Source organism: Bacillus sp. FJAT-29790, from assembly GCF_019039215.1.
In the GTDB taxonomy this organism is placed as follows: Bacteria; Bacillota; Bacilli; order Bacillales; family Cytobacillaceae; genus Cytobacillus.
Map to the genome: position 1 here is coordinate 1,207,348 of NZ_JAHNZZ010000001.1, position 52,148 is coordinate 1,259,495.

Annotated in this window: 45 protein-coding genes and 1 pseudogene; 34 read left to right on the forward strand and 12 right to left on the reverse strand. The window is 38.1% G+C overall.

From position 1 onward, the window contains the following. Positions 1 to 266: 266 nt before the first annotated feature. The 3 genes from BGM26_RS05635 (at position 267) to BGM26_RS05645 (ending at position 1,908) form a co-directional block, all read left to right on the forward strand. Positions 267 to 791 carry a type 1 glutamine amidotransferase domain-containing protein gene (locus BGM26_RS05635; RefSeq protein WP_217038732.1) on the forward strand — a complete coding sequence of 175 codons (525 nt, stop codon included), beginning with the start codon at positions 267 to 269 and terminating at the stop codon, positions 789 to 791. An 85-nt stretch (positions 792 to 876) separates the two neighbouring features. After that, positions 877 to 1,494: a LysE/ArgO family amino acid transporter gene (locus tag BGM26_RS05640; RefSeq protein WP_217038733.1), complete on the forward strand. Its 618-nt coding sequence runs from the start codon at positions 877 to 879 to the stop codon at positions 1,492 to 1,494. Positions 1,495 to 1,572: 78 nt separating this feature from the next. Further along, positions 1,573 to 1,908: a L,D-transpeptidase gene (locus BGM26_RS05645; RefSeq protein ID WP_217038734.1), complete on the forward strand. Its 336-nt coding sequence runs from the start codon at positions 1,573 to 1,575 to the stop codon at positions 1,906 to 1,908. Positions 1,909 to 2,140: 232 nt separating this feature from the next. Here BGM26_RS05645 and BGM26_RS05650 read toward each other — a convergent pair whose 3' ends face one another. From BGM26_RS05650 to BGM26_RS05660, 3 genes are all read right to left on the reverse strand, one after another. Further along, entirely contained in the window at positions 2,141 to 2,506 is a 366-nt protein-coding gene (locus BGM26_RS05650) for an ArsR/SmtB family transcription factor (RefSeq protein WP_217038735.1), read from the reverse strand. Then, positions 2,506 to 2,937 (reverse strand): SRPBCC family protein, encoded by a 432-nt coding sequence (locus BGM26_RS05655; RefSeq protein ID WP_254119050.1) that lies wholly within the window; start codon positions 2,935 to 2,937, stop codon positions 2,506 to 2,508. Before BGM26_RS05655 ends, BGM26_RS05650 begins: the two co-directional genes overlap by 1 nt. Before the next feature lie 144 nt (positions 2,938 to 3,081). Further along, entirely contained in the window at positions 3,082 to 3,987 is a 906-nt protein-coding gene (locus tag BGM26_RS05660; RefSeq protein WP_217038736.1) for a LysR family transcriptional regulator, read from the reverse strand. Positions 3,988 to 4,096: 109 nt separating this feature from the next. On the opposite strand from BGM26_RS05660, the gene BGM26_RS05665 reads away from it, so the two are divergent. Both BGM26_RS05665 and BGM26_RS21405 read left to right on the forward strand, forming a co-directional pair. Next, complete coding sequence (locus BGM26_RS05665; protein WP_217038737.1) at positions 4,097 to 4,984, forward strand: DMT family transporter; 888 nt, start codon at positions 4,097 to 4,099, stop codon at positions 4,982 to 4,984. Between the two features lie 162 nt (positions 4,985 to 5,146). After that, positions 5,147 to 5,245 (forward strand): annotated as a pseudogene (locus BGM26_RS21405) (nitroreductase family protein); the annotation flags it as partial. Positions 5,246 to 5,281: 36 nt separating this feature from the next. On the opposite strand, the gene BGM26_RS05670 reads toward BGM26_RS21405, so the two are convergent. Together BGM26_RS05670 and BGM26_RS05675 are read right to left on the reverse strand one after the other, a co-directional pair. Next, a complete protein-coding gene (locus BGM26_RS05670) occupies positions 5,282 to 6,571 on the reverse strand; it encodes a glycosyl hydrolase family 18 protein (RefSeq protein WP_217038738.1) in 1,290 nt (429 codons plus the stop codon). Between the two features lie 489 nt (positions 6,572 to 7,060). Next, positions 7,061 to 7,600 carry a helix-turn-helix domain-containing protein gene (locus BGM26_RS05675; protein WP_217040663.1) on the reverse strand — a complete coding sequence of 180 codons (540 nt, stop codon included), beginning with the start codon at positions 7,598 to 7,600 and terminating at the stop codon, positions 7,061 to 7,063. A gap of 272 nt (positions 7,601 to 7,872) precedes the next feature. On the opposite strand from BGM26_RS05675, the gene BGM26_RS05680 reads away from it, so the two are divergent. The 4 genes from BGM26_RS05680 (at position 7,873) to BGM26_RS05695 (ending at position 11,974) form a co-directional block, all read left to right on the forward strand. Continuing rightward, the gene (locus BGM26_RS05680) at positions 7,873 to 8,655 is read left to right on the forward strand and encodes a dioxygenase family protein (protein WP_217038739.1); all 783 of its coding nucleotides are present in this window, start codon (positions 7,873 to 7,875) and stop codon (positions 8,653 to 8,655) included. A gap of 59 nt (positions 8,656 to 8,714) precedes the next feature. After that, positions 8,715 to 9,146, forward strand: a complete 432-nt coding sequence (locus tag BGM26_RS05685; protein ID WP_217038740.1) for a DoxX family protein — start codon at positions 8,715 to 8,717, stop codon at positions 9,144 to 9,146. A gap of 294 nt (positions 9,147 to 9,440) precedes the next feature. After that, complete coding sequence (locus BGM26_RS05690; protein ID WP_217038741.1) at positions 9,441 to 10,382, forward strand: MBL fold metallo-hydrolase; 942 nt, start codon at positions 9,441 to 9,443, stop codon at positions 10,380 to 10,382. Between the two features lie 146 nt (positions 10,383 to 10,528). After that, the gene (locus BGM26_RS05695; RefSeq protein ID WP_217038742.1) at positions 10,529 to 11,974 is read left to right on the forward strand and encodes a GMC oxidoreductase; all 1,446 of its coding nucleotides are present in this window, start codon (positions 10,529 to 10,531) and stop codon (positions 11,972 to 11,974) included. Between the two features lie 308 nt (positions 11,975 to 12,282). Here the strand turns inward: BGM26_RS05695 and BGM26_RS05700 are convergent, their stop codons facing one another. Both BGM26_RS05700 and BGM26_RS05705 read right to left on the reverse strand, forming a co-directional pair. After that, complete coding sequence (locus BGM26_RS05700) at positions 12,283 to 13,611, reverse strand: aspartate aminotransferase family protein (protein ID WP_217038743.1); 1,329 nt, start codon at positions 13,609 to 13,611, stop codon at positions 12,283 to 12,285. A gap of 12 nt (positions 13,612 to 13,623) precedes the next feature. Then, positions 13,624 to 15,387 carry a sigma 54-interacting transcriptional regulator gene (locus BGM26_RS05705; RefSeq protein ID WP_217038744.1) on the reverse strand — a complete coding sequence of 588 codons (1,764 nt, stop codon included), beginning with the start codon at positions 15,385 to 15,387 and terminating at the stop codon, positions 13,624 to 13,626. Between the two features lie 312 nt (positions 15,388 to 15,699). Here BGM26_RS05705 and BGM26_RS05710 point away from each other — a divergent pair, with 312 nt between their 5' ends. The 9 genes from BGM26_RS05710 to BGM26_RS05750 all read left to right on the forward strand — a co-directional run bounded on the left by BGM26_RS05710 (position 15,700) and on the right by BGM26_RS05750 (position 27,302). Then, a complete protein-coding gene (locus tag BGM26_RS05710) occupies positions 15,700 to 16,869 on the forward strand; it encodes an amidohydrolase family protein (RefSeq protein ID WP_254119053.1) in 1,170 nt (389 codons plus the stop codon). Then, complete coding sequence (locus tag BGM26_RS05715; RefSeq protein ID WP_217038746.1) at positions 16,866 to 18,230, forward strand: APC family permease; 1,365 nt, start codon at positions 16,866 to 16,868, stop codon at positions 18,228 to 18,230. The genes BGM26_RS05710 and BGM26_RS05715 overlap by 4 nt, the downstream gene beginning before the upstream one ends. Positions 18,231 to 18,246: 16 nt before the next feature. Then, a complete protein-coding gene (locus BGM26_RS05720) occupies positions 18,247 to 19,446 on the forward strand; it encodes a M20 metallopeptidase family protein (protein ID WP_217038747.1) in 1,200 nt (399 codons plus the stop codon). Then, on the forward strand, positions 19,440 to 20,813 hold the full coding sequence (locus tag BGM26_RS05725; protein ID WP_254119056.1) for a glutamine synthetase family protein: 1,374 nt from the start codon (positions 19,440 to 19,442) through the stop codon (positions 20,811 to 20,813). The genes BGM26_RS05720 and BGM26_RS05725 overlap by 7 nt, the downstream gene beginning before the upstream one ends. 44 nt (positions 20,814 to 20,857) lie before the next feature. Next, entirely contained in the window at positions 20,858 to 21,568 is a 711-nt protein-coding gene (locus BGM26_RS05730) for a type 1 glutamine amidotransferase (RefSeq protein WP_217038748.1), read from the forward strand. A gap of 168 nt (positions 21,569 to 21,736) precedes the next feature. Continuing rightward, positions 21,737 to 22,906 carry a tryptophan synthase subunit beta gene (gene trpB, locus BGM26_RS05735; protein ID WP_217038749.1) on the forward strand — a complete coding sequence of 390 codons (1,170 nt, stop codon included), beginning with the start codon at positions 21,737 to 21,739 and terminating at the stop codon, positions 22,904 to 22,906. A gap of 417 nt (positions 22,907 to 23,323) precedes the next feature. Beyond that, a complete protein-coding gene (locus BGM26_RS05740) occupies positions 23,324 to 24,511 on the forward strand; it encodes a CaiB/BaiF CoA transferase family protein (protein ID WP_217038750.1) in 1,188 nt (395 codons plus the stop codon). A gap of 53 nt (positions 24,512 to 24,564) precedes the next feature. Next, positions 24,565 to 25,779, forward strand: coding sequence for an acyl-CoA dehydrogenase family protein (locus tag BGM26_RS05745; RefSeq protein ID WP_217038751.1), 1,215 nt, complete (start codon positions 24,565 to 24,567; stop codon positions 25,777 to 25,779). 203 nt (positions 25,780 to 25,982) lie between these two features. Beyond that, a complete protein-coding gene (locus BGM26_RS05750; protein WP_217038752.1) occupies positions 25,983 to 27,302 on the forward strand; it encodes an aminotransferase family protein in 1,320 nt (439 codons plus the stop codon). Between the two features lie 62 nt (positions 27,303 to 27,364). On the opposite strand, the gene BGM26_RS05755 is transcribed toward BGM26_RS05750, so the two are convergent. Beyond that, positions 27,365 to 27,679 (reverse strand): DUF3870 domain-containing protein, encoded by a 315-nt coding sequence (locus BGM26_RS05755; RefSeq protein ID WP_217038753.1) that lies wholly within the window; start codon positions 27,677 to 27,679, stop codon positions 27,365 to 27,367. A 327-nt stretch (positions 27,680 to 28,006) separates the two neighbouring features. Here BGM26_RS05755 and BGM26_RS05760 point away from each other — a divergent pair, with 327 nt between their 5' ends. From BGM26_RS05760 to BGM26_RS05770, 3 genes are all read left to right on the forward strand, one after another. Continuing rightward, the gene (locus BGM26_RS05760) at positions 28,007 to 30,034 is read left to right on the forward strand and encodes a hydantoinase/oxoprolinase family protein (RefSeq protein WP_217038754.1); all 2,028 of its coding nucleotides are present in this window, start codon (positions 28,007 to 28,009) and stop codon (positions 30,032 to 30,034) included. 16 nt (positions 30,035 to 30,050) lie between these two features. After that, on the forward strand, positions 30,051 to 32,030 hold the full coding sequence (locus tag BGM26_RS05765; protein WP_217038755.1) for a hydantoinase B/oxoprolinase family protein: 1,980 nt from the start codon (positions 30,051 to 30,053) through the stop codon (positions 32,028 to 32,030). Between the two features lie 65 nt (positions 32,031 to 32,095). Continuing rightward, the gene (locus BGM26_RS05770) at positions 32,096 to 33,520 is read left to right on the forward strand and encodes a purine-cytosine permease family protein (protein WP_217038756.1); all 1,425 of its coding nucleotides are present in this window, start codon (positions 32,096 to 32,098) and stop codon (positions 33,518 to 33,520) included. A gap of 282 nt (positions 33,521 to 33,802) precedes the next feature. On the opposite strand, the gene BGM26_RS05775 is transcribed toward BGM26_RS05770, so the two are convergent. Beyond that, a complete protein-coding gene (locus tag BGM26_RS05775; protein WP_217038757.1) occupies positions 33,803 to 34,591 on the reverse strand; it encodes a hypothetical protein in 789 nt (262 codons plus the stop codon). A gap of 160 nt (positions 34,592 to 34,751) precedes the next feature. Between BGM26_RS05775 and pepF the strand changes: the two genes are divergently transcribed. Continuing rightward, the gene (pepF, locus tag BGM26_RS05780; protein WP_217038758.1) at positions 34,752 to 36,539 is read left to right on the forward strand and encodes an oligoendopeptidase F; all 1,788 of its coding nucleotides are present in this window, start codon (positions 34,752 to 34,754) and stop codon (positions 36,537 to 36,539) included. Positions 36,540 to 36,880: 341 nt separating this feature from the next. Here the strand turns inward: pepF and BGM26_RS05785 are convergent, their stop codons facing one another. From BGM26_RS05785 to BGM26_RS05795, 3 genes are all read right to left on the reverse strand, one after another. Beyond that, the gene (locus tag BGM26_RS05785) at positions 36,881 to 38,107 is read right to left on the reverse strand and encodes an NAD(P)/FAD-dependent oxidoreductase (RefSeq protein ID WP_217038759.1); all 1,227 of its coding nucleotides are present in this window, start codon (positions 38,105 to 38,107) and stop codon (positions 36,881 to 36,883) included. A 77-nt stretch (positions 38,108 to 38,184) separates the two neighbouring features. Beyond that, the gene (locus tag BGM26_RS05790; protein WP_217038760.1) at positions 38,185 to 38,499 is read right to left on the reverse strand and encodes a spore coat protein; all 315 of its coding nucleotides are present in this window, start codon (positions 38,497 to 38,499) and stop codon (positions 38,185 to 38,187) included. A 10-nt stretch (positions 38,500 to 38,509) separates the two neighbouring features. After that, complete coding sequence (locus tag BGM26_RS05795; RefSeq protein ID WP_217038761.1) at positions 38,510 to 38,728, reverse strand: hypothetical protein; 219 nt, start codon at positions 38,726 to 38,728, stop codon at positions 38,510 to 38,512. A 344-nt stretch (positions 38,729 to 39,072) separates the two neighbouring features. On the opposite strand from BGM26_RS05795, the gene BGM26_RS05800 reads away from it, so the two are divergent. The 12 genes from BGM26_RS05800 to BGM26_RS05855 all read left to right on the forward strand — a co-directional run bounded on the left by BGM26_RS05800 (position 39,073) and on the right by BGM26_RS05855 (position 51,785). Beyond that, complete coding sequence (locus tag BGM26_RS05800) at positions 39,073 to 39,291, forward strand: hypothetical protein (protein ID WP_217038762.1); 219 nt, start codon at positions 39,073 to 39,075, stop codon at positions 39,289 to 39,291. A gap of 173 nt (positions 39,292 to 39,464) precedes the next feature. Further along, a complete protein-coding gene (locus BGM26_RS21800) occupies positions 39,465 to 40,070 on the forward strand; it encodes a DUF2085 domain-containing protein (RefSeq protein WP_367949323.1) in 606 nt (201 codons plus the stop codon). Positions 40,071 to 40,104: 34 nt separating this feature from the next. After that, entirely contained in the window at positions 40,105 to 41,157 is a 1,053-nt protein-coding gene (locus BGM26_RS05810; protein ID WP_217038764.1) for a PP2C family protein-serine/threonine phosphatase, read from the forward strand. A 154-nt stretch (positions 41,158 to 41,311) separates the two neighbouring features. After that, the gene (locus BGM26_RS05815; protein ID WP_217038765.1) at positions 41,312 to 42,571 is read left to right on the forward strand and encodes a trypsin-like peptidase domain-containing protein; all 1,260 of its coding nucleotides are present in this window, start codon (positions 41,312 to 41,314) and stop codon (positions 42,569 to 42,571) included. A 1-nt stretch (position 42,572) separates the two neighbouring features. Next, the gene (locus BGM26_RS05820) at positions 42,573 to 43,298 is read left to right on the forward strand and encodes a PP2C family protein-serine/threonine phosphatase (RefSeq protein ID WP_217038766.1); all 726 of its coding nucleotides are present in this window, start codon (positions 42,573 to 42,575) and stop codon (positions 43,296 to 43,298) included. Positions 43,299 to 43,322: 24 nt separating this feature from the next. After that, positions 43,323 to 45,806 carry a protein kinase domain-containing protein gene (locus BGM26_RS05825; protein WP_217038767.1) on the forward strand — a complete coding sequence of 828 codons (2,484 nt, stop codon included), beginning with the start codon at positions 43,323 to 43,325 and terminating at the stop codon, positions 45,804 to 45,806. A 4-nt stretch (positions 45,807 to 45,810) separates the two neighbouring features. Then, a complete protein-coding gene (locus BGM26_RS05830; RefSeq protein WP_217038768.1) occupies positions 45,811 to 46,407 on the forward strand; it encodes an FHA domain-containing protein in 597 nt (198 codons plus the stop codon). Between the two features lie 202 nt (positions 46,408 to 46,609). After that, complete coding sequence (locus BGM26_RS05835) at positions 46,610 to 47,362, forward strand: ABC transporter ATP-binding protein (protein ID WP_483297771.1); 753 nt, start codon at positions 46,610 to 46,612, stop codon at positions 47,360 to 47,362. Next, positions 47,359 to 48,375 (forward strand): ABC transporter permease, encoded by a 1,017-nt coding sequence (locus BGM26_RS05840; RefSeq protein WP_217038769.1) that lies wholly within the window; start codon positions 47,359 to 47,361, stop codon positions 48,373 to 48,375. Before BGM26_RS05835 ends, BGM26_RS05840 begins: the two co-directional genes overlap by 4 nt. Before the next feature lie 12 nt (positions 48,376 to 48,387). After that, complete coding sequence (locus BGM26_RS05845; RefSeq protein WP_217038770.1) at positions 48,388 to 49,050, forward strand: TetR/AcrR family transcriptional regulator; 663 nt, start codon at positions 48,388 to 48,390, stop codon at positions 49,048 to 49,050. A gap of 4 nt (positions 49,051 to 49,054) precedes the next feature. Continuing rightward, on the forward strand, positions 49,055 to 50,389 hold the full coding sequence (locus BGM26_RS05850; protein WP_217038771.1) for an HlyD family secretion protein: 1,335 nt from the start codon (positions 49,055 to 49,057) through the stop codon (positions 50,387 to 50,389). A gap of 436 nt (positions 50,390 to 50,825) precedes the next feature. After that, entirely contained in the window at positions 50,826 to 51,785 is a 960-nt protein-coding gene (locus tag BGM26_RS05855) for a tyrosine-type recombinase/integrase (RefSeq protein WP_217038772.1), read from the forward strand. Positions 51,786 to 52,148 lie beyond the last annotated feature (363 nt).

A 52,148-nucleotide genomic window follows, 5' to 3' on the forward strand; every position in this document is an offset into this window, starting at 1 on the left:
CCCCTGAAAGGGAATCTGCTATTGCATGATCGTTTTGATGTTACTGCATCGAAACGATCTTTTTTATGATATGTTTTTCCTGCTTCTATTATACACGAATATTGCAATGTTGAAACCAATATTGCGATGTACTTATAAAAATATGATCGAGTTATGGATAAATTTCCACGTAATTATTTCTTTTCAAATAGGGAGTTGATTGATGGGATTTTGTTGCAAAATGTAGTATGTTAATTAGAAGTTGTCAAAAGAAAGGAAGAATCGAAATGCGGTTAAAAGGAAAAAAAATAATAAGCCTTGTGCATCATGATTTTGAAGATCTTGAACTATGGTATCCCATTCTAAGATTGCAAGAAGAGGGGGCAGTGGTTCATTTAGCTGGGGAGGAGGCAATGGAAAAATATATCGGGAAATACGGTGTACCCGCCATATCCGATTATGCTTATAGCGAAATCAAGGGTGAAGAATACGATGCAATCCTTGTACCCGGCGGATGGGCACCGGATAAAATTCGCCGTTTTCCGGAGGTAATCTCCCTTATCCAGCATATGGAAGAGAATGAAAAGCCAATAGGACAAATCTGCCATGCAGGATGGGTTTTGATTTCAGCTAAAATTTTGCAGGGAAAAAAAGTGACAAGTACACCTGGAATTAAAGATGATATGGTAAATGCAGGTGCAACCTGGATTGACGAGCCTGTTGTCGTAGACGGCCACCTTGTATCAAGCCGCCGCCCGCCAGATCTTCCAGACTATTTGCGGGAATTAATAAAAGTGATTGAACGAAAGTAATACGAAGGGATATTAATCATCACTTCGTTGTAGGGCATCTTTGCAATTGAATGAAAGATGCTCTTATAAATGAGAGGGGAATATTATGATAGCAGCACTTCTTCACGGAATTGTATTAGCCTTTGGGTTAATTCTTCCTCTTGGTGCACAGAATGTGTTTGTCTTTAATCAAGGGGCTTCACAATCAAAGTTCAGGAGGGCAATTCCGGTTATTATTACAGCTTCACTCTGTGATACTTTACTTATTTTATTAGCAGTATTAGGCGTTTCAGTCATCGTGTTTACTGTTCCCGTATTGCAAACCGTAATCTTTTCTATTGGACTATTATTTTTACTTTATATGGGATGGGCGATTTGGAAAAGTGATCCAGCACCTTTAAATCAAAAGGAAGCAGCCATGCCGCCTAAAAAACAGATTATGTTTGCTTTATCAGTATCTTTGCTTAATCCGCATGCAATCCTTGACACAATTGGTGTAATCGGAACGAGCTCGCTTAGCTACACTGGTGCAGAAAAAGTAGCATTTACAGCCGCTTGTATTGTTATCTCATGGCTATGGTTTCTTAGTCTAGCTTTAGTTGGAAGGTTAGTAGGTAATTTTGATGCGAAAGGTAAATTTTTGAAAATCATTAATAAATTATCAGCATTAATTATATGGGTGGTAGCTATCTATATTGCAATTCAGCTATATAATATGTTTTAAAAACATTGCATATGATTTACGTTTGCTAATATTAATAACATAAGACACTTCTTACAATAATAAATTGGAGATGATCTTATGGTGAAATGGATTAAGGTTTCGACATCACGTCATCAATTAACACTTTTTGATGACAATAAAATAATAAAAGTGTACCCAGTTGCAATTGGAAAAATATTGACCCCAACTCCCTCGGGAACCTACACAATTATTAATAAACAGCCTAATCCCGGAGGACCTTTCGGAGTGCTCTGGATGGGTTTATCAAAGCCTCATTACGGAATACATGGCACAAATAAGCCTTCATCCATTGGAAAAAATGTATCACACGGATGCATTCGAATGTACAATCATGATGTTCTTGAATTATCATCCAAAGTTTCAATCGGAACTAGGGTTGTAATTAGTAAGTAAGCAAAAGTAAAAAGGAATTATATCCCAAAGTTAACACAGTGGAACTTGTCCCATTTGAATTTGGAAATCTAATTGATGTCTTTAAGCTCCATACGATTACAATAATTATTAAAGAACCCACCAAGTCACGCTACTTCCTAATGCTTGACATGGTGGGTTTTTGATACCTTGCTTCTCGCATGACTAATAAAGTCGATATAAACAACGCTCTTAAAGAGAATTCCATTCATTTCTATTTATTATCAATTTTCGGTTTAATTACTAAAAGGTCATTTTCTTTCGGGTTTTCGACTATATGTTTAAGCATTGATAACTTGTTATTCCAAAATTGTTCATAATAAGAAAGCCATTCTTTTAATTCTGTTAAGGGCTCAGGCATCAGCCGATAACGTTTTTCTCTTCCTACCTTACGGCCATAGACTAATTCAGCTTCTGTAAGAATATGAAGATGTTTTGCAATGGCTGTCCGACTTATCGAAAAATGGCTAGTTATTTCTGAAATCGGCAATTCTTTTTCAGCAAGTAATCGAAGTACCTGCCTGCGAGTAGGATCAGCAATTGCTTGAAATACATCATGCTTTTGTGCTGATGAGGACACTAGTTCTCAACAACCTTGCGTAGTTTTTCATTAATTCCTGCCCATCCTTGATCCATTCGGTCACGAATAATTGAACTTTTCTCGTTTGCTTTCGGCAGGATGTCATCCGGATTTTTCCATCCGCCATGAATAAGAGTAAACTCAGTCCTGTCATCTAACTCTTTTAAGATAAAAGAAACGATCCAACCATCTTCATCCCATGTAAAGGATAGTTTATTAGGGGGATCCAATTCCGTTACTTTGCAAGGAGAGGGACCGAATGGTGACTGTAAATGGAACTCATGTCCTATTTGTGGCTGAAAATCATTGGGCATGAACCATGATGCAATGCCTTCTGATGTAGAAACTACATCCCATACTTTTTGAATAGGTGCATTAAAAATTACGGTCTGCTTAATATCTTGAAGTCTATTTTCATTATTCACTTTCATAGGTAATTCTCCTTCATTGTAAAATATAAAACTATTTGGTTTCACTTCGGATTATATAAAACCAAATGGTTTCATGTCAAGGTCATTCTAACCGTTTTTCGATAAAGATACTCTCCAAGAAGACTAATTCCTTTTGGACATGTTTCATGTGAAAGGAAGTTTGTACCTATCAGGAGATGGGTATTGATTACAAAAGTTCTGAACATATGCTAGAAATTTTTTGTTAGCAGGAGATATATTTTTCATGGAATTGACAGCAATTCCGAGAGAGCGGAAAGTGGGCTTATCCAACTCTTTTATATGGATATTACGTTGCTGTCCTCGAAGAACGAGTTCAGGAAGGATACTGATTCCAAGCCCCATTTCGACCATTGCCATAATGGCATAGTCATCACCCGCGGTAAATTTAATATCCGGTTTGATCGCTGCATTTGTCAGAACGCGGTTGATATCGTCATCTGACCCTTTACGCGGCATGATAAAGGGCTCATCCTTAATCTCAGATAATTGAATAACACGACGGGAGCTTAAAGGATGCTCTGGAGGCAGTAAAATGAGCATTTGATCTTGCTGTAACGGGATTACATCAATTTTATCCCGAGTAGGGAGTGTAACAAACCCACAATCAATCTCACCTTTAATAATCCATTCCTCAATCTGTCGATAATCCCCTTCGACTAAATGGATTTCAATTCTCGGAAATTCCTGTTGAAAACGCTTGATGATCCCAGGCAGCCAATGTACAGATACGCTTGTAAAGGTTCCAATATGAATTGTACCGATCTCAATTCCATGAATAGCGGCAACTTCCTGTTCTAAATGCTCATTCCATTTTAATACTTCCCGTATGGTTCCCAAGACTTGTTCTCCATTTTTGGTCAACTTAATTCCAGAGCGCCCCCGAATGATTAGCAAGAAACCAAATTCCTCTTCCAAGCTGTTGATTATATGACTAACCCCCGATTGTGTATATCCAAGTACTTCTGCTGCTTTTGAAAGACTGCCATGTTTCACTACATTCATCAATACTTTGTATTTGCTGATACTCATATCTAACCTCTCTTTGTATTAGTTTTACTCATATTTGGTATAAAAAACATTCGTTTTACTTGTATTTGTAAGCTTAGTATACTGAATTTACTGAAAGGTGGGAAGTTAGATGAATGCATTCAAGGCTGATTTAATGATGCTTTTTGTTACTATCTTTTGGGGTTCATCTTATCTTTTTATGAAGATAGGACTGGATACTCTTTCTGAATTCAACTTAATTGCCCTCCGATTTGGATTGGCTTTTCTTCTGGCAGCAGCTTTATTTCATCGGCGCCTGCAGCTGGTGGATCGAGAAACATTGAAATTTAGCATACTTTTGGGGTTTATCTTGTTTCTTGTTTTTACAACGATCACGTATGGTTTAAAGACAACGACTACTTCTAATGCGGGGTTTTTGGTCAGCTTAACGGTTATCTTTGTCCCTCTCCTAAACTCCTTTGTTTTCAAAAGTAAAATAGATCCTAAACTGATGCTTAGTATATTATTGGCTCTAACAGGCATTGCATTTCTTACCATTCAGCTGCCATTCCGTTTTGTGCAAGGCGATCTATTATGTATCATGACGGCTTTCTTTTACGCTTTACATATTATCGTAGTAGAGCGCGCAGCCCAAAAAGTAGATTCCTTAAATCTGGGGATTATCCAGTTAGGAGTTGTAGGTTTGTTGGGATTCGTTTTTTCCTTGATTTTTGAAACACCTGTTTTGCCATCTACTACAGAAGGCTGGGTCTCAATCCTTATGCTTAGCATTTTGTGTAGTGCCATAGGTTTCATATTCCAAACTGTTGCCCAAAAATATACGTCTTCAACAAGAACAGGGCTCATCTTTTCCTTGGAGCCTGTATTTGCAGCTCTATTCGGGTTTTTATTTATACAAGAAATGATGTCCGGAAAAGAAATTTTTGGTGCTTCTCTTGTCCTTTTTAGCATTGTTTTCACGACCATTAAATGGGACAAACAAATCATAATCGCTAAAAAGAGAAGCATAGGTAGTTGAAAATACTTTACTGTAGGAGATTAGATTAAGAATGTATTAATTAAATAGAAAGTCTGAAAAAGGCATTTGAGGTGTAATAATATGGAAACATTTGCTAGGTCGTTAGAGTAAGGCGATCTGCAAGTAATTTTTCAGAAAATATTCTAATGACCAAAATAGATTGAACCAGTATTAATGGTTGCTCTCGGTAAGGAAAAAGTACAAAGCAGAAAACCAAGAGGTTACCGTAAACCAGTAGACGAATTTGTTACATATGTTTAAATGATCATGTTACACTTTATTAAAAAAGCTGGTTTCCTATTCTACAGGAAACCAGCTTTTTGGGTTATTGAATATTTTTATTGGGATAATAAATTCTCTTACTAAGAAACCTGATTGCGGAAAATGTAAACCTAATTGCCAGGCTCCCATCCCTCTTAAACGATAGTTAACCATTAGTTGAAGTTTTTGAGCACGTGCTTGCACATCTTCGAACCATACAATATGTCGTTTCCCCGATTCATCCCGATATTGATAAAAAGGCTGCTCGTAATCTGTAGAATAATGGATAGGGACTTGATACTTTATAGCCGTTTCTATTGCAGTTTCAACAGAAACGGCTCGAGCACTATTTACCATTCCATTAGACATTGTCCAGTCGTATCCGTAGCGCGGAACACCGAGGATAATTTTGTCTCCTCTCATATGACAAAGAGCATACTCGATCGTTTGTCTTACCTCGTTAATCGGAGCAACAGGGCCTGGTGGACTGCTTGGTTCGTGCCAGTCATAAGCCATAATAAAGACAATATCAACCGCTGCTCCAATTCCACTGTAATCATACCCTTTTAACCAAGGAATATCGTCACTTGTTTTAGCTGGTACCGCTACGGATGTATAATATCCTTCAGGCCTCAATCGCTCACTTAACGAACATAAAAAGCCACTAAACAAATCCCTTTCCTTTTCACTGACCCGTTCAAAATCAATATTCACTCCAGCATAGTTTTTAGTTTTGACAAGGTTGTAAATATTATTAATTACTTTCTCTCTAATTTCAGGGTCATTTAATACTCGTTTCGTTAATTCTGGACTAAATCCTTTCGGGGTCAAATTTGTAATAACGGCAAGGGGTGCTACATTATTCTCTCTAACAATCCTAATAAGTTGCTGATCATCTAAAGTGCTCAAACTTCCATCTTCAAGAACATGATATTCGAAAATTCCAAAAAAAGTATTGATCGGTGCGTTGGTCTGGACATTTATTTGATTAGTTTCGGGAGTAGAAGGTGTTATATAACTAAAACCTTCTGCTATATACTTAAGTCGAGGAGGCAAACATAGCCTCATTCCAATAATTAATATATCTGATAGCAATCCGTTACATCGGCAAATGGTGTCAACTGAAGTTAAACTCATCCGAGAGATGGAATTTAGTGAATCCCCAGGCTGAACAATGTATATATTCGTTGGAATGAGGAGATTTTGTCCTGGTACTAATCTATCTGTTTTTAATCCATTTATGATGCGTATACTATCAATAGAGACTTGATATTTTGTTGCAATCGAAAAAACAGAATCACTCATTTTAACGACATAAATAAACATAGGTCCCCTCTTTTCAAATGTTAGTATTAGTTTAAATATATGCAATTGTTTTTATTGAATGTCGGAAATTAATTAGAGTGAGGGAAATCAACAAGGTATCCTTTAAACAAATAAAACCTTGAAATTAGTTTCTTTGTCTTGCTTTAAGTGGAAGGATTGTAGGTAACTTTGATACCGAAGGAAAGTTTCTAAGAATGATTAATAAAATATCAGCTGTAATTATTTGGTCAGTAGCCGTATACATTGCTATTAAACTGTACAATATGTTCTATATAAAATGCTAACTTCGAACACCATTAATAACAATTATTAAAATCACTTCAAAAGATTAATGAAGAGAAAGAGGAACGGATTTCGTTCCTCTTTTATCATTATATAGGGTAATAAACAAATTAAAAATTCATAAAGACATAAATGCACAGCGTCTTATGACAGACTTTCCCGAACAATAACAACATCATTTAGTTGCTTGAAATTCATAAGAGACAATTAAAAAATATCATTAAGTTCTGTATCTGAGTAGATAGAAATTAAAACGACGGCTTTACCATCGCCAATATTTTTAACGAAATGTGGCACACTGGCATTCCAACTGAAGGAATCTCCTTCTTCTATGACCACGGAATCTTCACCCTGTTCCGCAAGAACTTTTCCTTCCAAAACTAAATGGCATTCCTCCCCTTCGTGGGCATTTGCTTCTCCCATTGAAGCACCGGGAGGGAATTCCACACTCATCATTCTTAATCCTCCTTTGGATGTTAAATGTTCTATTTTCAAGTTATTATAAGTTGAGTATGTTCGCTCTTCCTTTCTAACAACCCGCATATGTTGTTTCTTTTCTAACAATAAATATGGTAGAGGAACCCCAAGGAAATTCGAAATGGTTTGCAGCGTATTTATGGATGGGGAAGTATTATTATTTTCGACATTGCTGATGAATCCTTTTGAAAGGCCAGTTTTCTCACACATTTGAGCAATCGTAATTTTTTTTCTTGTTCGTATCGCGCGAATTTTTGAGCCAATTTCCAAATTAATCACCTCTAAAGTTTCCTAATAAAAAACATAATTATATATTAGCAAAAAAAATGTTGACAATCTACCTTACGAATTGTTATCTTAAAAGTAACAAATATTCATATAGGAATACAGACTTGATGATTTAAGGATTATTTTTTTGTCTAATTGTATTCTTATATGAATCTTTTATCTCCATATGATAAAAAAGTAATTAGGATAGCTCAACATTTTTATAGAATACTAAGAGCTATAGGCTTAATTTAGAAGGGAAAGGAGCTTATAACATGATTCCATCACTTTTTATTGCTCATGGAGCGCCGCTAATTGCGATTGAGGATAATAAATATACGCAGTTTTTAAGCGACTTAGGCAATACTATGCCTAGACCAAAAGCCATTGTTTTGTTTTCTGCTCACTGGGAGTCAGCCGTTCAAAAAGTGAGCAATGTCCACGAGTATAAGACGATTTATGACTTTGGCGGATTTCCTGAAGCATTGTATCGCATTGAATATCCGGCAAAAGGGAATAACGATGTCTCAAAAGAAATTGAAGAATTGTTCACTAAACAAGGTATTTCTTTTGACGTTGAAACAAAACGTGGGTTAGATCATGGAGCCTGGGTTGTTCTCCGGCTGTTATACCCTAATGCTGATATTCCAGTCATTTCAATGTCAGTTAATCCGAATCTTTCTCCTGAAGAACAATATAAAATCGGAAAAGCCTTATCTGAATTAAGGGAAAAAGATATTTTAATTATAGGCAGCGGTGGAACGGTGCATAATCTTAGAGCTTTAAAGATGGGTGAAGGGGAAGGAGCAATCGATGGATGGGCACTAGATTTTGATGAATGGCTGGGACGACATTTGAAGAATTGGGATGTAGAATCGCTTTTTAAATACAATTCCTTGGCTCCGACTGCGGAATTAGCAGTACCTCCATATGGAAACGAGCACTTTATTCCCATTTTCTATGCAATGGGTGCAGCCGATAATGAACGAACAGCTAAATTATTGCACCGTAGCTATCGATATGGAAACCTTAGTCACAGTGTTTGGCAATTTGGTTGATTTTCGTTAAGAATTTTAAACAGTTAACATTATATAAATGATAAGTTGGAGGAATTATTATGACAAATAAATTCGAAGTAAGTACATTAATTTTACGTGTAGTTTTAGGAATTAGTTTCTTTATACATGGGCTAGCCAAATTTCAAGGCGGGATTGAAAATATCGTTGGTTGGTTCGATAGCATTGGTTTACCAGGGTTTTTGGCATATGGTGTAGCTTTAATTGAAGTTGTTGGCGGTATTGCACTAGTTATTGGTTTAGGGAGTAGAATTGCCGCTGGATTAATTGCTCTAGTAATGATTGGAGCTATAATAAAAGTAAAATTATCTATTAGTTTTTTAGGCAATGGCCAAATGGCGGGTTATGAATTAGATCTAGCTTTCTTGGCAATGGCTATAGCTATCGCCATAAATGGGAGCAGAATGTTTGCGATCGATCAATTATTTTTTAAAGGACAAAACAATAAGAGTGAAAACAGTAAAACAGTATAAAAAATCTTGCTACTGAAAAAATATATTAAAAATAGAGCACAACTTCAAAGTTGTGCTCTATTTTTAATATGCTCCTTTTACTAATCGCCTCCATTTTTTCGCAAAAACTAATTTCAATTCTAAATTAATCTATCTTTGTTGGAGGATATTTCAATTTAATCTAGAAGTTATTATAATTCTAATTGAATGACGGAAAATACTCATTGATATTAGACCATTTCCATAAAGATGATTTATCATCACTTCCTTAAATAAAATAAATGATTATCATATTATCGGAAGGAGTAGTCTTATTTGTTAAATGAAATTGGTGTCACTCAAGTGACAATTCCTTTGCCCTTTAGACTAAATCATGTTCATTGTTTTTTAGCGGAAGGAAGCAAAGGGTGGACAATTATGGATACCGGATTACATAGGGAAGAAACATCCGTAATTTGGAAACCTATCATTGAAAAACACCCCATCAAAGAGATCATTTTAACTCATTACCATCCAGATCATTATGGCTACGCTGGAGCATTGCAACAATTAACAGGCGCTGACGTTTGGATGACTGCAGTGGATGAAAATGCTGGGACATCGATTTGGGAGCCTGCTTCTATTGAAATTGTGCGTAAAAACTATCAAACTTGCGGGCTTTCAGATGAGAAAGCCAAGGAACTATCCCAGAATGAAGGAAGCTTTAACATAAAAGTAAAGCCTTACCCTAAAATAAATCACCATCTTGAAGAAGGTATGAATATTTTATTCGGTAAGTACGAATACGAAGTCATTTTTACCCCTGGACATTCAGACGGGTTAATTACTCTATTTAATACGGAGAACAGCATCCTTTTCTCAACGGATCATATTCTACCAAGAATAACTCCTAATATATCCTATTGGTTTCGAGGAATCAGCAATCCGCTTGAGGCGTTCTTTACTTCTTTAAAAAAAATTGAAAAATTAGATGCAGAATATGTCATTCCATCACATGGAGAACCATTCAGACATGCTAATCAGCGCATAAAGGAATTACTAGTGCATCACCATGAGCGCCTTAATGATGTTCTTGAATATATAAAAGATCCGGCAACCATCTATCAAGTTTCTACACTGCTTTTTAAGAAAAAATTAACCACACATGAAATGAGATTTGCCATTGGAGAAACGTTGGCGCATTTGGAGTATTTGTACCACAATGGGCAATGTAAAAAGTTTATGGAAAATGGGGTATGGTACTACGAAAGATCGTAAAATGCCATTTCAATAAGCTAAAACAAACTTCCATCAAAGGAACCTTTTCTAATTGAAAAGGTTCTTTCTTTGTGAAAAAAAGCACTCATATGAGATTAGCAGTAGTTATATATATAATTGAGAGTGAAGGGAAGGAAGTGACTTCTGTGGTGAAATATAAAAATAATTGGATTCCGACAAAAACGCTTCAACAAATGGAGAATACCAATTATGATGTCCTCATCGTTGGAAGTGGGCCTGGCGGGGGAGCAACTTTGTATCGATTGTGTGAACTTTGGAAAAATCAAGGTGCTAAAAAGATCGGTATCATTGAGAAAGGGGATAAATTATTTCATTCACACGCCCTTAACATTCCCACTATTAATGTAAACAGTGAACGAGATCAACTGCTTCCAGATAATTCAACCACAGTAGGCGATCGGTTACCTCAATTTTCAGGTGCCAGAATGGTATACGCACTTGGGGGAAGGTCATTGTTTTGGAACGCGGCGACTCCAAGACCCATTCGATCTGAACTTAATAAATGGCCCATTCATCCTAGAGAGTTAAATGTGTATTATGGGATGGCAGAAAAGGTTTTGCACGTTACAAGATCTTATGCTAAAGGGTCATCGATGCAGAATGTTCTATTAAAGCGACTTCATGGACATGGTATTCTAGAAGCAAACGATATGCCACTGGCTTTTGATATGACATGTTCCCATCAGGGAGAAGTCCATTCTAATCCATGGTTTAGTTCGATCAATACACTAGCGGCCGCCATGTATGATCGGCCATATGATCTTGCTGTCAACGCCAATGCATCTCGAGTGATTGTAGAGAATGGGAAGGTGGCAGGTGTCGAAGTGATTTCTCTAGATAAGAGAGCTCACACCATTCGGGCAAAAAATGTAGTAGTATCTGCTAGTACATTAGAGACTCCACGGTTATTACTAAGTTCTGGAATACAAGGATCTGCCATTGGACGTTATTTAACAGGACATGTGTCAATCATTGCTGTAGGAACAATAAGTCGAAATCAGTTCTCTGATAAACTTGGGAACCTGTCTATTTTGAAATTTGAGACAGATGAGGATCCTTATCAAATTCAGATTCTTGGTCCTGATCAATACTTTTCATACCAGCAATTTGAAGATAAGGTACTTCAAGATCAGCTAGGGATTGCCTACGCCTCGTTTGGAAGGGTTGAGCCTCGCGCTGAGAACAGAGTGTACCTTGATCCGTCTGCAAAAGATGAATTCGGTGTACCTTTATATCAAGTTCAGTATTCTTTAACCAACAAAGATCATCAAGTAGCTAACCAAGTTGCACAAGGAATTACCAAATCTGCCGCTGCAATGGGAGTGACACTAGATCCTTCTACCTTGACTCTACGACCACCTGGCGCAGATATGCATGAGGCTTCCACATGCAGAATGGGTGATGATCCTGCAACTTCAGCGACAAATCGTCACGGCCAAATCCACGGAGTTCAAGGTCTATATGTGGCCGATAATAGCGTTCTCCCTTCCCTAACTGCTGCTGGTCCGGTTCTATCTAACGTAGCTTTAGCAATAAGATTGGCGGATCATATTGTTCGGCAATCAGGATAGCAATTTTAAATTTATATTTTAGATAAATTCTTAATAATAGAAAGCCATTTGTAAACTGATCGTTTCAAAAGCATCGACCTGTTTATCTATCGACAAAAACAAGAATAAAAAGCTAAAAGAACAAGCCTACATTCTTTTAGCTTTTCTTAATATGAGACAGGATTATTTTGTATGTTACTGTTCCTCTACAAAAACACTTCCTCTGTATCGTTCCTTTAGATAAATAGGAACAGCTTTGCAAATGAATTTTAAAATACTGAATTAGTATTTAAGAAATTGATATTATAGGAATCGTTATTGAAAGTAGCCTACCAACCTGCATATTCCTTTACTAAATCAAGATTGATTTTTTGTTGCTCCAAGTCAGAAAAGGCTTGGTCAAAGATGGATATTGCTAAATCAATTTCGTTTTTCGTGATGGTAAGAGGTGGGGTAATTTCAATTACATTGCTGTGGATTCCTACATAAAAAACAAGCAGTCCTAATTCATAGCAACGATAGCAGATTGCAGCTGTTTTTTCAGCGGCGGGAATTCTTGTCTCTCTGTTTTCCACTAATTCTACGCCAATAGCTAGCCCTTTTCCTCTTATATCCCCAATCAACTCATACTTTTCCTGGAGCTCTTTTAAAAGGCCCATGAAATAGTCTCCATTAACTCTAGCATTCTCAATCAGTTTTTCGTCCTCAATGATCTGTAAATTTTCTAAGGAAGCAGCGCTACAAACGGGGTTGCCGCTCATCGTAAACATATGAATTCCTGTACCTACATCTAATATTTCTTTTCTTGCAATAACGGAGCTAATTGGCAATCCGCCGCCAAGTGATTTCCCAAGTACAACTGCATCTGGGACAACATCACTATGATCAAAGGAAAACCACTTTCCGGTCCTTCCCAAGCCAACTTTAACTTCATCAAAGATTAGATTAATATCATAACGTCTACAAAGTTCCTGAAGTCGCGGCAAAAAATCGTCGGGTGGAACGATGAGGCCTCCATCGCTTTGAATTCCTTCGATAATTATTCCGGCAGTATCTTCTGGTGGACAGATGGTTTTAAACACTTCCTGCTCTAAGTATTCAATGACCTGATCTGATAACCGGTCAGTTTTCCCAAATGGTGGCCGATACGGATTTGGATAAGGAATTTTAACAACATTACCACTCCCAATAAATCCCGATTGCGCCGGATGTCCAGAAAGAGAAAGTGATCCCATTGTCTGTCCATGGTAGGAACCCATGAAGGAAATCATTCTAGCCCGCTTTTTTTCAAGAGGGACTAGCTTTGCGATACAATCATTCGCATCAGAACCTGAATGACCAAACCAGACCTTTTTAGGGAAATCACCAGGTGTTATCTCAATAAGTTTCTGAGCAAGCGAAACCATCGTCGGCTCAGGTGCTGAAAGCTGGGATGTAAACGATAAGGTATCGTACTTCTCCTTGATCTTATGACTGATTCTTGAATGACCATACCCGATATTTGCAACAGCCCAACCTGCCGCTAAATCCAAATATTCTTTTCCAGACTGGTCTTTAATTCGTGTTCCATTGGCCGTTTTTACAGAAATCGGGTAAAAGCGTATCTTTAAACTGTCGGCTATCACGCTGTCCTCGGTACTTAGAAATGAACGATTCAAAACATCTCCCCCTTAAGAGTAAATCTGATATTTTTTTAGCTTGTAATTGAGGTTTTGTCTCGAAATTCCAAGCTGTTCACCAGCTTTTGTAATATTGCCATTCGTGCTCTTCATTGCCTGCTCAATCATGATGCGTTCAAGCCTTTCTATCTGCTCCGGTAGACTTCCAGAATATTGTAATGATTGTTCGGAAGATATCGAGTTTTCTTGCTGCTGTATTTTATTTTTGAAAACGGGTGGTAGGTGATCATAGCCGATCATGGATTCATCATAAACAAGGTTTAGACAGCCCTCAATCACATGCTCTAACTGACGAACATTGCCAGGCCAATGATAGTTCATAAAAAATTTAAAAATATCAGACTCTAGGCCTTCTACGGTAACATCCAATAGCTCTGCATGTTTATCAATAAAGTGTTCAATTAATACCCGAATATCATCTTTACGACTCCTAAGTGGAGGAATCACCAGATTTACTACGCCAAGTCGATAATATAAATCCTCACGAAGTCTATCATTTGATATTGCTTCTAACGGTTCCTCATTGATCGTAGCAATTACTCTAACATCAATATCAATGACTTTTGTCGAACCAAGCCGCTGTACCTTGCGTTCTTGCAAAACCCGTAATAGCTTTGCCTGTAAGCCTGTACCCATTGAATTAACCTCATCAAGCATGAGGGTCCCATTATGAGCTTGTTCGAACAACCCAGGCCGATCAATAGCGCCGGTGAAGCTGCCAGCAGTGGTGCCAAATAACAGGCTTTCGAGTAAAGATTCGGGAAGAGCAGCGCAATTTTGTGCAATGAATGGTTTGTTTTTTCTCGGACTTTCATTATGAATACTTTGGGCAAATAGCTCCTTCCCAGTACCCGTTTCACCTACTATTAAAATATTTGATTTAGATCTAGCTGATCGCCGAGCTTGTTCAACAGATTGGGCCATCTCTCTGCTGGAAAAAACAATATTTTCAAATTGAAATCGAGTATTATTTTTCCGTGAAAGTAGGGGACTTAGTGGTTCTGAATTTCCCTTACCTTGTTTTTGCAATTGCATGATCGTTTCTGATAACTGCTTTTGTTCAGTAATATCCTTTGAAATTTCCATGGCTCCCGCTGTGTTATCATCTAAAATTAACGGGACAGTTCGAGTTAGTGAAGTAATAGCTTTTCCATGGGAAGAAAACTTTGTTTCCCTATGGTTGAGCGTACGTCTTGTCCGCAGTGATGTTAGCAGGGTGCTTGTGTTTTCATCAACGTTCCAAACATCATGAACCCTTTTATTTCTAATTGTTTCCGGTTCTAATGTATCAAGTTCACCAGCTTTGCGATTATAAAAAAGAATGGTCCCATGCTCGTCAATCACACATATGCCCTCATTTAGGTTATCAAGGATTAAATCGAATAATTGCTTTGTATTATTAAGTCTTTGAATTTGATGATGAAGCTGCTGGGTTTGTGATAAATCCTTTAGGATGAGAAGGTAAGCCCCACTAGAATTTTCAGTTGTTATAAAGGAAATATTTGCGACTAATTGCTTTGTGCCTATTGAAACTGCAACCCCAGTTTTCTCTTTTTTTTGCAAACTCTTTCTAAAATCCTCAGATGGAATCAATTCATAAATAGAAGAGCCTGTAAGGGTAGAGGGACTTCCCAAAAATAAACGGCTGGCAGGCCGATTCAATGTAAGAATGTTCCCCCCTTCGCTGAGAAGAATCATACAGTCAAACGAATAGTTCCAGACTTCTATTAATGAAAGATATGTGATCTCCTTCATATAATCAGCTTCCTTTATTGAAAAATAATTAACGAAAAAAATTTGTCGGTAAAATAAATATATATCATTCCTCGAAATATTATCATAATTTTGTATATATTGAAAATAATATTTATTAATTATAATAAGCGCAAAAAAACAACCGAAAATATTTTTGCGATCGTAATTTTTTTTGCGTTTTCTACTTTGCGAAAGAAGAAAATATTGTTCATTCAAGCTTAAAGTAATGGCTTGTTAGACTTTTGTGTATATTCTGAAAAGATGGCACAAAAATTGCTTGTAGAAATAAATAAAGATAAAAGGAGAGATTTGATGAAGATATCATTAAAAGAAATTCAGGCCATTGATGTTCATGCACACCCTTACTTAGCAAATCCAGAGCCATATACTCCAGAAGAGTTTGTCAGGAAATTATCTCTGTCAGTCATTCCGAACCAAATGCCACCAAATTATAAGCGATTAAACAAACAGCCATTCCCAGGAAGTAATATGTGGGTTCAAATCCTCATTCAGCGTATGGCAAAATATTTTTCCTGTGAGTCAACACTTGAGGCGGTAGTTGAGCATCGTAATACAATGGCAGGAGATTTTAGAAAATATACACGTGAACTTTTTTCCGATGCGAAGATTACAGGATTGGTAGGTGATTTCGGGTATCCTCAGCCCCCGCTAAGTAAAGAAGAATATGCTGATTTGTGCGGTGCGCGAATCTGGGAGATTTATCGCATAGAACCTGTCATGGTCCAATTAAGTCAAGAAAGTCAAACCTTTGCTGAATTTAGTGAAAAATATCGTGAAGATCTAGCTAAGGCGTTGAAAAAAGAAGAAATTGTGGGGCTAAAATCAATCATTGCTTATCGAAGCGGACTAGAGATCACTCCAATCAACGAAAAGTTGGCTTTAACAGAGTATGAAGAGTTTAAACATAATAGCCGTGCTAAAGTAAAAAATCTTCGTGATTATTGTCTTCATATAGCGATGGAGGAATGTACAAATGCAGAAAAAGTAATGCATATACATACTGGCATCGGTGATGGCGAAGTAATTCTTCCGAAGGCAAGCCCAAGTTTTTTATTGGATATGCTCAGAGATGAAAAATATGAAAATACGAAAGTCCATCTTGTCCACGGCGGTTATCCATGGGTGGAAGAGGCAGCATTCATTGTCAGTATTCTTCCGAATGTATACATGGATATATCATTACAAAACCCTTTCAGCGGGCATGGTGTAAAACGTATTTTATCCCAAGTGTTTGAATTCGCACCGTTCGATAAGGTGATGTACGGTTCTGATGCATTTACAGTGCCGGAAATGAACTGGCTTGGCGTCCATTTATTTAAAGAATGTTTTGAGGATGTACTAAATTCTTGGATCGATTCAGATTATATGGATCCTGAAACAGCCCAGGCAATTGGAGAAATGGTTCTTTACCGTAATTTCGAAAATGTTTATCAGAATCAATTAAAGGGGGCAAAAGTATGAGTAATTTTAACCAATTAGAGCTAAATCCTCAAAGGAAGCTCGGATTTTGGGCGATCTGGGCTCTAGGTGTTGGGGCAGTTATCGGAGATGGGATATTTCTTCTCATGGGCCAAGGGATTGCAACAGCAGGACCTGGTGCCATTCTTGCCTATGGAGTAGCAGGATTTTCGCAATTATTTTTGATGATTGCATTGGGCGAGTTAGCAGTAGGCATGCCAAATGCTGGAGCAATGTCACATTGGGTCGATCGCTTTATGGGTAAATGGTGGGGATTTTTAGCTGGATTTACCTTTGCAATCGGATGGGTGATTGCTGGCGGAAGTGTCGGACTTGCTTTAGGTAAACTAACAATGTGGTTTTTCCCACAACTTCAAGGCGATTTGTGGCCTGTGTTTTTTTCCATTCTGTTCATATCAATTTTTGCCATATTAAATATTCTTGGGACCGAGATTGCAGCTAAGACACAGCTAATTCTTGTTATCATAATGACACTAGTAATGGCACTTTTCTCACTTATTGGATTAAAGGATATAGACTTTAATAATTTCACACCATTTCTCCCACATGGGATTGATGGTTTTTGGGCAGCTGTTCCTTTAGGGACGTATGCCTATTTAGGGGCAGTTACACTAGCAACTGCTGGTGGTGAAGTTAAAAATCCAAAAGACCTTCCAAAAGCGTTAATATGGTCAAGTATTACGTTTATCGTTCTATATTCAGCTGCTCAGATTGTGTTACAAGGTTTAATTCCATGGGATCAAATCACGATGGATAGTTCACCATTCACAGTTGCAGCGGAAATGGTATTTGGTATTGCTGGTGCGTACATTATGAATATGACTGCATGGATTGCAGCTGCTACTTGTATTTTGATGGGAACTTTATATGCTTCTTCCCGTATCTTTTACGCGCAAGCTAAAAGCGGTTATCTGCCTTCGTTCTTCGGATATCTCCATCCAAAAACAGGAACGCCTGTATATGGGATTTTAGTTGTTTGGGCTCTTTCTGTTGGATTAGTCATTTTGGGTTCTGTAAATCCTGATTTCCTTTACGTCGAGTTATCAAACCAACTTGTGTTGGCTTGGTTAGTTTCTTGGACCTTAGCTTTAATTGCCGGAATCCTTTATCGAAAAAATAATATGCAAGAAATTCAGCAATTACCATGGAAACAGCCGCTTTATCCATTGTTCCCAATTCTCGGATTTGTAGGAATCGGAATTGTATTTTACGGAAGTTTTGTAGGTTCACCAATGACACTTGTCCGCGGAATTATTTGGATGGGAATCATTTATGTTTTGTTTAGCATTTTCAATAAGTCTAAAAAGATAGTAAACACAACAGGGAAAGAAAAATCACTGTAAAGGAGGATATTTAAGGATGTTCAACAAGGAAGAGCTGCATATAAAGGAAGACTTCGAAAGAAAACTAATTGACATTCGTCAGCATCTTCATAAATATCCTGAACTATCATTTCAGGAATACCGAACATGTGAATATATTGCAACTATTTTAGAAGAATGGGATATCCCATTTAATAGAATTGGAGATACAGGAATTGTCGTAGATATTATCGGTGAAAAAGGGGAGGGGCCTCATATTGGAATTAGGGCTGATATTGATGCCCTTCCCATCCAAGAGCAAACTCAGCTTTCATTTTCATCCGTCAATCAAGGAATTATGCATGCATGTGGTCATGACGGTCACACGACGATTCTTCTTGGAACGGTCTATCAGCTGCATAAGCTAAAGAGCAAATTATCAGGTCGTGTTCGCTGCATTTTTCAGCCAGGTGAGGAATCTGATGGCGCAGCTCAGCAGTTAATAGATTTGGGAGTACTAGAGGCCCCCCCTGTAGATGGAATGCTGGCGCTTCATTTATGGCCTCATTTGCCACATGGAACGATCGGTGTGAGGTATGGGGCGATTACAGCATCCTGTGATGACTTTATCATTGAAATTGAAGGGAAAGGTGGGCATAGTGCAAGACCACATCAAGCGATTGATGCCATCACAATAAGTTCCCAAATCCTTCAGGCTCTTCATACACTCGTAACAAAATCTAGTAGTCCAGTAGAACCTGTTGTTGTACACGTAGGGAAGATCCATGGTGGAACAGCAAGCAACATTGTGGCCGACCACGTAGTTTTAGAAGGGACGACCCGGGCGGTCACATGCGAATCTAGAAAAAGATTAAAAACACAATTAATTGATTTATGTGAAAATCTTGCAAAGAGCTTTGGCGGAAAAGCAAGAGTCCAATATAAAGACGGCCATCCACCAGTGATTAATAGTGAGTGGATGACACGAGCAGTAGAGGAAAGTGCAATTGAATTCTTCGGCGATCAAAAACTTGTTCATCTAAAGGAACCTTCTATGGGAGCAGATGATTTTGGGGCGTTCGCTGAAAAGGTCCCGAGCACTTATTTCAGGCTTGGAACAGCTCAGGCAGATCAACAGGTCTTTGATTTGCACCATCCACAATTTGAATTTCATGATTCTGTCATTTCGATAGGAGTCCAGTTATTCACCTTTGTCGTATTTAGCAGATTGCAAAAAGGAGTCGAGAAAACATGGTGACAAAAGAAAATGTTCAAGAGATGATGACAAAAGAAACTGTTTTAGAGATTGTAAAAAACGAAAAAATTGAATTCATTCGGGTGGAGTTTTTAGATTATGCCGGAATAACTCGTGGACGGACAATACGTCCATCCCAGCTTAATAATGCGATGGAAAAAGGGGTTAATTTTAGTACAGCTATCATGAGCTTCGATGTTTTTGATGAATATATTCCTGATCCCGGGTTTGGAGCAAATGACGGGGACTTTTTTGCGGTACCTGACCCTAATACATTTGCAATTGTTCCATATCGAAAAAACACGGCCCGTATGCTTTGCGATTTAGTAGACATCAATGGTGATCCATGGCATGGCTGTCCGAGAGGTGCTTTAAAGCGGCTTTTGAATGAGGTTGAAACTCTTCTTGGCGGGAAGTTGAATATGGCCTTTGAACAGGAGGCTTATTTATTGAAAGAACAAGATGGACAGCTTGTACCAGCAGATAACAGCCATTGTTTTTCGATTGAAGGAGCAGATATTCAGGAAGATTTCATTCAAGATTTTGTGTATTCACTAGAGGCAATGGGTGTTGAAACGGAGCAATTATCAAGTGAATACGGTCCCGGTCAACTAGAAATCAATTTGAAATATACGAACGCTTTGAAAGCAGCAGATGACCAAGTTACTTTCATGCATCTATTTAAACAGATTGCTCGAGATAAAGGATTAGTAGGTACTTTAATGCCAAAACCTTTTCAAAATTATGCAGGAAGCGGACTCCATGTTCATATCAGTTTATTCGATGAGGCAGGGGATAATCTTTTTGAGGATTCTACTGATCAACGTGGTCTTGATATGTCGGAAAAAGCATATCACTTTATAGGCGGACTTTTGAAGCACGGGGCTTCACTCATAGCGATAGGTGCCCCTAGTATCAATTCATACAAAAGAATGCAGCCAGGCTCTTGGGCACCTGCACATATTTGCTATGGTTCTGGAAATCGATCAGTCTTAGTTCGTATCCCTGAAAAAAGAAGAACACGCAGATTTGAATTCAGAGGAGCAGATGGCACTTGCAACCCTTACCTCTTAGCTGCTTGCTTAGTTGCTGCCGGACTTCGAGGAATTCAAAACCGGATGGACCCTGGAGAGCCAGTTGAATTTGATGTAAGCACGGCCAGTAAGTTTCAATTGAATGAAAGAGGAATAAGCTGGATACCAAGAAGTTTACAGGAAGCAATTAATGCTCTTTCCGAGGATTCTGTATTAGCGCAAACGATTGGTAGGACGATATGGGAAGAATTTATTAAAATCAAGAAGACAGAATGGGATAAGTATTCACGGTATGTAAGTGATTGGGAAAGAAAACTTTTTTCATCGAGATTTTAGTCCGATTAAATCAAGGCCTTTTTAAAGTAGTGGAGGAGACCTATATGAGAATACATTATATTCAAAATGATCCGTTAGCCACGTTAGGGTTTATTGAAGAATGGGCAAATGAAAAAAAACATTCCCTTTCTTTTACCAGAATGTATGAAAACGAAAACCTACCATCAATGGATGATTTTGATATGCTAATCATCCTTGGCGGTAGAATGGGGGCATATGAGGAAGATAAGTTTCCTTGGTTAGTTTTGGAGAAAAACTTTATCCAAAAAGCAATCAAGGAAGAAAAATTAGTGTTAGGAATTTGCTTAGGGGCACAAATGATTGCCAATGTTCTAGGAGGTAAGGTTTATCCGCATAAACAACAGGAAATTGGCTGGTGGCCAGTTGAACTTACACAAGTAGTAAGTTCAACCTCACTATTTAATGGGATTCCGGAGGTCTTCACCGTTTTTGAATTCCACGGGGATACTTTCGATCTTCCAAATGGAGCAATCCGGCTTGCATCCAGTAATGGCTGTAGTAACCAAGCATTCTCTTTTGGGAAGCGTGTTATTGGGCTGCAGTTCCATCCAGAATTTACTGGAAATATGATTTGCACATTTGAAGAAAAATTAGGGAGCCAAATACCATTAGGGGAGTACATCCAGAATCCGGTTAAGTGGATCAATCAAACTTCATTCCTAGAGGAGGCAAAGTCCATTTTATTTACACTGCTTAATAATATGGAAGCTGCGGTTTTGGAATTGAATCCTTAAATTCTATTTCAATAGAATTGAATTAATTTATTCTATTCACTTTTTCTTTTGAATGCAACTGAGAATAAGAGAGAATCGGAAATTAGAATTTTCTTGTAATTTATGATATATTAATTTCAATCCTAATTATAGGATTATAATGAATGTACTGAAGGAGCAGAGTTGAGTATGGCGAGTATTAGCACAGAGAGCAAAGGATATTTTGGGGAATTTGGAGGCAGCTTTGTACCACCAGATCTTCAAGTAGTAATGAACAAATTAGAAGAACAATTTTTACACTATAAAGATGATCCAGAGTTTCAATCGGAATTTAAGTTTTATCTAAACGAGTATGTGGGCAGGGAAAATCCGCTAACTTTTGCAGAAAATTTAACAAAGCAAATGGGCGGAGCAAAGATTTACTTGAAAAGGGAAGATTTAAACCATACGGGCTCACATAAAATCAATAATGTTATCGGACAGATCCTTTTAGCAAAACGAATGGGCGCGAAGCGAGTGATTGCTGAAACAGGAGCGGGACAGCATGGAGTCGCGACTGCCACAGTCTGTGCGATGTTTGGGATGGAATGCGTCGTTTATATGGGCAAAGTGGACACAGAGCGGCAGGCGCTAAATGTGTTCAGAATGGAATTGTTAGGGGCAAAAGTTGTCGCCGTCGAGGAAGGGCAGGGACGTCTTAAGGATGCAGTAGATGCCGCTTTAGGCGACTTGGTTCAAAACTATGAAAATACTTTTTACCTTCTAGGCTCAGCAGTAGGACCGCATCCATTTCCAACGATGGTAAAGCATTTTCAGTCCGTGATTAGTGAAGAATCTAAACGTCAAATCCTTGAAAAAGAAGGAAAGCTGCCAACAGCAGTCATTGCTTGTACCGGAGGCGGAAGCAATGCGATTGGTGCCTTTGCCCATTATATCGATGAACCGGAAGTTCGGCTAATTGGGGTCGAACCGAAGGAAGCTCCGACTCTATCAGAAGGGGTTCCGGCAGTCATTCATGGTTTTAAATGCTTGACCTTGATTGATGAGGATGGAAACCCTAAACCAACATATTCCATTGCAGCTGGCCTGGATTATCCAGGAATCGGACCTGAGCACAGTCATCTTAAAGTCAGCGGCAGAGCGGAATATGTAACAGCAACAGGCCAAGAGGCATTAGAAGCATTTCATCTGCTTTCCAAATCAGAGGGAATTATCCCAGCTCTTGAAAGCGCACATGCAGTCGCTCATGCAGTAAAATTGGCCAAGGATCTATCAAAAGACGATATCTTAATCGTTAATTTATCAGGTCGTGGCGACAAGGATGTAGAACAGGTATTTAATATGGTGAATGCAGAGTAATAGTAAGCCCTTTTTTATACCCGATCATTTCAAAAGCAGCCTTTCCCAGAGCTGCTTTCCTAGTTATTGTCTGTGTTAAAGCATGATGTTGCAATTAAAATAGCAGCAAGGCGACTTTGCTTGAAGGAACCTTTTTTATACAAAATAGGGAATAAATTTTATATAGAACAAAAATAAACCTTGTAATATTCAGAAAATTCGAGTAAGATAAAAATATATTCTTCACCCTATCTGCCTATACAGCTGAAGGAAGAGAAGAATTTACTTTGATTATTATTTTATTTGACTGAGAAGATTCCACACCCATCCCTTACCGGTTGGTTCCAATGGATCGTGTAGCCAGTCCTTTCCACATTTATGTGAGAGGGCTGGCTTTTTGCCGTTTTAGTAAGAATATTTTTAGCGAGGAGGATTACTTTGAAAGGGGCTTTAGATGACATTAAAGTATTAGATTTAACTAGGGTGCTTGCAGGCCCCTACTGTACGATGATTTTGGCTGACCTCGGTGCAGATGTGATTAAAGTAGAAGCTCCGGGTGGCAGTGATGAAACGAGGAGTTGGGGTCCTCCGTTTCAAAACGGGGTAAGTGCTTATTATTTAAGTGCAAATCGCAATAAGCGAAGCATAACCGTTAATCTTAAAACAGAGGAAGGAAGGGAAATCATTCGAAAGTTAGCAGAAGAAGCAGATGTTCTTATCCATAACTTTAAAACGGGTTCGATGGAAAAATGGATGCTAGACTACGGAAATCTGAAAACGATCAATCCGAAATTGGTTTATTGTTCTATAACAGGTTTTGGAGAAACTGGTCCTTATCAACACTTGCCAGGCTATGATTATATCATCCAAGGCATGAGTGGTCTCATGAGTATCACAGGTAACGAGGAAAGTGGCCCATTAAAAATTGGAGTAGCTATGGTAGACATTCTTACAGGCTTATATTCTGCCATTTCAATTGAAGCGGCATTATATGAAAGAGAGAAATCCGGACAAGGTCAAAAAATTGATATGTCCCTTTTGGATACTGCTGTCAGTTCTTTAGCAAATGTGGCAAGTAATTTCCTCATTTCTGGAAACGTGCCACAAAAACTTGGAAATGATCATCCGAATATTGTTCCATATTCAACATTTAAGGCGATGGATGGCGAAATGATAATCGCTGTTGGAAATAACCGTCAGTTTACCTCTTTGTGTGAAGTACTTGGAATCTCTGAGATTGCAAAGCATGATAAATTTAGGACAAATGAGGCGAGGGTTGAAAATAGAAAAGAACTTACTAGTATATTAGAAACTCAAATGCAATTGCATCCTGTTAATTATTGGATTGAATTATTTTTTAAGAACAATATTCCTTGTGGCCCTATCCAAACAATGGAACAAGTTTTTACCCATCCGCAAATTATTGCACGAGAAATGGTTGTTAACACCAATCACCCTGAAGCAGGAATGGTGAAGCTTGTAGGTTCTCCGATTAAACTATCAAGAACACAAGTAAAAATGGAACGTCATCCGCCAATTGCTGGTGAACATACGGAGGAAATACTTCGTCAAGTTGGATTTTCACCAGATGAAATCACAAAAATGAAAAATAAAAAGATTGTTTAAGAGAATATAGAATGAATTTTCCCACTAAAAAAATTGTTAAGGAGAGATTTTAAATGAATTTTGATTTTACAGAAGAGCAAGTAATGTTACGAAAAATGGTTAGGAGTTTTGTGGATAAAGAGATTATTCCCAATATGCAAGAATGGGATGAACTAGGACAATTTGATCCCAAAATATTAGATCGCTTAGGCGAATTGAATCTAATGGGTGTTTGTATACCTGAAGAATATGGCGGAAGTGGGATGGATTATAATTCACTGGCGATTGTTTGTGAAGAGCTAGAAAGAGGAGATACTGCATTTCGTACAGCGGTTTCCGTTCATACTGGCTTGAATAGTTTAACTATATTGCAATGGGGGACAGAAGAGCAAAAACAGAAATATCTCGTTCCACAAGCAAAAGGTGAAAAAATCGGGGCTTTCGGGTTAACTGAGCCTGGAGCAGGTTCCGACGTTGCTTCCCTTTCTACAACAGCTGTCAAAGACGGGGACGATTACATTTTAAATGGTTCAAAAACCTGGATTTCTTTATGCGACATTGCTGATCATTTTCTTGTATTTGCGTATACCGATAAAACAAAGAAACATCATGGGATTTCTGCCTTTATTGTAGAACGTACTACACCAGGATTTTCTTCTCGTGCGATTAAAGGAAAGCTCGGAATTCGCTCAGGAAACACCGGTGAATTGTTTTTTGATCAAGTAAGAATTCCAAAAGAAAATTTACTTGGAAAAGAAGGAGAAGGTTTTAAAATAGCTATGTCAGCACTCGATAACGGTCGCTTTACGGTTGCTGCAGGGGCTGTTGGATTAATAATGGCAAGCATAGAGGAAAGTGTAAAATACTGTCACGAAAGAAAAACATTCGGAAAAGAAATTGGCAAGCATCAGCTTGTACAGCAAATGATTGCAAATATGGAAGCAGGGCTCCAAATGAGCCGTTTGTTAGTTTACCGTGCTGGCGAGCTGAAAAACCAAGGAAAGCGCAATACAAGAGAAACATCGCTTGCAAAATGGCAAGCTTGTGATTTTGCTAATAAAGCCGCTGATGATGCCGTTCAGATTCACGGGGCTTACGGTTACTCAAGCGAATACCCAGTAGAACGCTTCCTAAGAAATTCAAAAGCTCCGGTTATTTATGAAGGAACGCGCGAAATCCACACGATTATGCAAGCAGAATATGTGCTTGGATACCGTGAAGATAAGCAGTTAAGCCAACCACTGCCTGCTTGGCCGTTAAAGCATAATAAAGATATGGTAAACAGTTAACTTCTGCTTTCTATAAATCCGCCTCCCCACTTCTTGCTTTAGAGGAGTGGGGGGATAAAACTTTTAGGTATAGCTAATGAACCTCAAATGTAATCGCTTACTTTATTAAGTCGATGCTATTTATCGCGTTTCACAATACCTGGTGACTCTTTCATACTGAGAAACATCCCATAAACAAACAGACTATATAGGAGTGATTGACTTTGATCAAAACAGAATTGAAAGAAACGCTAATCGATTTGGACAAAAAACATTTTATTCATCCAACGTCTTCCTTAAAACAACAAAACGAAAGTGGTGCTCCATTTATTTTTACAAATGGGTCCGGTGTGTACTTAACAGATATTACTGGTAAAAAAGTGTTGGAAGGTATGTCATCTTTATGGAATGTAAACGTAGGATACGGTCGAAAGGAGCTTGCGAAAGCAGCATACGAGCAAATGTCAAAGCTTGCTTTTACGAATTCCTTCTCGTCGATGAGCAACGAGCCTGCGATCCAGCTTGCTGCTAAGTTAGCCAAAATTACACCAGGCAATTTAAGCGCTGTGTTCTTTACGTCTGGTGGCTCCGAGTCAAACGATACCGCCTACAAACTAGCACGATATTACTGGAAGCTTAAAGGTTTTCCAGAAAAAACAAAAATTATTTCTAGGAAGAAAGGATACCATGGGGTGAACATTGGGGCAACTAGTGCAACAGGGATTACTCCTTTTCAAGAGATGACTTCTTCATTGGCACCAGATTTTCTTCACGTAGATCCGTTTTCTACAGAATCTCTACGTCAATGTATTGAAAGGGAAGGAGCAGCTAATGTTGCCGCCTTCATTGCTGAGCCGGTACAGGGTGCCGGTGGAGTAAACATTGCACCAGTCGGCTATTTTCAAGAAATCAGGAAAATATGTGATGAATATAAAATTTTGTTCATTGCAGATGAGGTAATTACTGGTTTTGGCCGTACCGGAAAAATGTTTGCTTGTGAACATTACGGCATTGTCCCAGATATCATGCTCCTTGCAAAAGGGATTACAAGCGGGTACATTCCGCTAGGCGCGGTTGTTGTAACTGACCGAATACATGAGGATCTTATTGAGTTTTCAGAAGGAGCTCTTCTACACGGATATACTTATAGTGGCCACGCAACTGCCTGTGCCGTAGGCTTAAAAAATATTGAAATTATCGAAAATGAAAACTTAATTGAGAATTCCAGATTAATGGGCCAGGAATTGTTAAATGGTTTCTATAAGCTTCAAAAAGAAATAGATATTGTAGGGGAAGTACGGGCGCAAGGGTTAATTGGAGCAGTTGAAATCATAAACCCAGTAACAAATACTAGATTTCCAACACATATTGCTCCTAAAATTAGCGCCGAAGCAGCAAGAAGAGGATTAATCATCAGAACGGTCGTCTTTGAGGGGATGGATACTCTCGTATTTTCTCCGCCCCTAGTTATTAATAAAAAAGAGATTGAAGAGCTGATATCAATATTACGTGAAGCACTTCTAGCAGTTCAGAACAGTTTGTAAGGCAAAACGTTCAATAAATAGGGGGGCCTCGAAATACGCCCCCTAATTTTTAACAGTAGATTTTATTTACTTACTGATAATGCTTCAAATTGTTTATAAAGATCTTTTAATGCCGCAATCAGAGCACTATTCGCTTTACCTAAATAGCCTGTTTTTAACTGTTCTAGGGGCTTATCAATCCCATTTCGTAAGCTATGTCCTTTTAAAAGCATCGAGATATACTTTCTGCCGTGTTCAGTAGCCAATGTGCAGGAAGCATCCACAATAACCCCATAATGCTTATCAATTTCTGCTGTAATCGTTAAGGTTTCAAAAACATTTTTAGCTGCCATTCCAGATGGTAGTTTAGCATGACCGGCAATAAAGATAGTATTCATCTAATCTCTCCTACGGAAATATTTATATATTTAGAATAATACAAATATCATAGAATGTTAATGGAAAAATAGTATTTCTTCAAAAACAAAGAAAATAGAGGAAATATGCTCTATGTGTACTGGGTTGAATGTGGATAGTTTCAAATATAGGAGGTGGTTTCGGAAAACATTCCAATTACTTTGAATCTAGAGGGACAATTATTGATTTATAAAAGTATTTCTTGCAAGGTGTATTTATAAGTGTTATTTTCAGAATATTAACAATATTACTATTGCAATTAAACTAATTAGCTAGCAATTTCTATTTGGTAGAGGGGGTAAATCAATATGAAGCAAACTAGGCTCGCCGTTGATGTAGGTGGAACATTTACAGATATTTTTATTTTTGATGAAAACACGGGAGAAATTTCTGTTACGAAAACGTCATCCACACCATCGAATCCTGAACGTGGAATATTAGATGGGATTGAAAAGGCTCAATTAAAAGGGGAAAACATAAAGTTGTTTTCACATGGAACTACTGTGGGTACCAATGCTTTAATAGAAAGAAAATTGCCTAAGACAGCATTAATTACTACAAAAGGATTTCGAGATGTTCCGGAGATTCGTCGGGGGACAAAACTTGACTTATGGGATGCGTATAAAGATACGGCAAAACCATATATTCAAAGGCGTGACCGGTTTGAAGTTAACGAAAGAATTGATTATAACGGAACTGTATTGATAGACATTGATGAAGATGAGGTACGTCAGCTTGCAAGAAAATTATACAAGCGCGGCACTGAATCAATTGCCGTTTGTTTGATGAATGCCTACGTGAACGGGGAAAATGAGAAAAAGGTAAAGGAGATTCTTCAGGATGAGCTCCCAAACGTATATGTTTGTATTTCAAGTGAAGTTTTACCAGAAATTTTTGAACATGAACGTATGAGTACAACTATGATTAATGCTGTTTTAGGCCCAATAATTAGCAGATATATAAATACATTAGAAAAAGAGATGGAACAAAAAGGGTACCAGGATGATATTCTCGTTCTACATTCTGGTGGTGGAGTCATGACATCTAGTACTGTTCCACGTTACGCAGCAAGAGTTGCTAGCTCAGGTATTGCTGCGGGTGCCATTGCAAGTAAACATATTGCTAAACTATGTGGATTTAATAATGCTATTGGTCTTGATATGGGAGGAACGAGTACGGATATTTCTCTGATGTATGACGGCGACATAAGGATCACGAAAGATTGGTATATTGAATATGGTTACCCAATTGGTTTTCCCAGTATTGAAATATTGACGATTGGTGCAGGTGGGGGGAGCTTAGCTTGGAAAGATGATGGTGGGTCATTACGCAATGGGCCACAAAGCGCGGGTGCAATCCCTGGTCCGGCGTGTTACCAAAGAGGGGGAGAGGAACCGACGAACTCCGATGCTAATTTAGTTCTTGGCCGTTTGGGAGTCAATCTATTAGACGGAAAAATGCAACTAGATAAGGAGAAAGCTATACAAGCGGTAGACGTTCTTGCAAAAGAGTTTAATTATTCAACCGTTGAAGCAGCAAATGCCATTATTGAAGTTGCAAATGCAAATATGTGCGATGCCTTACGATTGATTTCTGTAAGACGCGGCTATGATCCGAGAGAATTTGCACTTGTTGCTTTTGGCGGAGCCGGACCATTACATGGTGCTCATTTAGCAAAAGATATGGAAATACCTACAGTAATTGTTCCTCCTCACCCTGGAGTAGCAGCAGCAATGGGATGCTTACTGGTTGATGTACGTCACGACATTACAAAAACATATGTGAAAAATTTTAATCAGGTCACAATTGATGAACTAGATTTTGAGTTTTCTGCAATGGAAAAAGATGCAGAAAAGTTATTAGAGGAAGAAGGAGTAGCAAGAGAGCAATCAACACTCATGCGCTTTATTGATATGAGATATAGCGGCCAGTGGAGATCTTTGGCAGTACCTATAAATTCGAAAGCGCAATCATTAGATGAGGCGCTGGAAGCCTTTCATCTAGAACATGAACGTGAATTTGCTTTTTCTGACCGTAACCAATCTGTTGAAATATATGGTTTACAATTAACAGCACTTGGAACCGTACCAAAACCATCGTTTCCTAAATATGGACCATCCGGAAGTCTAGAAAATGCATTCATAGAAATAAGAGAAGTCTATTTTGATAATAAATTTGTTCCTACAAACGTTTATGACCGTGAAAAAATTCCAGTATTCACAGAAATTCAAGGACCTGCGATCGTTAATCAACTTGACACAACAACAGTGATTCCGCCGGACTTCACCGCAGTGGTTGATGAATATAGAAATTTAATCATCACAGTAAATAAATAAAAGAGGGGTGAATTGAATGAAATCAAATCAGATTGCAGAAAAGTTTCAAGGAAATCGATTAGATCCTGTCACATTTGAAGTATTGAAAAATGGTTTCGTTAACCTTGTTGACCAAATGGCCGAACAAATCTTACGAACTTGTTATTCATTCGTTATTTATAATCGTGATTTCAGCTGTGCACTTTGTGATGCTGAAGGAAATACAGTTATGCAAGGAACACAAGATATTTCCGTGCATGTAGGAACTTTGCATTTAACAGCAAAAGCCGTTTTAGAGGATTTTAAAGACGATATCAATCCTGGTGATGTTTTTTTAGTAAATGATCCATACCGTGGGGGTACGCATTTTAATGATACACGTGTGGTCCTCCCAGTATTTTACGGAGATAAGTTAATTGCGTTAATGCAGACAAATGGCCACTGGGCAGATATGGGCGGTTCAACACCAGGTTCTTTTGATATCAATGCAAAAGAGCATTATGGTGAAGGGGTAAGAATTCCGCCTGTTCGGATTTATAGTAAGGGTACTTACTTAAAAGACGTTGTCAATTTATTAGCATCAAATATGCGAGTTCCTGAAGAAAGAATCGGTGATTTGCGCGCTCAAGTAGAAGCCGCAAAAGTTGGCCAAACTCAGTTGCTTGAAATCGTAAAAAAATACGGCATTGAGACAACGCTTATTGCATTTGAAGAAGTTCAAGATTATGTAGAACGGTTGGCAAAAGTAAAAATTTCTTCTTTACCAAATGGAACATGGCAAACCGTTGATTATATTGATATGGACCCAGAAATAGGGGATGGTCTCATCCCAATTCACGTTAAGATGACCATAACTGATGATGAAATTATCTATGATTTAAGTAGATCTCATCGATATATTAGCTGTTTTTTAAACTCAGGTTTTGGTGCTACATTATCAGCGATATATGCAGGAACGAAGACCTTTTTTCCGGAAATCCCTTTAAACTCAGGCTTTTATCGAGTAGTAACAGCTGAATTACCAGAAGATTCTGTCGTTAATGCACCAGCTCCTATTGCTGTAACAGGATTTTGTTCAGGAACGTACGAAAAAATTATGAATGCTTGCTTTGAACTATGGTCTAATATTATGCCTGAAAGAGCGATTGCCTGTTCCTTCAACTTAGAGTACTTACTAATCGGTGGTACCGATCAAAGAACGGATCACAATAATTACTTTATGTGGTATGACTGGATGGCAGGGGGCCACGGTGGCCGTTATGATCGCGATGGTGCAAATGCTACATCTCCAGTGTTTGGTGTTGGTTTAAGCGTACAGCCATGTGAGGGTCAAGAAAGACTCTCACCTGTCATAACAACTAAACATCAAATCATTACAGACTCAGCTGGACCAGGTAAATACCGGGGGGGATGTGGAGTTGAAAAAGGTGGAGTCTTATCAAAAATTAATAATACAGTCATGTCCTATTGTTGTGATCGTTCACGCTCGGTAACATGGGGGATCTTCGGCGGACTTCCATCTTATCCTCATGGCGCATGGTTTAACCCAGGAAAAGAGGATGAACAATATTTAGGAGCGATTTTCTCAAACGTAAAAGTAAAAAGTGGAGACTCCTTTATCAGGCCTTCTGCAGGTGGAGGAGGATTGGGAGATCCACTTGAGAGAAATCCATTGGCTGTTTTAGAAGATGTAATTGATGACTACGTCTCAATTGAGAGAGCAAAAAAAGATTATGGGGTTGTAATTAGCGAAATAGACAGAGATCTAGATCTATTTGAAATTGATTACGAAGCGACAGAAATTGAAAGAAATTATATTCGAAAACATCGAAAACAGTGGTTAGAGGTGGACGCGCGTATTGTTGAAGAACAATTTAATAATAGTGAGATTGATAAATTAGATGTCCTTCGAAAGTATGGTGTGATAATTGATTACTCAACGAATAAGGTATTATTAAAATCAACAAAACAATTTAGAGAATCGATGAAACAACGTTCGCTGGCTTATTGGGATTAATTTTAAGAAACAAGGGTCAATTCGACCCTTGTTATTAAAATAAAATTAAAAAAGGAGATGAAAATATGGCTGAGATTTCAAAACCGAATGTATTTACTGATGAGGAGCTACACAAAGAAGTAAAAAAGGATGACTTTGCACTTGAAAAAGTCCCACTTGAAGGAAGGACAATGGGATGGTTAAGTATTACAAATGTTACTTTAGGTGTTGCAACAGCTATGATTTTCATGCAAATGGGGAGCTTAATGGCAGTTAACTTTGGGGCTATCAATGCACTGATAGCAGAAATATATGCAACAGTTATTGCTGGTGCATTAGGTATCGGAATATGTTATTTTGCTGCTAAATCAGGATTAAATGTGAACTTATTGGCAAGGGGTGGAGGTTTTGGCTATATCGGAGCCTCAATAACCTCCTTGATCTATGCTTTAAATTTTATTATGTACTGTGCAATTGAGGGAGCTATCATGGCATTTGCTGTTCATGAGTATTTGCCAAGTATTCCAATTTGGACTCTTATGGTTGTCTTCGGTTTAATTGTTGTTCCTCTCAATTGGTTTGGAATTAAACAGTTAGATAAGCTACAAAAGTGGTCTTTGCCAATTTTTATTATTTTACTTGGTTCTGGATTCATACTCGCTTTTAAGATAACTCCAAAAATTGCAGGGAATGTATGGACATATTTACCAGAAGGATCCCAAGTAGGTGGGGCTGCACTACTTGCATGTATTGGAATCATGAATGGTTTAGTCGGAATAATGGCTCTACTTGTGTCAGACTATGCAAGATTTATTAAAAAAGAAGAATTTAAAATTGGTGTATTTGCTGTCGGATTTATCCCTCAACTAGTCTGTTTCTTAATCATGGGAATCATCGGAATATGGTTTGGAGTTCGAATGGCAGAAGTAAACCCAGGAATATATTTTGTTCAAATTCTGGGTATTGGCGGGGCATTATTTACAATTTTAACTCAAGTAAGGATCAATATTACTAACTTATATAGTGGATCATTGTCATTGGCAAGCTTTTTTGAAAACGTTTTCAAAATTAAACCAGGGAGAACATTCTGGGTTGTATTTACATCAATTGCCGCAATAATATTAATGCTAGGTGGAGTATTGGATCATTTAGGAAACCTACTTACCTTCCAAGGAGTATTTCTTTTATCATGGGGAGCAATTTTAGTGTGTGATGCGGTTGTAGTAAAGAAAATATTAAAAATTGGCCCAAATTATTTTGAACATCGCCAAGAATATCTATATGCCTGGAATCCAGTAGGTGTCATTTCAATAATTGTATCTAGCGTAATTGGTTCAATTGCTGCTTTCGGATATTTAGGCGTCTTTTTACAAAATATAGCAGCATTTTTCGCAGCAATCATAGCTTTTGTCCTTACGATTATTTTAGCAATTAGTACAAAAGGCAAATATTACAGTAAAAAAGTAGCTGATGATATTTCATCTAGCGAGTTCTTGTATAGCGATAAATAAAAGGTGACAAATGATGGATGATTGGATTGCTATTCCAAAGTAGAAGAGTGGTAAGGAGTTCTATGGAACTGAAATTCGGAATATATGAATTTTTCTGCCGTTTTAGAATATATCTGCGTTAGCACAATATATCGATAAACCTAATAGAAACCCCGATTCAATAAGCAAGCCCCGCGGCTAAAAGGATGGAGCAATTTTTATTCATCACTTGTATTATCCGGCCTTGTCGATCTTCAATGGACAAGAGAAGTGAGGAAGCTAAAAGAACAAAGACCTGTTCTTTTAGCTTTTCTTTATCTTTGATGGATTATTTACTTTGTACAAAACAGGATCCTCAACGATAAATTCTGTTTCTACATCTTTTCCTTTTGGCAATTTCTTTTTCACGATTTTCCCATCAAATTCTAGTGCCTCGCCAGGAACAAGTTCAAACTTCTTTAAAGTTTTCGAGTGAGCACACCAGGCAAGTCCCACTTCAATCGGGTTTTCTTGATGCACAACAACGTTTTCCAGTACAACTACTTCGTCATTTTCCTCATTGAAATTATTCCAGCTTAAAGCAAACTGTTTGACTGTTGCTGTAAAATGTACCTTTTCTTCCGGCAACTCCAATTTGGATGGTTTTTCTTTCTTTTCTTTCTTCTGGGCTGGTTCTTTCGGCTCTGCTGCCTTTTTAGCTTCCTTAGAAGGATCCTTTTTGGTAATTTCCTGAACCTGTGATTGCGAAGAATCTCCGGCATCAGATAGGGATGCTTTCCCGAAGCTTGCAGCTTGCATTTCCTTAAGATAAGCTGGATGAATGCAAGATAGATTCCCGTCTTGGAATTCAATAATAAGTGTGTTGCATTCAGAAGCTTTTCCATACACTTCATAACCTTTGATGGTTACGAGTCGCTGGTGATCTTTTTCCTTGTACCAAAACTGCTTTTTCACTTCTTTTGTTGTCGATAAGCCCCATTCTCTTACTTTTTCCTCGTAGTGAGATTCGTCGGCGAAAGTTTCATATTCTCCCTTGGGAGGCAGATAGGTTGTACGATTTGATTCTTCAATGTGAGGTATTGTGATAGCCATTTTTCAACATCCTTTCTTTATTATTGTACACCAATATTAAATCCACCAAAATCCATTCTTTTCTTTATTTTTTAATTGAAGGTTTTAATGGTGGATAATGAGAATATATTCAGTAATATTATTTTTTCCTAATAGTACATAAAGATAGAGGAGTGTTCAAATGACCATATATACTAGCAGAACCGAAGTGCCAATACATGAAAAATGGAATGTAGCAGATATATATACTGATCTTAGCCAATGGGAACAGGATTACGAAATTATTGAAAAAATGGCTGAAAAACTGAAGCAATATGACGGTGAAATTCAAGATGGCAACACCTTGTATCAATATCTTAAACAAAGAGAAGAATTATCCTTTTTGTTCAATAAAGTATATGCTTATGCCATGTTGAAAGTGGATGAAGATACGAGGGAAACGACAGCTCAATCATTCTTGGACTTGGCAAAACAACTTAGTGTGAAAGTTAGCGCTTCAACTTCCTTTTTCATGCCTTATTTATTAAGTTTAGATGAAGAAACATTAACAGAATACATCACTGCAGAAGAAGGATTAAAATATTTTGAAGAGGATTTATTGGAATCGTTCCGCTATAAGCCGCATGTGTTAAGTAAGGAGCAAGAAGAAGTACTTTCCCAGCTTGGAGAAGCACTTTCAGCTCCAAGTCATACATTTGGCATGATCAATAATACCGATATTAAGTTTGGAGAAGTTACCGGTGATAACGGTGATTGCATAGAGCTTACGAGAGGGATGTATTCTAAATTAATCGAAGATGAAGACCGTGAAAAGCGCAGGGAAGCCTATAAGGCATATTATCAACCTTATGTGCAATTAAAGAATTCGATTGCATCAACCCTTTCAGCTGCGATTAAAAATAATGTAACAATGGCTAAGATTCGGCATTACCCTTCAGCATTAGAAAAAGCTTTATTCGGTGATCAAGTGCCAAAAGAGGTATATGAAAATCTGATCGTTTCAACGAAAAACAATATCGCTCCACTCCATCGATATACCCGAATTCGTAAGGAAAAACTTCAGTTGGATGAATTAAGGCAATACGATATGAGTGTTCCGCTTGTTAAAGGAGTAAAACCTGTGATTCCTTATAACGAAGCGTATGAATTGATGTGCAAGGCCCTATCACCGCTTGGGGAGGAGTATATAAGCATCCTAAATGAGTTCAAAGACGCTCGGTATATTGATGTTAGGGAAACACCGGGCAAGCGGTCAGGTGCATACAATCTCGGAGTGTATGGGGTTCATCCGTTTATCCTCTTAAATCATCAGGATGATTTGGATAGTTTATTTACACTCGTTCATGAATGTGGTCACGGAGTTCATAGCAAACTGAGTTCCAATCATCAACCGCAGATTACAGCTCGTTATAGTATCTTTGTTGCGGAAGTAGCTTCTACAGTCAATGAAGTATTATTAATTAACTATTTATTAAACAATGAAAAAGATGACGAAATTCGCAAACATCTTCTTAATCATTTCATCGATCAATTTAAGGGTACATTTTTCACCCAAGTAATGTTTGCGGAGTTTGAGAAGAAGACCCATGAAATGGCAGAAAAAGGGCAGCCCTTAAATGTAGAAGTGTTTAATCAGACTTATGAATCATTGTTCAGGGAGTACAATGGAGACGAAATTGTTTTTGATGACGAAGTGAAATTTGGTTGGTCTAGGATCCCTCACTTCTATCGTCCTTTTTACGTTTACAAGTATGCAACTGGATTCGCATCAGCAATCCACCTGGCAACTAAGATTCTTGAAGGTGATCAGTTTACACTGAATTCATATTTAGAATTCTTAAAGAGTGGCAGCTCGGATTATCCTCTTGAATTGTTAAAAAAGACAGGTGTTGATTTAACTACACCATACCCGATAGAAAATTCACTAAAACGTTTTGGGGAATTAGTGGAAGAGTTTTCTAAGCTTTAAAGTGATAATCTATCGACTTGACCCCCATAGAACCAAAACGTATCGTTGTTGGGGGTCAAGTTATATTTTTAGGCTGTTTTCGCATATATTGTTGTTTTAGCCTTTAAAGTTTGCCCGTTGATTTCCGCTGCGGGCACTTGCTTTCCGCGGGGAGTGACGGGAGCCTCCTCGGCGTTACCGCCTGTGGGGTCTCCCGTTCCCTCTATTCCCGCAGGAGTCAAGCGCCCTCCGCTCCAAGCAACTCAGATTATTAAATAAAAATCACATTATAAAAGCAACAAACTTTACGAAAACAGCCTATTTTTTAAATAATCACTAGTAAATATTTGAGTAAAACACCCCTACTTGGAAGACAAATATTTCCCTCGATCAAATTGATACAAGTCCATATCTGGATGATACCCTTTTGTAATTAAATCATGGATTATTTGACTTGCAATGACACTTGTAACAGTTCCATTCCCACCATAATTTAATATAAAATAACAATTAGGAAATCCTTGTTGTGTACCAATAAGGGGGAGTCCATCGGCAGTAGTTCCGAACGTGGCTCCCCATTTATACTCCACTTTCAAGTTGGATAGGAACGGAAATAAATTTCTTATCTCGTTCAACAAGGTTTTCGTTTTACCTATTAACTTCGAATCTCTTTTAATTGGGTCAATCGTTTCCTCGTCTAATCCTCCAGCAATAATTCTGTTTTCTACTGTGGTTCGAAAATATAAATAGGGACGTGCCGTTTCCCATATTAAATCTCTAACATCCCAGCCAATTAATTCATTTATTGGTTGAGTCACAATTGCGTATGTACTCACTAATCTGACATTAGGATTACGTTTTATTTGCTGTGTTTCATAACCGGTTGCAAAAACTACCTTTTTTGTTTTAATTGTTTTTCCATTTTTTATTTTAAAATACAAGTGCTCTCCTTTTTGAATATGATTAATGATTTCCGTTTTTTCATAGATTTTTAAGCCTTTATCTATTGCTTTTTTTGCAATGGCATGTACGAGCTTATAAGGATTTACTTCTGCATCACCACTTGTATAAATCGCTGCAACTTTTGAGAATTGATACTTTTTTCTTATATCGTTAGCAGTGAAAAATTGAACAGGGAAATCATATTTTTGCAAAGTTTGAAATTCTGTTAGTAGACTCGGTTCATCGCTTGGTGTTGTCGCATAATATAAGCTAGATCTACGCCTGAAATCAGGATTACTATCAAGTGTTGAAACAAGTTGGGCTAAGCAATCAATTGCTTGTAGACAAAGCTTATAATGGCGTACTGCTTTATCTTCACCAAATGTGTGAACAAGTGAAAGTAAGCTTTTATCGTTTATTAATTGCAACAGACCTGTATTTCCATACGTGCTCCCCATCCCAATCGATCGTTTATCGACAATGACGGAGTTAATCCCGCTTTCCATTAAGTAATGTGCCACCATACATCCCGATACGCCTCCTCCTATAATTAAAACCTCGCATTCAATATCGGTCTCTAAAGATGGATAGGCTGGTGGATCAGAATAGGTATGTGGCCAAAAAAATTTCCCTGTTTGTAAATCCACACACTCACTTCCTTCGTAAATCATTCTGTAAAGAATCGACCAAAAGCCATGATGCCTGTTAACATCATGGCTTTTTATTAAATATTTGTCATATTTTGTTGAATGAGTTGACTCGTTTGTGTTTGTGTTTGCGTATATTGATTAATTTGCTTTGTAATTTCTTGGTTCAGTACGGGGGAAGATGTATTGTACATTCCATGTTGGGACATATATTGATACACTTGTCCTTGCATTGTTAATGTATTTTGTAGAAGCTGTGTAAACTTTTGACGTACTTCGGGACAATTAGATTCCGTTACAGCTGTCGTATATTCACGAGCTGTTCGTTTCAAATCGCCTAGAATCGTATAAATTAAATCGGCTTCTTGTAATATCGGTTGCTGCTGATTCATCATATCCTCCTTATTGTGGTTGTTGTGGTGCCATTGTTTGATGTTGTTGCAATAATGCCATAAGGTCTTGATAGTGTTGTTGATGCTGGTTTATTAATTGGTTGCAAAGCGTCTTCACTTGAACGTTCATGGACTGAGTACCCGTAGATACGCATTGCTTTGTTAATAAATCCTCATTCGACATCGAATCAACGATGTATTCCATTTCTTTTGCTGTCAATGGGAGCATGAATAAACCTCCTTTTTAAGAACCCTAAATCATGGGAATGGGTTCTTTTCTTGATTTAAGATGTGCCAAAAGGAGGATTCTATTCAAAAAAATAAAACTTTATTTGAATAATGATTAAAAAGTTTTTTTGTGCAGCAAAAGAGGATCTTTCGAACTCTCAACAGAACAATCGACGACAACACACAAATGAACCTTGAGAATGAAAACCAGGAAAAATTTTATTCATCTCATCACTTCACTTTACTAAAGACAAGCAATTTTATTCTTAATGGCACATACATATATGACTAGGGCTTCGTGCATTAAAATTACAAAATCGGGTTTAAACCGCGGAGGTGAAGAGGATGTCAGATGGGCAAAAGGTTTTATTTTACTTGCTTTCGTTTTTTATTCCCGTTGTAGGAATTGTTCTAGGGATTATCTGGATGAATGATCAAGATCTTGATAAAAAGAGTGTAGGTAAAAACTGTTTGATTACTGCTATTATTGCTACCGTTTTGAGCTGTGTATGCTGGTTTGCTCTCTCGGCTTTTTCGATGCTGCCAGGATATTATTACTACTAGGCTGAAAATTAAAGAGGCTGACCAAAAATATGTATCAGTCAACACAATTACAATACTTTATCGATAATCTAGATTGTGGGATTATATGGGCTTTGGTCAGCCGATTCTAATGAATACAGGAGGGATGTGCGATAACCATTTTTGAAAAGATCTCATTTTTTTTAGGCCGAGCGATCTGTCATCAGCTCCCTGATCGGACATTTATGATCAATGGTCATTATTTGCCTGTTTGCGCTAGGGATACCGGTATTTATATTGGAATTTTTAGTTCACTGCTCGTACTTTTTGCCATGAAAAAAGTTCGAGCTACAACCATCCCGAATATAAAAATTAGCTTACTTCTTTTACTCTTGCTATTTCCATTAATCATTGACGGTTTTAGTTCTTACCTCGGATTCTATTCAACAACAAACTTGATCCGTATGACAACAGGAATTTTGTTTGGAATCACTCTACCACTTTTTCTAGTTCCCTTACTTTACAATTCCTCATCAAAAGAAACGGCTATTCCAGTGTTAACGAGATTCCATGAAATTTTTATTCCCCTCTCGCTTGCAGCTGCTATCGCTTTCCTTACTTACCAATCACTATTATCATATACAATCCTTCATGTCGTGATTATCGGGACGCTTATTTTTTGGATCTCATTATTATTTATGCTTTATTTCACACGTTTAAAAAATAGGTATTTAGCAATCGGTCTTTCGTCGATAAGTAGTATTTTAGTTCTCACAACCTTGTCATATATCCATAGTCTTCTTCAGCCTTTTTATTTTTAAAATCTATATCCACCTAAAAGGAGTGAGACTAAACGTGCAGTTTCGGTTAATAGCAAGTGGAGGCATTTTATTATGTCTAAGTATTCTCCCTTTTTTTACGACAGTTGGATTAGCTAAATCAAGCAAACTGCCGACCCATATCGCCAATCTTGAGAACATGCTTAAAAACATCCCGTGCTGGGTCTATCTGCTCATTACTGGTGTTTTGATTGTTTTGTTTTATCTGATTTTTCAAAAATACATTAGAAAAGGTAGAAACCACAGCAATAGAAGCAAGCCAGATCCTTCGTCTGAACCCATTACAATTCGAAATTCAGTTTTCAAGGTGATTCCTGGAAATGCCCAGCACATAGGAGCCCGATCAGAACAGCAGGATGCCTTTGCTTTTTCAGATATTAGTGATGATCAGTTCATCCGGCAGTTTGGGGTGTTAGCGGTTTTGGCAGATGGAATGGGAGGGCTATCGGGAGGCAAAGAAGCAAGCCGATTAGCTGTCAACTCGTTTTTGGATCACTATTTGCATTCCTCTAATACACATTCAATTCCTGAAAAACTTGTAAATTCGGTGAAGATGGCAAATGATGCAGTCTTACAGTTTGCCCGCGAAAATGGCCTAGAGGGAGGTGTCGGCACAACGCTCATTGCTGCTGTGGTGCTTAATAATCAATTGTACTGTTTGTCTGTTGGGGATAGTCGGATTTATTTGCATCAAGGAGAGGCATTAACACAATTGACGACAGATCATATTTATGCAAATGAGTTAGATGAGAAAGCGGCGTTTGGAGAGATCACGATGGAGGAGGCCGAAAATGATCCCCAAAGAGAAAGCTTAACAAGTTTTCTAGGTTTGGAACGATTAGAGGAACTCGATGTGACGATGGAGCCGATACAGTTATACGAAGGGGACTCGGTCATTCTTTGCAGCGATGGTCTGTATGGATCGGTTACGAATCATGAAATGATCGATGCATGTCGCCGCTTATCCGCACAAGAGGCTGCAGAAGAACTGATTGAAATGGCGTTACGCAAACAAAAACCGAATCAAGATAACGCAACCGTTGCGCTATTAACAATTAGGATTTGTTAAAGGTCGATGTTGATAAATGCGTAATAGCGGGATGATTTTGCCAGAAGAGCCATTTTTGCGGGGAGAAACCCGCCTCTCGGATGTAAATCGATCTCGCCACTTATATCGTTTAGAGACTACTGTTGAATAAAGTTAAATAAGGGAGGGATGGATTTTGGTTCAATCTTTTAAGGGAACAGGCAGTCAAATGCTTAAAGCAACACTATTATTATCTTCATTTATCCTTATGTTTTTCTTTTCAAATCCGGTAAAAGCCGAAACGAGGTCGATTGACGAGCTTCGAAACAGTGTTGTCCGGATTCTTTGTTATGCCACAGATGGGGGCATTTATACAGGTTCTGGGTTTGCAGTTGGATCAAGTGAGCCTGTCCGTCATATTGTGACAAACTACCACGTTGTTGAGCCAAATCTTGATGGAGTGGCCATCCTCCTTTCTAAAGAAGACCAAATAGAGGCAAAGGTTATTGCATTCGATATGGTAAAAGACATTGCCGTCTTAGAATTATCTCAGGATTTGTATAAAAGACCGCCTATGGAGCTAGGGAAAATTGAAGATGTTAAAGCAAGTCAAGAAGTGTATGCACTTGGATTCCCAGGGGCAGCCGACTTAATTAATGATACGCCATCCGGTGAACCTGATGACGTCACCATTACGAAAGGAATTATTAGTAAAATTTCAACTCAGGGTGGCAGGGGGATTTTTCAAATCGATGTTGCGATAAACCCTGGGAATTCCGGCGGCCCATTAGTGAATGCCAATGGGCAAGTGATTGGAATTAATACGTTTGGAGTGACGATAGCATCTGGAATTAATGGATCAGTAAAGGTGAACGAATTGATTCCAATTTTGGAATCCCGTGGGATTGCGTATTTGACAGGCACGAATGCAATGACAGGGGAGGGAAAGGAGATTACAACCGGAACTTCAAACTCGCTCTGGTGGATCTTAGGTATTGCTGGTGCTGGGATTTTCTTTTTGCTAATCGTAGTGGTTCTTTTCGTTGTGGTTTTTAGGAAAAAAGGAAATAAGACCAGTCATGTGCCGAATCATGCACCTGCTCCCGCTCCCGTTTCATCACCGCTCGTACAAAAACCGATGTTAAATGGTCTATCAGGTTATTTTGCCGGTCAAACAATAGAATTAGATCAAAATTATTTGTCTATTGGCCGTGATGCCAAGCAATGCCAGCTAGTCTTTCCACTTCAAACGGAGGAGATTAGCAGGAGACATTGTACACTTCGCTTCGACAAAGCCAGCCAGACCTTTACGATAGAGGATAGCTCCTCAAATGGTACGTATCTGCAATCTGGTGAACGAATCCCACAAGGGAAGGTGACCCAGTTGCGTTCTGGTGATCGTTTTTATGTAAGTTCTACCGAAAACATGTTTGAAGTCCGATTGGAGAGCCGATAAAATGCAGTTCCAAACCGCGTTAATATCCGATAAAGGCGGAAGAAATGTGAATCAGGATTTTGCTGCTTACTGTGAATCAGATCATGGCGGCTGCTGGGCGCTTGCAGATGGATTAGGTGGCTATCAATCTGGAGAAGTAGCGGCGAAACTAGCTGTTGAAACGATTTTGCAGGAATATAAACATAATAGTTGTTCAAATTGGATAAAGGAGGGTATTGAAAAAACGCAAACAATCATTCATCAACAACAGAAATCCGGCATAAATAAAAGATCCATGCGAACGACCATTGTCATCTTAACTTTTGAAAATGACAAGGCATGCTGGGCCCATGTAGGTGATTCTAGGGTTTACCACATAAGGGAAGGCCGAGTGATCGCACAAACAAAGGATCATAGTGTATGTCAAGCACTTGTTAACGCTGGGGAAATTACACCAGAGCTAATACGTTTTCATGAAGACCGAAATCGGCTTTATCGGGTATTAGGATCAGACGGCGCTGTTAAAGCAACGATTCTCAATGATGAAGTATCGATTCAGCAAGGGGACGCATTCCTACTTTGCTCTGATGGATTTTGGGAGTACGTTACGGAAATAGAAATGGAGAATACAAGAATTAGCGCTTCTACACCCTTCGAGTGGCTGCAAAAGATGGAAGCGATTCTAAATGAACGTATTTTAGAAGGAAACGATAACTATAGTGCACTAGCCGTATTTGTAAGCTCTTAAACATTTTTGTAATGGGGTGAAGCGATGGCGGATTATGATCATCTTTGTTTAGGATGTATGGGGGAAAAAGGGTCGGAATCTGTTTGCCCCCACTGTGGCTGGGTAGAAGGGACACCAGCAGAAGCACCACAGCATTTGCCGCCTGGGACGATTTTACATGAGAAATATCTGCTTGGCAGAGTTCTTGGACACGGCGGTTTTGGGATTACGTATTTAGCTTGGGATATGAATCTAGATATGAAACTAGCCATTAAGGAGTATATGCCGCGTGACTTTGCAACAAGGGCACCAGAACAAACAATGGTTTCCGTTTTTTCAGGCGGGCTTGATACTCATTTTGAACATGGTTTAAAAAATTTTTTAGATGAAGCAAAAACATTAGCGCAATTTAATAATCATCCTGGAATTGTTGGTGTCCGTGATTTTTTTAGACAAAATGGAACTGCTTATTTAGTGATGTACTATCTGGAAGGAATTGATTTTAAACAATATTTAGCAACACAAGGGGGGAAAATTCCTTTTCAGGCGGCTCTTTCGATTATGATGCCTGTCATAGATGCATTACGCGAAGTCCATCGAACAGGGACGCTGCACCGGGACATTAGCCCGGATAACATCTATATAACGGCTGAAGGGCAAGTAAAAGTATTGGATTTTGGCGCAGCTCGCCATGCAATTAGTGAGTTTAGTAAAAGTATTTCGGTCATTTTAAAACCTGGATATGCACCGGAAGAACAATACCGCAGTAAAGGAAAACAAGGTCCATGGACAGATGTGTATGCAACGGCAGCAACTCTTTACCGGGCAATCGTTGGGCATGTTCCGCCTGAATCACTTGATCGGCTTGAAGAAGATTCCATTGTCCCTCCTTCCAAACTAGGTGTCGAAATTCCTGAAAAAGCAGAAGCTGCATTAATGAAGGCTTTAGCGGTTAAGGCCGCTGATCGCTATCAATCAATGGAAGCATTTCAACAAGATTTATTTACCAATACGGATTTAAGTGTTGAACCTATTGAGGCTGTTTCAAGTAGTGCAGCTATAGCACCTGATCCGAAAACAAAAGCAGTAAAAAATAAACAGGCTCCAATCGATCCACCAAAGAAAAAAGCGATTTCAAAATGGGTTTGGATTGGTGGTGGAGTAGCGGTTGCCATCTTTTTGACTGTAGGCCTTATCGGGACTCTATTTATATTGGGGTTATCAGCAGATGAGGAGCCGGCAAAACCTGCAACAAATGTCAATTTGGCTGATCAACCTCAGAAAAAGAACACTGGCAACATTCAAAAAACAGTCAAACAAGTGACTGTTCCAAAGGTGATAAATACCCGTGAAGACGATGTAAAGCTTCTATTAGAGAATGAAGGATTGAAGCTTGGAGAAATCACCTATGTGGAGAGTATTTATGCAAAAAAAGGAGTGGTAATGAACCAATCACTGAAGCCTGATGATAAGGCGAATGAAAATGATGCCATAAACCTAGAGGTTAGTAAAGGGATCGAACTTCCATTTGATAAAGAAACAATTAAAGCAAAAGGACTGGATCTCGTAAATGAATACTGGGATAAGGGGTATGAGTTGGATGGAAATAGTGATACAGAAGGAGCCTTAAAATATTATCTTCAAGCGAGAGATATGGCAAGTGTCCTTTATTTTTCAAGTATTGGTCACCCCGATGTTTTATACTCCCTCGGTTTATTAGAATATAATACCGCAATTCGTAAACTAGATTTAGGTTATTATGAATATGCCCTCCATGATATTAGAAATAGTGTACTTTGGCTAGAAGATTTCTTAGAAGAGGACGAAGATTTTCGAAAGGACCCGGTTCAATTAGCCGTTTCATATGGAGAGCAGTCCTACATTCAGCTTCTAAATAATATGCCTGAAGAAGCGGCAAAATCAGCTGTAAAAGCACTTGAAATTGATCCAGATAATATCATGTATCAAATCAATGTCGCTCATGCTCATTTATTATTAGGTGATTATGATTATGCAGAAGATATATATGGAGAGTTAATGAATGAAAAAGTCAATGACAATCAGACTGTTAAAGAATTTGTTTTAGAAGATTTCAAGTATTTTAGAAAAATTAATATTACTCATCCTGATATGGAGAAAATCGAAAAAATATACACGGATTCGAATGCTGCTATGTACTCGGATGAAGATGAAGTAGAAATTACGATATATGCCAATGGGATCGCTTTTGAGGAAGAGGACGTGAAGGGTTATATGATGACGATTGATCCGAACACGCCCGATTATGCTGGAGCGGAGAAAGACGTCACCGCCTTTTTCGCAAATTTTGACAAAATTGAAGTAACGATTGATTCGATAGACGTTTTGGAGGTAAATGGCAATACCGCAAAGGCAAAAGTGGTTCAATCACTCACTTATTCAGATAGCACCCAAGGGTATGTCTCAAACAGTACATTGATTCATTATCTTGTCCGTTCGGATGGGCTTTATAAGTGGCTAATTACGAGGACGGAAGTTAAAGGGGGTTAAAAACATGAAGCGCTGTTCAAGCGGACATTATTATGATGAAACAAAACATAGCTTATGTCCACATTGTGGGGTCAATATTGATTTAAACTTAGGCGTGACGATGCCAAAGCGACCAACAGCAGGAGACGACCTTGCAAAAACGCAAGCAAAATATCCAGATGCTAGTCCTGAATTAGGTAAAACTGTCGCCAGAATACCAGAAGGAATGGGGCCCCGACAAAATGACGGAAAAACCATTGCTGTGATACGAAAACAAATGGGTATCGATCCGGTCGTAGGCTGGTTAGTCTGCATCGAAGGACCAGATAAAGGCAAAGACTTCCGAATTCGCAGCGAACGAAACTTCATTGGACGCTCCGAAAAAATGGATATCTCTATTACGGGAGATGAAGCGATTTCAAGAGAAAACCATGCGATTGTCAGCTATAGTCCGAAGAAACAACAATTTCGAGTCTATCCTGGCGAATCACGGGGGCTAGTCTATCTAAACGATGAAGAAGTCATAACTGCAGACGAGCTTAAGCTATACGACATCATTGAACTAGGAAAAACAAAGTTGATGTTTGTTCCGTTTTGCAGCGGGCAGTTTCAGTGGGAATAATAATTACTTTAAGTGGCTAGAGCAACTAAAAAGAGAATATCTTATTGAGAACGATGAAAGACACTTCATTTTATTGAAGTGCCTTTTTTAATTGGAAAAAATCGAGATAGATCATTCTAATATTAATTATTGACAATTCCAAAAAAATAATTTACATTTCATATGAGTGATTACTCACATTATTTCCGAAAGGAGTAACCCGGTGCAAAATTTAAATGATGGAAAAATCTCAACATCTCCATGTATCCGGATTGAACATGTAGATAGGTATTTCGGGAAAAAGCAGGTGCTCTTTGATATTAGTTTAGATATTCCGTATTCCCAAATTCTTGGGATACTTGGTCCATCCGGATCAGGAAAAACAACGCTCGTTAAATTGATTGCGGGAATTGATATTGCCACTCGTGGAGAGGTATATGTAGGGAATGAAAAGATGCCGAAGCTTCATATGATGAACAAAATCGGCTATATGTCACAGGCCGATGCCTTATATGGCGATCTGACGGCAGAAGAAAACCTTAACTTTTTTGCTTCGATGTACAAGTTAACAAGATCACAGAAAAAGCAAAGAATGCATGAAGTGCTGGAGCTTGTTAATTTAGCGGAATTTTCAAAAAGACAGGTCAAACAATTTTCCGGTGGGATGAAACGTCGTCTATCTTTAGCTATCGCACTCCTGCATGAACCTCCTATTTTAATACTAGATGAGCCTACGGTAGGAATTGATCCCATTCTTCGCAAATCGATTTGGGAAGAGCTGCGTCAAATATGTGACAACGGAACGACGATTATTCTAACGACTCACGTGATGGATGAGCTTGAGAAATGTGATAACCTAGGCATGATTCGTGATGGGAAATTAATTGCATTAGGCACTCCCGCGGAACTGAAAGCGGAGTCATCTTCAACCACCATTGAAGATGCATTCTTGTACTATGGAGGGAAAACCGAATGAGATCCATAGCCATTATGATTCGAATCATCCTTCAATTTAAACATGATAAACGCACGATTGCTCTCATGATTTTTGCCCCAATATTTGTCTTAACATTCATGTCATTTATTTTTAGTGATGTAGAATATCATCCGAAAATTGGCATTATTAATGCGCCCACGTCTTTTGTAAATAAGCTTGAGGAAAACGATGCCAAAGTGATGAGGTACGATGAAAGTAATGCTCATGAGGCACTGCGATTGTCAGAAGTGGATGCAATGATTAATTTCAAAAGCGGTGTTCCGGAAGTTCAATTAGAAGGCAGTGACCCTGCCAAAAGTAAGGTTGTTTTGATGCTGATACAAAAGGTAAATCAACCTGCGATTCCAGCTGCTCAACCAGACATTACTTATTTTTATGGGTATGAAGACATGACTTCTTTTGATAACTTTGGCCCAGTTCTAATTGGACTTTTTGTTTTCTTTTTTGTTTTTTTAATTTCGAGTGTTGCCTTTCTTAGTGAACGAACATCTGGTACGTTAGAAAGATTGCTAACAACACCGATTCGCAGATGGGAAATTGTCGTTGGGTATGTACTTGGATTTGGTTTTTTTACAATCATCCAATCTGCACTTGTAGCGTGGTACACGATTCATGTTCTTGATATTATCATGGTTGGCTCATTTGGCTTCGTTCTTCTTATCACAATTTTAACGGCAATGGTTGCACTTTCAATCGGAATCCTAATCTCGACATTTGCAAATAATGAACTGCAAGTGATCCAGTTCATTCAAGTCATTTTAGTCCCACAAGTATTTTTTTCAGGTCTATTTGATATTAGTACGATGCCAACCTGGCTCCAATTGGTTGGCCGGATTATGCCATTATCTTATGTAGTCGATGCACTAAGAAGCATTATGATTCGCGGAAAAGGCTGGGAATATATTGCCATTGATGTCTATATCCTAATGGCGCTTTTTCTATTCTTTATGGTAGTAAATATATTTGCGCTCAAGAAATATCGTAAAATTTAAGGAGTGACTAAATTGTCGGTAAAAAAACTACTTCAACAACTTAGCGACTTACCTAATGCAGAAGTATCTATGACCGAAAAGCAATTAAGTATTATCAGTGCAGCGATTGAAATATTTTCTGAAAAAGGATTTGCATCTACTTCAACTAGTGAAATTGCCCAAAAAGCAAATGTAGCGGAAGGTACGATCTTTCGCCATTACAAAACAAAAAAGGATTTATTATTAACGATTCCAGATTATGTGAGCAAATTACCAGTTTCAAAGAATTTGCTGAAGGATATTAATACCATTATTAGGGATCCTGATGCGAAATTTGAAGACCTTTTGCATGTGATTATTCAAAATCGAAAGAACTTTGCCACTGCCAATATGACACTAATTAAAGTTTTATTTCAAGAACTTCCATTTCATCCTGAATTGAGGGTAAAATTACTATCCCTTTTAGTCCCGATAATGAAAAATTTCGCAGAAGCAATCGATGTCTTCAAAGAGCGAGGGCAAATTATCGATTTACCAACAAGCACTATTGTAAATTTAATCATTAGTTCGATGATGGGTTACATCTTTACACATTATGTCATCCCATTCGAACAAGATTGGGATCATGAAAAAGAAATAGAGCAGTTCATTCGCTATATTATGAACGGAATTGGTAAAAGTAACCAAAAAGGGTGATTTTATGAAAAACAAATGGATGTATTTATTGATAATTTCTTTAATGATCATGGCAGGTTGTTCTGTAAAAGTAAGTAATCTCATGTCCAAAAAAGGTTCAGAGAATTTAACTTTAACAGGAGATATTCAAAACAATATTATTTCTGCCACTAGTACGGTCTCTGGTAAAATCACCGAAATGAATAAAGAGCAGGGCGAGCCCGTCAAAAAGGGAGATATTATTGCAGTCATCGATCCTACTAATCAAAAATATGTGGTTGACCAATTACAGGCTGTCGTTCATATGAAAAAAGCAAAGCTTGAGGAATTGCAAGCGGGATCTCGCCCACAACAAATAGAACAAGCACAGGCACATGTTCGTGCGATCGAGGCAAAACTTGAGGAATTACAAGCAGGAACGCGTCCACAACAAATAGAGCAAGCACAAGCGAATGTTCGTGCTGCTAAAGCCCAGCTAGACCTTGTAACTTCTGGTAACAAGGAGGAGCAAATTGAGCAGGCAAAAAATAATGTTTCAATTGCCCAAGAAGCACTAAATAGCCAACAGATTACGTATAACTTTGAAAATACACAATATAATAAAGCTTTAACACTCTATAACGAAGGAATTATTCCAAAAAATGAATTGGATCAAGTAGAATTAAAATTAGATACAGCAGCCAAACAGCTGTCTTCATTAGAATACCAATTAGAAAATGCCAAACAACAGCAGGCATTACTTCAAAAAGGTTCAACTTCTCAAGAAATAAGTGTAGCCAAAGCGAATTATGATGCTGCGAATGCACAATTAAAATTACTTCAAAGTGGAGCAACCAAACAGGCGATTAGCGCAGCACGAGCTGAATTAGACCAAGCGAATGCACAATTAAAATTACTTCGAAGCGGGGCAACTGACCAAACAATTAGTGCGGCACAAGCCGAATTAGACCAAGCAGTCGCACAATTAAAACAGGGTGAAAATACGTTAAATAACTATACGATTGTCGCTTTAGAGGATGGAATAATCATTAGTAAAAACTTTGAATTAGGCGATGTCGTCAATATCGGCAGTGTGATCGCTGATGTCGCAGTAGTCAACGAAGTATATGTCGTCTGCTACATCCCAACTGAATACTTAGACAAAATTTATTATAATCAAGAAGTATCCGTCAAAACCTCTTTAGGCATTCAGACCGGCAAGTTGAATTTTATCGCTTTAAAAAATGAATATACACCAAAAGATAAGCAATCTACTTCTGATAGCAAACGGATCGCAACGAAAATAAAAGTCGCAATCGATGATCAAAAAGGAAAATTAAAATCTGGCATGACAGCAGATGTGGAGATTCCTTTGAACTAGAAAGCCCTCTTAACTACTTGATGGATTTCTATGGTTATCTTGAGATGGAAGCGTGTGCGAAGAATCTAATAGTTTATTCCGTTTTGTAAGCCACAATGAGTAATATATATCTATATAGAAAGAACCTGCTTTTAAATGTAATTTTCAAAAGCAGGTTTTTTTGTCATAGATTCCTATTAATAAAGTTTTCTATTTTTATCTAAAAATGCTTAATGGATTGTGAGGAGGTATTTATAATTTTTAAAGGGCAGAAAATGGATAAAAACAGCAATTTACATAAAGAACATTAACATATAATCCTTCGATCCATTCAATCTAATGTTCTTAAAACCCTCCTATCTGCATTACCGCGCATAATATCTCTTATGTGCGGTAAATGAAGTTTCATAGTATAATGATAAAAACATAGGAACCATTTAGCCATTGGAGGATCATCATGGAATTTAGTAAAAGTTTACTCACCTCATGGTATGAAGAAGAACTTTCCATTTTCCAAACGGATATGGATAACAAAGATTACTCGCCTTTTACAATCGATAACTATACTAGAGACGTAATAATGTTTTTAGCTTATATTACACGCAATCAATCGGATAAAATTGATTTGGGTCATGTAAAGAAAATGCAAATTACTTTGTATATGAATATGCTGAAGACAAAAAGAGGAAATAGTGCAACAACACGGAATCGCAGATTAACTTCTGTACGTTCTTTTTATAAATGTTTAATGTCGTATGAGCTTGTCAATCATAATCCGGCTGCTGAATTGGAAAGTGCAAAAGAGAGAACAGGAGCACTTCCAACTTATTTAGAAAAGGACGAACTGAAATTATTTTTTGGTGAAATTGAACATATCAGTCAAGAAAGACATGTGATGCGGAACAAAGTGATGTTAGGTTTAATGGCTTTTGCTGGTTTACGCGTAACAGAAATACATCTTCTCAACCGTTCTTACATAAATACAGAAAAGAAAGGCATTACAGTAGTAGGTAAAGGGAATAAATCCAGGTATATTCCGCTGCCACATGCGCTCTTTGAACAACTTATCGATTATATTAAAAAAGAACGTGAATTCCCGATGAAAGGCTATGAAGATGCTGTTTTCATCTCACGGCGCGGCAAGCGTATTTCCAGACGGAGAATTCAAGAGATTACAGAACGAATTCGCAGCAGCCTAACTGAACAAACCGAATTTGACAGCTGGAAAGCGCAAAAAATCTCGAGCCATAAGCTTCGTCATTCATTTGCAACCCATTTAGTTCAAGACGGCATCGACATCCGGACAGTACAAGAATTACTTGGGCATTCCAATTTAAATACTACTCAAAAATACACTCACGTATCAGATAAGCAGAAGGAAAAAGCAATGGAAATGGAAATTGGACAGTATTTTTGATAGGTGAATTCCCTTGATTATTTGTATAAATATTCATCGTTTTGATTTTTGTTACAAAGAATCGCGGGTTTACATTTTCGGAAATGAATATTTAACCACTTTATCTATTTTTCGATAGATATGGGTAAAGATGTATTTGCCTCAATTTTAATACTATACATGTCTAATTGGCCGATTAGGATGTGAGAAACTTTTTTATGATTTCTTTTCCTTTGGCTGTTTTCTAATGATTGTTGTTTTTAAACAAGTTTTGTATAAATTTGATTGGAGCGGAAGGGGCGAGACTCCTGCGGGAGAAGCAGGACAGGTGAGACCCCACAGGCGCAAGGCGCCGAGGAGGCTCACCGCCTGCCCCGCGGAAAG

What these genes read in the sequence shown, in the direction of transcription:
- BGM26_RS05635 (WP_217038732.1), top strand. Translation starts at nt 267, where the DNA reads ATGCGGTTAAAAGGAAAAAAAATAATAAGCCTTGTGCATCATGATTTT.
- BGM26_RS05640 (WP_217038733.1), top strand. Translation starts at nt 877, where the DNA reads ATGATAGCAGCACTTCTTCACGGAATTGTATTAGCCTTTGGGTTAATT.
- BGM26_RS05645 (WP_217038734.1), top strand. Translation starts at nt 1,573, where the DNA reads ATGGTGAAATGGATTAAGGTTTCGACATCACGTCATCAATTAACACTT.
- BGM26_RS05655 (WP_254119050.1), bottom strand. Translation starts at nt 2,937, where the DNA reads ATGAAAGTGAATAATGAAAATAGACTTCAAGATATTAAGCAGACCGTA.
- BGM26_RS05660 (WP_217038736.1), bottom strand. Translation starts at nt 3,987, where the DNA reads ATGAGTATCAGCAAATACAAAGTATTGATGAATGTAGTGAAACATGGC.
- BGM26_RS05665 (WP_217038737.1), top strand. Translation starts at nt 4,097, where the DNA reads ATGAATGCATTCAAGGCTGATTTAATGATGCTTTTTGTTACTATCTTT.
- BGM26_RS05670 (WP_217038738.1), bottom strand. Translation starts at nt 6,571, where the DNA reads ATGTTTATTTATGTCGTTAAAATGAGTGATTCTGTTTTTTCGATTGCA.
- BGM26_RS05680 (WP_217038739.1), top strand. Translation starts at nt 7,873, where the DNA reads ATGATTCCATCACTTTTTATTGCTCATGGAGCGCCGCTAATTGCGATT.
- BGM26_RS05685 (WP_217038740.1), top strand. Translation starts at nt 8,715, where the DNA reads ATGACAAATAAATTCGAAGTAAGTACATTAATTTTACGTGTAGTTTTA.
- BGM26_RS05705 (WP_217038744.1), bottom strand. Translation starts at nt 15,387, where the DNA reads ATGAAGGAGATCACATATCTTTCATTAATAGAAGTCTGGAACTATTCG.
- BGM26_RS05710 (WP_254119053.1), top strand. Translation starts at nt 15,700, where the DNA reads ATGAAGATATCATTAAAAGAAATTCAGGCCATTGATGTTCATGCACAC.
- BGM26_RS05715 (WP_217038746.1), top strand. Translation starts at nt 16,866, where the DNA reads ATGAGTAATTTTAACCAATTAGAGCTAAATCCTCAAAGGAAGCTCGGA.
- BGM26_RS05720 (WP_217038747.1), top strand. Translation starts at nt 18,247, where the DNA reads ATGTTCAACAAGGAAGAGCTGCATATAAAGGAAGACTTCGAAAGAAAA.
- BGM26_RS05725 (WP_254119056.1), top strand. Translation starts at nt 19,440, where the DNA reads ATGGTGACAAAAGAAAATGTTCAAGAGATGATGACAAAAGAAACTGTT.
- BGM26_RS05730 (WP_217038748.1), top strand. Translation starts at nt 20,858, where the DNA reads ATGAGAATACATTATATTCAAAATGATCCGTTAGCCACGTTAGGGTTT.
- trpB (WP_217038749.1), top strand. Translation starts at nt 21,737, where the DNA reads ATGGCGAGTATTAGCACAGAGAGCAAAGGATATTTTGGGGAATTTGGA.
- BGM26_RS05745 (WP_217038751.1), top strand. Translation starts at nt 24,565, where the DNA reads ATGAATTTTGATTTTACAGAAGAGCAAGTAATGTTACGAAAAATGGTT.
- BGM26_RS05755 (WP_217038753.1), bottom strand. Translation starts at nt 27,679, where the DNA reads ATGAATACTATCTTTATTGCCGGTCATGCTAAACTACCATCTGGAATG.
- BGM26_RS05760 (WP_217038754.1), top strand. Translation starts at nt 28,007, where the DNA reads ATGAAGCAAACTAGGCTCGCCGTTGATGTAGGTGGAACATTTACAGAT.
- BGM26_RS05765 (WP_217038755.1), top strand. Translation starts at nt 30,051, where the DNA reads ATGAAATCAAATCAGATTGCAGAAAAGTTTCAAGGAAATCGATTAGAT.
- BGM26_RS05770 (WP_217038756.1), top strand. Translation starts at nt 32,096, where the DNA reads ATGGCTGAGATTTCAAAACCGAATGTATTTACTGATGAGGAGCTACAC.
- BGM26_RS05775 (WP_217038757.1), bottom strand. Translation starts at nt 34,591, where the DNA reads ATGGCTATCACAATACCTCACATTGAAGAATCAAATCGTACAACCTAT.
- pepF (WP_217038758.1), top strand. Translation starts at nt 34,752, where the DNA reads ATGACCATATATACTAGCAGAACCGAAGTGCCAATACATGAAAAATGG.
- BGM26_RS05790 (WP_217038760.1), bottom strand. Translation starts at nt 38,499, where the DNA reads ATGAATCAGCAGCAACCGATATTACAAGAAGCCGATTTAATTTATACG.
- BGM26_RS05795 (WP_217038761.1), bottom strand. Translation starts at nt 38,728, where the DNA reads ATGCTCCCATTGACAGCAAAAGAAATGGAATACATCGTTGATTCGATG.
- BGM26_RS05800 (WP_217038762.1), top strand. Translation starts at nt 39,073, where the DNA reads ATGTCAGATGGGCAAAAGGTTTTATTTTACTTGCTTTCGTTTTTTATT.
- BGM26_RS05820 (WP_217038766.1), top strand. Translation starts at nt 42,573, where the DNA reads ATGCAGTTCCAAACCGCGTTAATATCCGATAAAGGCGGAAGAAATGTG.
- BGM26_RS05825 (WP_217038767.1), top strand. Translation starts at nt 43,323, where the DNA reads ATGGCGGATTATGATCATCTTTGTTTAGGATGTATGGGGGAAAAAGGG.
- BGM26_RS05830 (WP_217038768.1), top strand. Translation starts at nt 45,811, where the DNA reads ATGAAGCGCTGTTCAAGCGGACATTATTATGATGAAACAAAACATAGC.
- BGM26_RS05840 (WP_217038769.1), top strand. Translation starts at nt 47,359, where the DNA reads ATGAGATCCATAGCCATTATGATTCGAATCATCCTTCAATTTAAACAT.
- BGM26_RS05850 (WP_217038771.1), top strand. Translation starts at nt 49,055, where the DNA reads ATGAAAAACAAATGGATGTATTTATTGATAATTTCTTTAATGATCATG.
- BGM26_RS05855 (WP_217038772.1), top strand. Translation starts at nt 50,826, where the DNA reads ATGGAATTTAGTAAAAGTTTACTCACCTCATGGTATGAAGAAGAACTT.